This window comes from Gluconobacter sp. GP1, assembly GCF_032913585.1.
Lineage (GTDB): Bacteria > Pseudomonadota > Alphaproteobacteria > Acetobacterales > Acetobacteraceae > Gluconobacter > Gluconobacter cerinus.
The window spans coordinates 79362-136362 of sequence record NZ_JASGXC010000005.1 but is presented as its reverse complement, the minus strand read 5'-3'; the positions used below and the strand labels follow the sequence as shown (position 1 = coordinate 136362).

The 57001-nt window shown below is 52.9% G+C and carries 51 protein-coding genes, 1 tRNA gene, 1 pseudogene and 1 riboswitch (1 of these 54 running past the window's edge); of the genes and pseudogenes, 20 read left to right on the top strand and 33 right to left on the bottom strand.

The annotated features are described in order from the left end of the window. Positions 1 to 24, bottom strand: the start of a protein-coding gene (locus R5H23_RS13200; protein WP_317215717.1) for a hypothetical protein. The gene continues 1371 nt to the left of window position 1, outside the view; only the first 24 of its 1395 coding nucleotides appear in the window; its start codon is at positions 22 to 24; its stop codon lies beyond the left edge, outside the window. Between the two features lie 142 nt (positions 25 to 166). Continuing rightward, positions 167 to 1642, bottom strand: coding sequence for an aminotransferase class V-fold PLP-dependent enzyme (locus R5H23_RS13195; protein WP_317215716.1), 1476 nt, complete (start codon positions 1640 to 1642; stop codon positions 167 to 169). A 112-nt stretch (positions 1643 to 1754) separates the two neighbouring features. Here R5H23_RS13195 and R5H23_RS13190 point away from each other — a divergent pair, with 112 nt between their 5' ends. Next, positions 1755 to 2216 (top strand): Lrp/AsnC family transcriptional regulator, encoded by a 462-nt coding sequence (locus R5H23_RS13190; RefSeq protein WP_046900845.1) that lies wholly within the window; start codon positions 1755 to 1757, stop codon positions 2214 to 2216. Positions 2217 to 2241: 25 nt separating this feature from the next. Further along, the gene (locus R5H23_RS13185; protein ID WP_211512319.1) at positions 2242 to 3555 is read left to right on the top strand and encodes an amino acid permease; all 1314 of its coding nucleotides are present in this window, start codon (positions 2242 to 2244) and stop codon (positions 3553 to 3555) included. On the opposite strand, the gene R5H23_RS13180 is transcribed toward R5H23_RS13185, so the two are convergent. Then, complete coding sequence (locus R5H23_RS13180; protein WP_211506872.1) at positions 3537 to 3935, bottom strand: DUF4186 domain-containing protein; 399 nt, start codon at positions 3933 to 3935, stop codon at positions 3537 to 3539. The two genes, R5H23_RS13185 and R5H23_RS13180, sit on opposite strands and share 19 nt — an antisense overlap. Positions 3936 to 4028: 93 nt before the next feature. Between R5H23_RS13180 and R5H23_RS13175 the strand changes: the two genes are divergently transcribed. Then, positions 4029 to 5066, top strand: coding sequence for an exodeoxyribonuclease VII large subunit (locus tag R5H23_RS13175; RefSeq protein WP_317215713.1), 1038 nt, complete (start codon positions 4029 to 4031; stop codon positions 5064 to 5066). A 3-nt stretch (positions 5067 to 5069) separates the two neighbouring features. Here R5H23_RS13175 and R5H23_RS13170 read toward each other — a convergent pair whose 3' ends face one another. Both R5H23_RS13170 and R5H23_RS13165 read right to left on the bottom strand, forming a co-directional pair. Next, positions 5070 to 6512 carry a glycosyltransferase family 2 protein gene (locus R5H23_RS13170; protein WP_317215711.1) on the bottom strand — a complete coding sequence of 481 codons (1443 nt, stop codon included), beginning with the start codon at positions 6510 to 6512 and terminating at the stop codon, positions 5070 to 5072. 27 nt (positions 6513 to 6539) lie between these two features. Then, positions 6540 to 6995 carry a hypothetical protein gene (locus R5H23_RS13165; protein WP_244974468.1) on the bottom strand — a complete coding sequence of 152 codons (456 nt, stop codon included), beginning with the start codon at positions 6993 to 6995 and terminating at the stop codon, positions 6540 to 6542. 186 nt (positions 6996 to 7181) lie between these two features. Here R5H23_RS13165 and gap point away from each other — a divergent pair, with 186 nt between their 5' ends. Further along, entirely contained in the window at positions 7182 to 8201 is a 1020-nt protein-coding gene (gene gap / locus R5H23_RS13160) for a type I glyceraldehyde-3-phosphate dehydrogenase (protein ID WP_317215710.1), read from the top strand. A 3-nt stretch (positions 8202 to 8204) separates the two neighbouring features. After that, positions 8205 to 9419 carry a phosphoglycerate kinase gene (locus R5H23_RS13155; protein ID WP_046900852.1) on the top strand — a complete coding sequence of 405 codons (1215 nt, stop codon included), beginning with the start codon at positions 8205 to 8207 and terminating at the stop codon, positions 9417 to 9419. 49 nt (positions 9420 to 9468) lie between these two features. Here R5H23_RS13155 and R5H23_RS13150 read toward each other — a convergent pair whose 3' ends face one another. After that, positions 9469 to 9657 (bottom strand): helix-turn-helix transcriptional regulator, encoded by a 189-nt coding sequence (locus R5H23_RS13150; protein WP_046900853.1) that lies wholly within the window; start codon positions 9655 to 9657, stop codon positions 9469 to 9471. Further along, a complete protein-coding gene (locus R5H23_RS13145) occupies positions 9654 to 10034 on the bottom strand; it encodes a hypothetical protein (protein WP_317215709.1) in 381 nt (126 codons plus the stop codon). The genes R5H23_RS13150 and R5H23_RS13145 overlap by 4 nt, the downstream gene beginning before the upstream one ends. 197 nt (positions 10035 to 10231) lie before the next feature. Between R5H23_RS13145 and R5H23_RS13140 the strand changes: the two genes are divergently transcribed. Then, positions 10232 to 10684: a hypothetical protein gene (locus tag R5H23_RS13140; RefSeq protein WP_317215708.1), complete on the top strand. Its 453-nt coding sequence runs from the start codon at positions 10232 to 10234 to the stop codon at positions 10682 to 10684. Between the two features lie 4 nt (positions 10685 to 10688). Here R5H23_RS13140 and R5H23_RS13135 read toward each other — a convergent pair whose 3' ends face one another. From R5H23_RS13135 to R5H23_RS13125, 3 genes are all read right to left on the bottom strand, one after another. After that, positions 10689 to 12125: a glycosyltransferase family 39 protein gene (locus tag R5H23_RS13135; RefSeq protein ID WP_317215707.1), complete on the bottom strand. Its 1437-nt coding sequence runs from the start codon at positions 12123 to 12125 to the stop codon at positions 10689 to 10691. Positions 12126 to 12301: 176 nt separating this feature from the next. After that, the gene (gene rpoH / locus R5H23_RS13130; RefSeq protein WP_317215706.1) at positions 12302 to 13195 is read right to left on the bottom strand and encodes an RNA polymerase sigma factor RpoH; all 894 of its coding nucleotides are present in this window, start codon (positions 13193 to 13195) and stop codon (positions 12302 to 12304) included. A 224-nt stretch (positions 13196 to 13419) separates the two neighbouring features. Continuing rightward, complete coding sequence (locus tag R5H23_RS13125) at positions 13420 to 14406, bottom strand: RluA family pseudouridine synthase (RefSeq protein WP_046900858.1); 987 nt, start codon at positions 14404 to 14406, stop codon at positions 13420 to 13422. Here R5H23_RS13125 and R5H23_RS13120 point away from each other — a divergent pair. Next, complete coding sequence (locus tag R5H23_RS13120; RefSeq protein WP_174694841.1) at positions 14405 to 14773, top strand: DUF6476 family protein; 369 nt, start codon at positions 14405 to 14407, stop codon at positions 14771 to 14773. The two genes, R5H23_RS13125 and R5H23_RS13120, sit on opposite strands and share 2 nt — an antisense overlap. Before the next feature lie 68 nt (positions 14774 to 14841). Then, positions 14842 to 15318 carry a TspO/MBR family protein gene (locus tag R5H23_RS13115; RefSeq protein WP_317215705.1) on the top strand — a complete coding sequence of 159 codons (477 nt, stop codon included), beginning with the start codon at positions 14842 to 14844 and terminating at the stop codon, positions 15316 to 15318. On the opposite strand, the gene R5H23_RS13110 is transcribed toward R5H23_RS13115, so the two are convergent. After that, a complete protein-coding gene (locus tag R5H23_RS13110; protein ID WP_046900860.1) occupies positions 15291 to 15623 on the bottom strand; it encodes a helix-turn-helix transcriptional regulator in 333 nt (110 codons plus the stop codon). The genes R5H23_RS13115 and R5H23_RS13110 overlap by 28 nt on opposite strands. Before the next feature lie 95 nt (positions 15624 to 15718). Between R5H23_RS13110 and R5H23_RS13105 the strand changes: the two genes are divergently transcribed. Then, entirely contained in the window at positions 15719 to 16792 is a 1074-nt protein-coding gene (locus R5H23_RS13105) for an alkene reductase (protein WP_317215704.1), read from the top strand. 58 nt (positions 16793 to 16850) lie between these two features. On the opposite strand, the gene R5H23_RS13100 is transcribed toward R5H23_RS13105, so the two are convergent. Both R5H23_RS13100 and rlmB read right to left on the bottom strand, forming a co-directional pair. Continuing rightward, entirely contained in the window at positions 16851 to 18779 is a 1929-nt protein-coding gene (locus R5H23_RS13100) for a Hint domain-containing protein (RefSeq protein WP_317215703.1), read from the bottom strand. Positions 18780 to 19084: 305 nt separating this feature from the next. Next, the gene (rlmB, locus tag R5H23_RS13095; RefSeq protein WP_317215702.1) at positions 19085 to 19891 is read right to left on the bottom strand and encodes a 23S rRNA (guanosine(2251)-2'-O)-methyltransferase RlmB; all 807 of its coding nucleotides are present in this window, start codon (positions 19889 to 19891) and stop codon (positions 19085 to 19087) included. 70 nt (positions 19892 to 19961) lie between these two features. Here rlmB and R5H23_RS13090 point away from each other — a divergent pair. After that, positions 19962 to 20047 (top strand) — tRNA-Tyr (locus R5H23_RS13090). A 407-nt stretch (positions 20048 to 20454) separates the two neighbouring features. Continuing rightward, a complete protein-coding gene (locus R5H23_RS13085; protein WP_317215701.1) occupies positions 20455 to 20706 on the top strand; it encodes a hypothetical protein in 252 nt (83 codons plus the stop codon). A gap of 118 nt (positions 20707 to 20824) precedes the next feature. Here the strand turns inward: R5H23_RS13085 and R5H23_RS13080 are convergent, their stop codons facing one another. The 4 genes from R5H23_RS13080 to R5H23_RS13065 form a co-directional block, all read right to left on the bottom strand. Beyond that, positions 20825 to 21943 (bottom strand): L-dopachrome tautomerase-related protein, encoded by a 1119-nt coding sequence (locus R5H23_RS13080; RefSeq protein ID WP_317215700.1) that lies wholly within the window; start codon positions 21941 to 21943, stop codon positions 20825 to 20827. A gap of 107 nt (positions 21944 to 22050) precedes the next feature. Further along, entirely contained in the window at positions 22051 to 23274 is a 1224-nt protein-coding gene (locus R5H23_RS13075; RefSeq protein ID WP_317215699.1) for a DUF2075 domain-containing protein, read from the bottom strand. After that, on the bottom strand, positions 23258 to 23737 hold the full coding sequence (ybaK, locus tag R5H23_RS13070) for a Cys-tRNA(Pro) deacylase (protein ID WP_317215698.1): 480 nt from the start codon (positions 23735 to 23737) through the stop codon (positions 23258 to 23260). Before ybaK ends, R5H23_RS13075 begins: the two co-directional genes overlap by 17 nt. A 204-nt stretch (positions 23738 to 23941) precedes the next feature. Next, entirely contained in the window at positions 23942 to 25030 is a 1089-nt protein-coding gene (locus tag R5H23_RS13065; protein WP_317215697.1) for a purine nucleoside permease, read from the bottom strand. Between the two features lie 346 nt (positions 25031 to 25376). Here R5H23_RS13065 and R5H23_RS13060 point away from each other — a divergent pair, with 346 nt between their 5' ends. Beyond that, positions 25377 to 27761: a TonB-dependent receptor gene (locus R5H23_RS13060; protein ID WP_211516253.1), complete on the top strand. Its 2385-nt coding sequence runs from the start codon at positions 25377 to 25379 to the stop codon at positions 27759 to 27761. 105 nt (positions 27762 to 27866) lie between these two features. Next, positions 27867 to 27948, top strand: a riboswitch (Fluoride riboswitch). A 36-nt stretch (positions 27949 to 27984) separates the two neighbouring features. Continuing rightward, complete coding sequence (locus R5H23_RS13055; protein ID WP_317215696.1) at positions 27985 to 29301, top strand: voltage-gated chloride channel family protein; 1317 nt, start codon at positions 27985 to 27987, stop codon at positions 29299 to 29301. Between the two features lie 2 nt (positions 29302 to 29303). Here R5H23_RS13055 and R5H23_RS13050 read toward each other — a convergent pair whose 3' ends face one another. The 4 genes from R5H23_RS13050 to R5H23_RS13035 are packed head-to-tail and all read right to left on the bottom strand — an operon-like array spanning position 29304 to position 33514. Beyond that, positions 29304 to 29597, bottom strand: coding sequence for a hypothetical protein (locus R5H23_RS13050; RefSeq protein WP_252350108.1), 294 nt, complete (start codon positions 29595 to 29597; stop codon positions 29304 to 29306). Continuing rightward, positions 29594 to 31057 (bottom strand): PepSY-associated TM helix domain-containing protein, encoded by a 1464-nt coding sequence (locus R5H23_RS13045; protein ID WP_317215695.1) that lies wholly within the window; start codon positions 31055 to 31057, stop codon positions 29594 to 29596. The genes R5H23_RS13050 and R5H23_RS13045 overlap by 4 nt, the downstream gene beginning before the upstream one ends. After that, positions 31054 to 31377 (bottom strand): hypothetical protein, encoded by a 324-nt coding sequence (locus R5H23_RS13040; protein WP_317215694.1) that lies wholly within the window; start codon positions 31375 to 31377, stop codon positions 31054 to 31056. The genes R5H23_RS13045 and R5H23_RS13040 overlap by 4 nt, the downstream gene beginning before the upstream one ends. Next, complete coding sequence (locus R5H23_RS13035) at positions 31331 to 33514, bottom strand: TonB-dependent siderophore receptor (RefSeq protein WP_317215693.1); 2184 nt, start codon at positions 33512 to 33514, stop codon at positions 31331 to 31333. The genes R5H23_RS13040 and R5H23_RS13035 overlap by 47 nt, the downstream gene beginning before the upstream one ends. Before the next feature lie 353 nt (positions 33515 to 33867). On the opposite strand from R5H23_RS13035, the gene galE reads away from it, so the two are divergent. Further along, positions 33868 to 34854 carry a UDP-glucose 4-epimerase GalE gene (gene galE, locus R5H23_RS13030; protein ID WP_317215692.1) on the top strand — a complete coding sequence of 329 codons (987 nt, stop codon included), beginning with the start codon at positions 33868 to 33870 and terminating at the stop codon, positions 34852 to 34854. A gap of 40 nt (positions 34855 to 34894) precedes the next feature. On the opposite strand, the gene R5H23_RS13025 is transcribed toward galE, so the two are convergent. Then, on the bottom strand, positions 34895 to 36145 hold the full coding sequence (locus R5H23_RS13025) for an LTA synthase family protein (RefSeq protein ID WP_317215690.1): 1251 nt from the start codon (positions 36143 to 36145) through the stop codon (positions 34895 to 34897). Between the two features lie 262 nt (positions 36146 to 36407). Between R5H23_RS13025 and R5H23_RS13020 the strand changes: the two genes are divergently transcribed. From R5H23_RS13020 to R5H23_RS13010, 3 genes are read left to right on the top strand one after another with little or no spacing between them, the layout of a single operon-like run. Next, positions 36408 to 38126 carry a hypothetical protein gene (locus R5H23_RS13020; protein ID WP_317215688.1) on the top strand — a complete coding sequence of 573 codons (1719 nt, stop codon included), beginning with the start codon at positions 36408 to 36410 and terminating at the stop codon, positions 38124 to 38126. Further along, positions 38123 to 39490: a capsular biosynthesis protein gene (locus R5H23_RS13015; RefSeq protein ID WP_317215687.1), complete on the top strand. Its 1368-nt coding sequence runs from the start codon at positions 38123 to 38125 to the stop codon at positions 39488 to 39490. Before R5H23_RS13020 ends, R5H23_RS13015 begins: the two co-directional genes overlap by 4 nt. Then, on the top strand, positions 39487 to 40701 hold the full coding sequence (locus tag R5H23_RS13010; protein WP_317215686.1) for a glycosyltransferase family 1 protein: 1215 nt from the start codon (positions 39487 to 39489) through the stop codon (positions 40699 to 40701). Before R5H23_RS13015 ends, R5H23_RS13010 begins: the two co-directional genes overlap by 4 nt. Before the next feature lie 68 nt (positions 40702 to 40769). Here the strand turns inward: R5H23_RS13010 and R5H23_RS13005 are convergent, their stop codons facing one another. Continuing rightward, positions 40770 to 41918, bottom strand: a complete 1149-nt coding sequence (locus R5H23_RS13005; RefSeq protein ID WP_317215684.1) for a glycosyltransferase family 1 protein — start codon at positions 41916 to 41918, stop codon at positions 40770 to 40772. 5 nt (positions 41919 to 41923) lie between these two features. Continuing rightward, the gene (locus tag R5H23_RS13000; protein ID WP_249196881.1) at positions 41924 to 42322 is read right to left on the bottom strand and encodes a sterol desaturase family protein; all 399 of its coding nucleotides are present in this window, start codon (positions 42320 to 42322) and stop codon (positions 41924 to 41926) included. Here R5H23_RS13000 and R5H23_RS12995 point away from each other — a divergent pair. After that, positions 42239 to 42448 (top strand): hypothetical protein, encoded by a 210-nt coding sequence (locus R5H23_RS12995; RefSeq protein WP_317215722.1) that lies wholly within the window; start codon positions 42239 to 42241, stop codon positions 42446 to 42448. The two genes, R5H23_RS13000 and R5H23_RS12995, sit on opposite strands and share 84 nt — an antisense overlap. 620 nt (positions 42449 to 43068) lie before the next feature. On the opposite strand, the gene R5H23_RS12990 is transcribed toward R5H23_RS12995, so the two are convergent. The 4 genes from R5H23_RS12990 to R5H23_RS12975 form a co-directional block, all read right to left on the bottom strand. Next, a complete protein-coding gene (locus R5H23_RS12990; RefSeq protein WP_317215683.1) occupies positions 43069 to 43854 on the bottom strand; it encodes an SDR family oxidoreductase in 786 nt (261 codons plus the stop codon). Between the two features lie 58 nt (positions 43855 to 43912). After that, complete coding sequence (locus R5H23_RS12985) at positions 43913 to 45148, bottom strand: MFS transporter (RefSeq protein WP_317215682.1); 1236 nt, start codon at positions 45146 to 45148, stop codon at positions 43913 to 43915. A 24-nt stretch (positions 45149 to 45172) separates the two neighbouring features. Further along, complete coding sequence (locus R5H23_RS12980) at positions 45173 to 45571, bottom strand: heme-binding protein (RefSeq protein ID WP_264649206.1); 399 nt, start codon at positions 45569 to 45571, stop codon at positions 45173 to 45175. A gap of 95 nt (positions 45572 to 45666) precedes the next feature. Beyond that, on the bottom strand, positions 45667 to 46392 hold the full coding sequence (locus R5H23_RS12975) for an IclR family transcriptional regulator (RefSeq protein WP_317215681.1): 726 nt from the start codon (positions 46390 to 46392) through the stop codon (positions 45667 to 45669). 183 nt (positions 46393 to 46575) lie between these two features. Here R5H23_RS12975 and R5H23_RS12970 point away from each other — a divergent pair. Then, a pseudogene (locus R5H23_RS12970) lies at positions 46576 to 47331 on the top strand (IS5 family transposase). 541 nt (positions 47332 to 47872) lie between these two features. Here R5H23_RS12970 and R5H23_RS12965 read toward each other — a convergent pair. From R5H23_RS12965 to R5H23_RS12955, 3 genes are read right to left on the bottom strand one after another with little or no spacing between them, the layout of a single operon-like run. Beyond that, positions 47873 to 49024: a PepSY-associated TM helix domain-containing protein gene (locus R5H23_RS12965; RefSeq protein ID WP_317215680.1), complete on the bottom strand. Its 1152-nt coding sequence runs from the start codon at positions 49022 to 49024 to the stop codon at positions 47873 to 47875. Between the two features lie 17 nt (positions 49025 to 49041). Next, positions 49042 to 49713 carry a hypothetical protein gene (locus R5H23_RS12960; protein WP_317215678.1) on the bottom strand — a complete coding sequence of 224 codons (672 nt, stop codon included), beginning with the start codon at positions 49711 to 49713 and terminating at the stop codon, positions 49042 to 49044. A gap of 44 nt (positions 49714 to 49757) precedes the next feature. Then, positions 49758 to 51995, bottom strand: a complete 2238-nt coding sequence (locus R5H23_RS12955) for a TonB-dependent siderophore receptor (RefSeq protein WP_317215677.1) — start codon at positions 51993 to 51995, stop codon at positions 49758 to 49760. Between the two features lie 254 nt (positions 51996 to 52249). Between R5H23_RS12955 and R5H23_RS12950 the strand changes: the two genes are divergently transcribed. Then, positions 52250 to 54538, top strand: a complete 2289-nt coding sequence (locus R5H23_RS12950) for a TonB-dependent siderophore receptor (RefSeq protein ID WP_317215675.1) — start codon at positions 52250 to 52252, stop codon at positions 54536 to 54538. Here the strand turns inward: R5H23_RS12950 and R5H23_RS12945 are convergent. Both R5H23_RS12945 and R5H23_RS12940 read right to left on the bottom strand, forming a co-directional pair. Further along, entirely contained in the window at positions 54528 to 55919 is a 1392-nt protein-coding gene (locus tag R5H23_RS12945) for a HAMP domain-containing sensor histidine kinase (RefSeq protein WP_317215674.1), read from the bottom strand. The two genes, R5H23_RS12950 and R5H23_RS12945, sit on opposite strands and share 11 nt — an antisense overlap. Further along, on the bottom strand, positions 55916 to 56620 hold the full coding sequence (locus R5H23_RS12940; protein WP_317215673.1) for a response regulator transcription factor: 705 nt from the start codon (positions 56618 to 56620) through the stop codon (positions 55916 to 55918). Before R5H23_RS12940 ends, R5H23_RS12945 begins: the two co-directional genes overlap by 4 nt. Between the last annotated feature and the right edge of the window lie 381 nt (positions 56621 to 57001).

Genomic DNA, 57001 nt, shown 5'->3' with positions numbered 1-57001 from the left:
ATAATTTCTTTTTAAATTAAACATATTTGTCCTTATTTTAGTTTATATTTTAATATAAATATGATTATATTCATATTCGGTTTATGGTGATATTACTTAATTTACCGAAGCTAATAAAAATAGCAATTCATCTATCTTGTATCAACTCCAGATGTTTGCGTCCGGGTTAAGCAGCAGCTTTTGGACGGAACCGGGCTGTCGAGATATCGCATTCGTAAGCGGCTGCGACCGAATGAGGGTCGAGCGCCAGCTCATCGACAGCATCGAGAATGCGTTCGACTTTGGCATCATCCATCAGCACGCTGAAATTCAGGCGTGTCCAGCCGGGCTTCTCGATTTCCTGCCCAGACAGAATGGCCTGACGAATTGCATCCGAGGCCGCTTCGTCAATGTCGAGCAGGCGATGTGCATACGGTCCTGCACAAGCGCATCCGCCACGCACCTGAATGCCGTAGCGGTCCGACAGCATGCGCGTGAAAAGCTGCTGGTGGATGAAGCCACCTGTGCTTTCGTCCCGGACCTGAAAAGAGAAGATAGGTAGCGCTTCAGCTGTGGCGTGACCAAGAATGCGGATATTCGGGTTTTTGCTCCAACGGGCAACAGCGCGGGCGCGAAGCTCCGCATTGCGGTCGCTCATGAAAGTCTGGCCGATGACGTCCTTGACGATAAAGGCCAGTGCCGCGCGGATGTCTCCCACCACGTCTGGTGTTCCACTCTCTTCGAGAGCTGCAAGGCTCGTGGTGTAGTCATGGTTCCAGGGGGAAACGAACCGTACTGTTCCTCCGCCTGGGAGAACCGGGCCGCATCGCGTCACGACGTCATTGCGGACGATCAAGACGCCTGAGGCTGCCGGGCCACCGATAAACTTGTGACAGGACACCGCCACGGCATCTTTTTCGAAAGGCGTGCCGGGCTTCATGTCGATTGGAAGATACGGAGCGGCACCGGCATAATCCCAGATCGCCAGAGCACCGTGCTGTTTCAGAAGTTCCGTTACGGCATCTACATCCGTCATGATGCCGGTGACGTTTGATGCTGCGGAGAAAGAGCCGACTTTCAGGCGGCCTTCGTCGCAGGCGGTCAGTGCATGTTCAAGAATGACAAGATCTGGACCACCATTCTCGGCTTCCGGGATCTCGATGATCTCGGCGCCACTTTCTCGCCAGGGGAGGATATTGGAGTGATGCTCGTACGGGCCAATGAAAATGATCGGGCGATTTCCAGCAGCACAGCGGGCAGGGATTTCCAGCAGATGTACGAGACGGTTCAGGCCTGCCGTCGCGCCGTTGCCCATGAAAATGGTCGTGAAACGATCCTTGGGGGCATGGCAAAGGCGAGCAATCGCATCACGCGCCGCATTCCGCATCCGCGTCATGTATGCCCCGCACAAAGACGCTTCAGTGTGGCTGTTGGCGTAGTAGGGAAGAACTTCGTTCATGACGAATGTTTCGACCTGAACAAGCGCACGGCCTGAAGCGACATAATCTGCATAAAGAAGCGACTGAACACCAAAGGGGCTCATGAACTTCGTGCCGTCTCCAAGGACGCCCTTACGGAGGGCGTCGCGACCACCTGCACGGAGCATTTTCTCAAATTGCTCAAGCGCTGTTGCACTGTTGTCGAGACTGCCGATCGTTTCCATGATGCCCTGTCCTCTTACCTGATCTCGTAAGAGGAAAATATCTCAATGACGGATAGGAAACTGTCTCTTTCTTGTAGACGAAAACCGGTTTTTTGTTGTCATTTACATCATTATGAGCAGAATTATCGATCAAACGGACCGTGCCATCCTTCGCATTCTCCAGAAGCAGGGGACGCCGTCCCAGCGTGAACTGGCCGAACAGGTCGGCCTTTCCCAGAATGCCTGCTGGCGGCGCCTGAACGCTCTGCGGGAAAGTGGGATCATCAGCCACGATACCGTCCGTCTCAATGCTCAGGCGCTTGGCCTGACATTGACGGTCTTTGTGCTGATGAGGACGCGTCATCATTCACACGAATGGTTTGAAACGTTCCGCAAAGTGGTCGTTTCGATCCCAAACATCGTTGATTTTTACCGGATTGCCGGTGAGTATGATTATCTTCTCAAGGTCGTGGCATGCGACATGAACGATTTCGATCGTGTCTATCAGCAGATCATCAGCAAGGTCGAGCTGGATGCCATCACCTCATACATGACCATGGAAACCCTGGCAGATAACAGGGATCTTCCAGTCTGACACAGACCACGGACAAGGACACTTCATGACCCAGACAGATCAACTCGCCCAAAGTCTCCGGACAAGACATGTTGTCATGATTGCCTTGGGCGGGGTGATTGGTGCTGGGTTTTTCATCGGTTGCTCGGCTGCCCTGTCGATGGGGGGGCCGGCCGTCATCGTGTCATACGTTCTGGCGGGACTTCTGGTCTGGCTTGTGAATGGCATGATGCGAGACCTTGCTTCACAGACACCAGGGCGTGCGTCATTTCTCGGACAGATCCGCCATGCTCTTGGGGATCGCTTCGGTTTCGTCGCAGGCTGGACCTACTGGCTGACTTGGGTGACGGTCATTGGCGTTGAAGCCATTGCCGTAACATCCATGCTCACGCCCTACATTCCGGTTCCTTACGCCGTTTTGGAACTTCTCGTTCTGGGCGTGATGACCGCCATTAATCTCCTGTCCGTCAAAGGGTATGGGGAGTTCGAGTACTGGTTTTCAGCCATTAAAGTGGCCGCCATCGTGCTTTTCATCGGAATTGGTATCTGGGCATTTGGTGCACATTCCATTCCCGTGCAGGAAAACCTGTTTGCGCATGGTGGTGTCATGCCCCACGGATTGATGGCACTTCTTGCTGTCATTCCGACAGTGCTGTTCTCAATGGGCGGCAGTGAGATTGCGACGGTGGCCGCGGTTGAGTCCGACAACACGGAAGTGAACATTGCCCGTGCAACACGGACCATCCCTCTTCGTATTGGTGGCTTCTACCTTGTGACCATCTCGATGATTCTGTGCCTGGTGCCCTGGAGTGACATCGTACCCGGTCAGTCACCATTTTTGTTGGTTCTGAACCGGTTTCATGTGCCTTTCGCCGGGTTGGCAATGGGCATTGTCATCCTCGTAGCGGCCCTTTCCAGCCTGAACTCCGGGATTTACGTCACCTCGCGCATCCTGTTCGAACTGGCTGAACAGGGAGATGCTCCCGCGGTCTTTCTGGCGGTTGAGCCTAAAACGCAGCTTCCCCGGCGCGCGCTTCTCGCCAGTGTTGGAAGTGCCATTCTGGTTGCGGTAACGGCCGTTCTGTCGCCGGGCGTCATTTTTGCTGTTCTTGTCAGCCTGACGGGCGGATTTATGCTTTTTAATAACGCCCTGCTTGTTCTGGGACGGTTAAAGCTCATGCCCCAGAAGGCTGCTGGAGCATACGTGGCGCTTGCGCTGATTGCCCTTGCGATCATTGCCATGATGATTCAGGCGGAAACCCGTTCGCAAATCGAAATGGGTGCTTTTGCGATTGTTGTTATTCTGCTGGCGGAGCGGTTTCTGCCACGGGGTAAGAAAATTCAGAACAACACACCTTGAGCTGGCGTACTGGGAACATCTGTCCCCATGTCCTTCAGAATCCAGGCTCGTAACACGGCAAGAATTGCCTCTTGATCTTCGCTGGTTAGAGGCTTTCCTGCGGCAATACCATGCCATTTCGCGAGACATCCCCGGCAGCATGAGCCCGTTGCATGCTGTGCGATGAAAACTGGATGCCCTCGCATTGGCGTCTGCTTTCCGTCCTGTGCTGGCCATGCAGGCGCCAGACGATCCCGGATGAAGGCAGCACCATGTTCCATGACAGCATTCAGGCCGCGACTTTCCAGGTAGAGGCGGGCCTGTTCATCCAGATGAAACCGTGCCCGAAAACTGGACTTTTGAAGTCGGAGGAGAAGATCCTGAGGAGCAGAACCGGTCAAGACGGACCAACCTTCTGAAAATACATAAAAAAATGCTGTGAGGGCTGCTGCACCCTCTGTGAGAACATCTGTTCTTACTCCATATGGTGCGGCATGGACGCTTTTCCGAGACGCACCCGAACTGATTCTTCAGCCAGTGATATGGCTGCCATGCCAGTCCTGTCACCGCTTCAGGTTCAGGATCTGTTCACGGCCCGGCTGGATGAGATTTGTGCCCACTTCGAAGAGTGGGGTTTCCCGCTTGCGGTTGAGGGGCAACTGGGTGACGTCGCGCCTAACGCATACAAGAAATATTATCAGCTGCCCCTGGTCGATCCGCAGCTTGGGACGTCCATTTCGCTGGAAGCGACCAAGCTGGTTCTGGCGGCAGCAGATGTGCGTGCCGGAGATCATGTCCGTGTGACAGGGTGTCTGCGAGCCCGCCATCTGCGGGGACAGGTTGCCCTCCGGTTTGAAGTGCTTACCGTTGAACCACATGATCCCGGCCGTCAGAAAGTGGACCGGGCAGAGCGATCTCTGCTGGATGTTCTGAGAGGATTGAGCTGGCAGTTTCAGCCTTACCCTGACCGCCGGGACGCCAGACTGCTTCTCATTCATTCTGCGTCCTCCAGCGCATTAGTCTCAGAAGACTTCCTTCAGGCGCTGGGGGGCGGCTGGCGTTCAGAGCGTATCCGCGCACTTCCCGTAGCCATGACCGATCCGCACCGTATCGCGGATGCCATAGGCACGTGCCGGGAAGATATTATCGTTCTGATCCGTGGCGGCGGAGATGTTTCCGACTTCACAGTGTTTGAGCATCCGCTGGTGCTGGAGGCGCTCTCCAACTGTGTAGCACATCGTGTTCTGGGTGTTGGGCATACTGCCAATCGGACGTTGGCGGAGCGGCTGGTGGATCATTCCGCAACGACGCCCGCTGATGCGGGCCATTACATTCGCAGAATGAGCGGTCGTGTCTGGCAGCGGCAGGAGGAAGAGCGCGCGCAACAGGAAGAAATTGTCGCGCTGCGGGAGAGTGCAACGTCTATGGCAGCGCTCCCGGCGGGAGCACCATTTGGCGCCCGTTTGCGGAATGGCCTGATCTTGTTGGTCGTCGGAACGCTGGCGGGCCTGATACTGTCACGTATGCTCTGAAAGTCAGAGGAACGTTTGCAATTCTGGTACAGCGTTTCCCAGATCTTTCCGTCCCATTTCAGAGAGCAGAGCTATCACGCGCGCCACATCTCTCAATGCGCAGTGAGGATGGCGAATAAACCACGCGCAGAATCCTTTGAAAGACAGACCTTCCGCTGTGTCGGGGGCTGGAAGGGCCGGCAGATCCAGAGAAATTGCCTCCTCGGTCGGCACGAACTGGAACAGGGTGTCACCAAACCCGCTATCATCCGCAAAAATGAATGTGTCGGCCTCAATCCAGCATATTGTCAGAACAGGCCGCAGAAGAGACTGGTTCCCCAGTTGAACAGGATGCCCATTGAGAGACGAGAACATCAGGATTTCAGGACGGCTATCCTGATAAATGCCGACCAGTTTGTCTGTCGTTTTTATATTCGGATCGCTGGAAAAGCGGGGAGATCCATCTGCTCCCACGACTAGAAAATCGCCTGTCACATCCTGAATGAAACAAGCCCGTGTGCGCGTTGGCAGAGGAGCACTCTGAGGCGTTAGAAGGAGCCGCTCTTCGGCTAAGGGCCGGACACGATGGAAAGAAAACTGCTCATGCTGACCATGGTCCGGCATGGAGCTTCCTGCATCCGGCAGTTCAGGGAGTGCCAGGGAAGGCTCTTGCGTCAGGCTTTGAAGAAGACTTTCCAATCCCCGGTAGGCCTGCGTGTCCATGAGATCGTGCCGGATCATGGAGACGTCAGGCAGTCGTCGTCTTGGGGATAGATCTTCTTCATCCCGGCAGAAATAATGATCTGCAAGATGAGGAGGCATATCTGGATCTCCTGCCCAGACATAATGAAGAATGCGCGCGCCTTTCCATGAGACGGCGACACCAGGGCCGATCCGTTCGACTGGCGTGCCATCCGGATGGACGATGCGTTCACAGGAGAGGTCCGGAGACAGGACGTCTATCGAAGTTGGGAGTTTTTTCGTCCGGACAAGCAGACGGGCCATCCGGTTGTCAGGGAAAGTGACGGCACTCCGATAGGGTGATGCCTGAATGATAGAAGGGGCCGGAACAGGCTTGAGGGGCTTTCCGTAGATGCACCAGTTGATGGCGATGGCGTCAGCGTCTCCCGCTGTCGCCAGCAGGTTCTCCAGCGTTGTCTCCGGGTCGAGAAATTCATCAACGTCCAAAACCAGGAGCCAATCCTGGTCCTGACCCACCAGACGAGCCGCTTCGGCCGTTAAAGTCTTGCGGAGCTCTTCAGGCGAGAGCTCATCGCCGCTGACGAACTCATGGAGTTCAACCGGGCCAATATGTTCTGCTGCGAGTGCAACAGCCTGCGTCTCGTCTGTGGACCCTGCATCGAGAACGAGAATACGCTCGAAACCGAGTGCCAGATGCCACAGCAGCCACTCCTTTAGAAGAGGAGCGGCGTTATGGGTCAGGACGGCACAGGCTGCACTTGGCATAAAGTGATGTTTCCGTGGTGTCTTGTTTTAGCGAACATCCACACGGATCAGCGGACGCTGGACCGATGGATCAGTGAGAGCATGCATCTCGATCTGGATAGGCTGGGCACCGGCCGCGCTGATCCTGTGAGCAACAGGCTCCAGATCTGTTTGTGTCGCCTCTGTCATGGCTTTGGTTTGGGCAGCCGGATCAGACTGAAGCGGGACCAGAAGCCTGACGATAAAGAGGACATTTTCCTTGCGGGCCAACGCTGACTTAACAGCCTGATCTACGACAGGGCCGTATTCGGATTCCGGAGTCCCACCTTCGATTTGCAGGAATGGCGGTTTCGCTTTCGGGGCCGGGGGCGGTGGCGGGATATACGGCTGAGGCGGTTTGCCTGCCTGCGGGTTGAACGTGCGCTGATCAACCAGTTTGCAGCCCGCAAGCAGGGGCGTAGCCAGCAGGATGCAGCCTGCCAGAGAGAGAGCGCGTGGAGCCATGATGCCTCGGGGCGAACGAAAATGTCGGACAAATGCAGCCATATTGCGCGGGACCGTCGCAGGAACGGAGGGTTTCGGCAAGATTAAGCGCATCAAGTTCATGAAAAACTATGCCAACCCCCTGTTGCTTCGCTGTGGCGGTGCTATGGAAGAAGCCCTTTCGTCAGAATAGCGGAGTAGGCAGGCATGGCGGTAAAAATCGCAATCAACGGTTTCGGACGTATCGGACGTCTCGTTCTGCGCGGCATCATTGAGAGCGGTCGTACGGACGTTGAGGTCGTAGCCATCAACGATCTTGGTTCGGTCGAAGCAAACGCACACCTTCTGGCCTATGACAGCGTTCATGGCCGCCTGCCGGGCAAGGTCCGCGCTGAAGGCAATACGCTCATCATTGAAGCAAACGGCCGTACCTACGGTCCGATTACCGTTTCTGCCGAGCGTGATCCGTCCAAGGTTCCATTCGAAGGCATCGATGTTGCCATGGAATGTACGGGTCTCTTCACCACGCGTGAAAAGGCCGCTGCCCTGCTGGAAGCTGGCGCAAAGCGCGTGATCGTCTCCGCTCCTGCAACGGATGTGGATGCCACCATCGTTTTCGGTGTGAACGACGACGTTCTGACGCCGGACATGAAGGTCATTTCCAACGCATCCTGCACCACGAACTGCCTTGCTCCTGTCGCTTACGTTCTGGACGAAGCGTTCGGCATCGAGCGCGGCTACATGGTCACGATTCACTCCTACACCGGTGACCAGCGCACGGTGGACACCCTGCACAAGGACCCCCGTCGTGCCCGCGCTGCGGCTCTGAACATGATCCCGACGTCCACGGGTGCTGCGAAGGCTGTTGGCCTGGTTCTGCCGCACCTGAAGGGCAAGCTGGACGGCACGGCGATTCGCGTTCCGACGCCGAACGTCTCTCTTGTCTCGCTCGACTTCGTGCCGAAGACCGTTCCTGTTTCCGCTGAAGCCGTGAACGAAGCAATCCGCGTTGCGTCCGAAGGCAAGCTCAAGGGCGTTCTGGAGTACAACACGGCGCCGCTGGTCAGCACGGATTTCAACCACTCCCCTGCGTCTTCCACGTTCGATGCAACACAGACGGCACTGGTCGATGGCGGCCAGCTCGTTCGCATCTGTGCCTGGTATGACAATGAGTGGGGTTTCTCCAACCGCATGGCCGACACGGCTGCTGCTTTCGGGAGCCTCTGACCCATGGTTTTCCGCACGCTCGACACCCTGGAGGCACGCGGCAAGCGCGTGCTCGTCCGGGCTGATCTGAACGTGCCGATGCATGACGGCGTCATCACTGACGCCACGCGCATCGAGCGCGTTGCCCCGACCATCAATGAGCTTGCCGGTAAGGGCGCGCGCGTTGTGGTCCTCAGCCATTTCGACCGCCCGAAGGGTAAGGTCGTTCCTGGCATGTCCCTGCGTCCGATTGCTGAAAAGCTTGGGGAAGTTCTGGGCAAACCTGTTGGCTTCGTTCCGGAATGCGTAGGCCCGACTGTTGAAGCCGCTGTTGCGGCTCTCAATGATGGGGAAGTGCTGGTTCTGGAAAACACGCGCTTCCATGCGGGTGAAGAAGCTAACGATCCGGAATTTGCCAAAGCGATTGCCCAGAATGGCGATATTTTCGTCAATGATGCCTTCTCGGCAGCGCATCGCGCCCATGCGTCTACCGAAGGTGTGGCGCATGATCTTCCGTCTTTCGCCGGGCGGTTGATGCAGGCTGAGCTATCGGCTCTGTCGGCTGCACTGGAGAATCCGGAGCGTCCGGTTGGTGCCATCATCGGCGGTTCCAAGATCTCCACGAAGCTGGATCTGATTGGCAATGTCATCGCTAAGGTGGACACACTGTTCATCACGGGTGCCATGGCCAACACGTTCCTGGCGGCAGAAGGCATGAATGTCGGCAAGTCCCTTCAGGAAGCGGACATGCACGAAACAGCTCGCAAGATTGCGCATCTGGCGCAGGAAAAGGGCTGTGAAATCATTCTGCCAGTGGATGCCGTTGTGGCTCGCGAGTTCAAGGCCGGTGCAGAAACCGAAACCTGCCTGATTGGCGAAGTGCCTGCCGACGCCATGATCCTTGATGCTGGTCCGCGCACTGTTGCACTGATCAACGAGCGTCTGGCTACGTTGAAAACGCTTGTCTGGAACGGCCCACTCGGGGCGTTTGAGATCGAGCCGTTTGACCGTGCCACGGTTGAGGTTGCACAGGAAGCTGCTCGCCTGACGCAGGAAGGCAAGCTTCGCACTGTGGCAGGCGGTGGAGACACCGTTTCCGCGCTGCGTCACGCTGGGGTTGCTGGCCAGATGAGCTACGTTTCCACGGCGGGTGGTGCATTTCTGGAATGGCTGGAAGGAAAAATCCTTCCAGGCATCGAGGTGCTTCGCACAACCGGACACCAGCTTGGTCTGGACTGAGTTCTAAAAAAGCGGGGAGGGCAAACTCCCCGCTTTTTTTATGGCCGGCTCACGGGAAGAAAATTTCCTCAATACTGCGGCCGAAAAGCTGTGAGATTGTGAACGCCAACGGCAGGCTCGGGTCGTAACGCCCTTTTTCAATGGCATTGACTGTCTGTCTTGAAACCGCCAGCTCTGCTGCTAGATCGGCCTGGCTCCAGCTTCGTTCTGCCCGAAGTTCCTTGAGGCAGTTGTTCATCGATAGCGCCTTTGAGCGACAAGACCACCGATCCACCAGAGGGTTCCCATGATCGGCCAGACTGCAAAGGCTCTGAGTTTTGGTAATCCGGCACTTTCGGCAAAGCCCCAGCCAAAGGTCAGTAGAGCGGTTCCCAAAAATGACATTGCAATAGCATCCAACTGAATCCGACGTTGTAATTCATCCATTCGCCAGATTGCACGCATGATGACCCATGCTGCTGTCACAGCTCCCACCATGGGTGTGAGTGCCAGTATTATTCTTGTTAAAGGAGCCGGGTGGAGCGCCAGTTGCAGATAATTGGCTCCGAACAGCAGCACAAGATACAGCGCGAGCGCGCTACCGAGTTCGATGAGATATTGACGACCATACAGCATGTCTGAGCCCTCCTTATGTAAAGCAGGCTTTACTTTTTGGGCTAGAATGTCAAGTAAGCTTTACAAAATACTCGTTTCAGACACCTGCGCGGATCACGTTTTGTGACGTCACGAAACTTTCTAATTTTTTCAATTGTAATTTGAGGCTTTGACCCACCACACTGCTTTCAGCTCCCTGTCGTGCTGGAATCCGCCTGATGCGCCTTCTGCCTATGCTGATGAAGTCTTTTCCACTGTTTGCTCTGGCAGTAGGGACATGTAGTGCATTGGCTGCAGAGCCTGTGCAGCCAGTTCCGGCGGCAAAAAAGCCATTCTCAGCGTTTACGCACCCTTTTAACGCCTCGCTGTCCCAGGAAGTATCGGCTGATCCGCGGCAAGGGGCGGCCCTGATGCGCGGTCTGGACCACCACCGGGCAGAAGTCGTGGCTCAGCAAATGACGTCGGGCTTCGGTGCAGCTCCAGTCCCCGATGAGAATATTGAAGGCCCTCAGGATTCAGCGCAGCCTGACGCCTATGTGAAGCCCGATTTCTTTTCCAATAAAGTTGGTGAAATCAACGATGCTGCTGCGGAAAATCATCCTGATCAGCATCGTAAAGGCGGCGGCGCAATGGCGGGCGGCCTAGCTTTGGCCGTGCCTCTCTCCCAGTAACAAGTTACCGATGTCGGTAGATGTAGAGTGAGTTACTTACGCTTGTGAAGCGATATACTGGCGTGTAGTCTGCTTTGATAGCCTTAAAGACCTCACGCCGTGACGCAATATTTTCCCGTAAGGGAGAGGCATCTTCCGTGACGATATATTCAGGTTTTCTGGCAAGAACTCTATCGAGTTCCTGAAGAACATTCATCCCGGTCGCATGGGCTTCAACTGCTGTGTTGAAATGGCCCGGGAAAGGATGGTTGGTCAAAGAGCACCAATAAGGTGTGTCATACAGGGCAGGTGGCCCCTGATAAACAAAAACACAACCCGGTTTTTGCTTGAAGACATCCAACATGGCCTGAAAACTTCGCTGATCGCCGTCGTTTATGCGGTGTCTGTGCAGACTAAGCTGCCCGACAATTGAGACGATGCAAAGAAGACCAATGAGCCATACGCGACCGGCTTTCCAGGTCCAGAGCGATACGCAGGCCAGAGCTAGCGGAGCATAAAGTGGCAAAATGTAATGAGGGTACCATCCCCCAAATGCGATGATCCCTAAGCAGGCGGCTCCGGCCCAGAGTATGAGAAAGACATAATGGGCAGGCCATGATTTCGCTCGTGCGATCAGTATCGTGGCTATCAGCCCCGGCAGGAGAGGAAGGGCCGATTTCAGCATTCGAATTTCTAGGTAGTGCGCTTCTCCGTCTGGAAAATGACCACGCAGGAAAATGGAATCCAGGTTTGCGAAAACCCATGCTCCTGGATGCCCGATCGTGACATAGAAGCAAAAAGCAAGAAATGTAGGAAGAAGGCCGATAAAGGCCAGAAGACCAGTGTCTTTCAAGGAATCGGGGATGGAACGGGAGGCTAGATACTGCCTGACGACATAGTAAATTCCAACGAAAGCCCCTTCAAAGATGACAGTGTATTTTATCTGCATGGCGAGGCCGAACAGAAATACGGCGGAAAGGACTGTTTTTCTTCGAATTTTGCCATCGGGCTGCAGAAGATCATGCAAAACAAGAGCGATGGCGGCTGTTACAAGGAAATTATAGAAAATCGGGGTCTGACCTCCTTCTCCCCGTGAGAGATTGAGGAGGGCTGGATAGAGCAAGGCTGAAAGAAAAGCAGCTGTCGTGGAAGCGATGGTTTTTCCCATGCGAAACAGAAGCCAGGCCGTACCCCAGACGGCAGTCACCGCGCCGAACTGATAGGCGAAAATTCTGTAAGGGCCGAAAAGGTGAAAGAATGCGTAAAGCAGAAATATTCCAACCGGTTTTCTGTCCCAGAACTGAAGGTAGGGAAGATCTCCATGAAGAATTCTACCGCCTCCGAAGAGATAAAATTCCTCGTCGGAATAGATGAGAGGATTTCCGAATGTCTGCGTTCTGCAGAGTATGATAAAAATCAATAAACTTACATTTAATAAAAATTCGTTTCGATTTTTGATCACAGGAAAATTTTCTGGTTATATTTTTATAAGACTTCATTCCATTACAGGTTAATTGTGTATTTTATTGTAATAAATTAGTTATTTCTATTTTTGATTAATCTCACAGAGAGCCGATAGAAACAAAAAAAGCTGCCAGAGACATATCTGGCAGCTTTTCTGAAGAGTATTTTGTCTGTTCAGGCCTGAAGGCCATTCTCCCGACGACGAAGCTCAACTTCGGCCGACATGGCTTTTTGAAGCTTCTCCATGGCGCGTGCTTCAATCTGACGGATCCGCTCACGTGACACGTTGTAGTGGTGAGAAAGATCTTCCAGCGTAGATGGCTCTTCCTTGAGGCGACGCTCGGCCAGAATGTGACGTTCGCGTTCATTCAGGGTCATCATGGCCTGATCGAGAAGAGCTTTACGACCACTGAACTCTTCGGACGCCGCGTAGGTCTGCTCCTGGTTTTCGTTGTCGTCCACCAGCCAGTCCTGCCACTCGCCTTCGCCATCAATACGCAGGGGCGCATTCAGGCTATGGTCCGGGGCGGCGAGACGCTGGTTCATAGACACCACGTCCTGTTCCGGAACGCCGAGCGTGGTGGCAATGGAATTCACCTGCTCTGGCTTCAGATCACCATCATCAATGGCCTGCATCTGCCCTTTCAGGCGACGGAGATTGAAGAACAGCTTTTTCTGCGAAGCTGTCGTACCGATTTTAACCAGTGACCAGCTGTGCAGGATATACTCCTGCATGGCAGCACGGATCCACCACATGGCGTAGGTTGCAAGGCGGAACCCGCGCTCCGGGTCGAAGCGGCGGACAGCCTGCATCATACCGATGTTGCCCTCACTGATGAGTTCATTCACCGGGAGGCCATAGCCGCGATAGCCCATGGCAATCTTGGCCACGAGACGAAGGTGAGACGTCACCAGGCGGTGTGCCGCGCTGGTGTCTTCATTCTTGCGCCATGCACGGGAGAGATCGAGCTCTTCCTGCGGCGTCAGAAGGGGGAATTTGCGGATTTCCTGGAGATAACGGGTCAGGTTGTTTTCAGGACCCACGGAGATGACAACTGGAGATGCCATGGTCTTCGATTCCTTTCGCCCGGGGGTGTGCATGGCTCGATGAGGAGTAGACTCATACGAACTGGCAGAGGCAAAGTTCCTCACACCCAGGTGACGCATTGGGAAGGACTATCACGTCCCCAGCCGCTTACCCCCAGATTGGGCAGTGCACGGTGGTACGATCCGTTCCGGCGGCGCGTCAGCTCGTCGGATAAGCGTGTTTATGACAGGTGGAACCGAAAAGGTCAAGAACTTTCAGAGGTTGAGCCTGTCAGGCGCATTTTCAAGGTCTGGAAGTCTTCAGGAGGCGCAGTTTCGAAAGAAAGTGGCTTTTTTGTCCTGGGATGAATGAAGCCGAGTCGGGCGGCATGGAGAGCCTGGCGTGGGAAATCAAGAGCCGCTTCTTTCGCATCCTGAGGTAAACCGCGGGCTGCGGCCGGAATACGACGCAGATACACGGGGTCTCCGAGCAGAGGGTGTCCTGCCTGTGAGAGATGAACACGAATCTGATGGGTTCGCCCAGTGGCCAGTTTGCATTCGATCAATGAGACGCTTGCATGGATCGGCTCCAGAAGCTTGAAGCGCGTGAGAGCGGTTTTTCCGCCTGACTGAACGACCGCCATGCGCTTGCGATCTTTCTTGTCCCGCCCGATGGCGCCGTCAAATTCGCCGGATGAGGGCAGTAGACCCCAGGCAAGGGCCATGTAAGCACGATCGATGTCGCGCGCAGCGAACGCTTCCGACAGGGCGTTATGAGCCATGGCATTCTTGGCCACGACCATCAGGCCTGATGTGTCCTTATCGAGCCGATGTACGATTCCGGGGCGTTTTTCGCCACCAATGCCTTCAAACCCTTCGCCGCAATGTCCGAGAAGGGCATTGACCAGAGTGCCGGTTTCGTTGCCGGGCGCAGGATGGGTTACGAGACCGGCCTGCTTATCCAGAACGATCAGGTCCCGGTCTTCATATAAGATCGTCAGGGGCAGATTTTCCGCCAGGGGACGAGCCGGAAGTGGGGTAGGGAACGAAAGCACAAGCTCCATCCCGTCACGGAGTGTATCGGCGGGCTCATTGACGATCTGGCCGTTGCGGGTCAGATGACCCTCTTCGATCAGGGTCTTGACCCGGGAGCGGGAAATCGTGCCGATGGCGTCAGCAAGGGCGCGATCAACGCGTTGGCCGGCCAGGCTGGCATCAACAACAAGACGGAACGGGGTTTCAGGATCTGACATGAATCAGGGTTTAGCCGAGGATCAAGCGGGCAGCGAGTCAGGTACACCGAAAGCGTTGCTCGGCGCCGTCATTATCATGGGAGTTATGATCGTCGCCGGGGTGGCGGTCATGATTGGTGTGATCGCCCATCGCGTTATGCATCCGCATCATGATGTCAGTATTTCTGCGCCGCCATCCGGGTCTTCGACGCGCCTTGCGTTGCCCTTGGGAGAGGGGGAACATATTACGGCGGTAACTGCACGGCCGGACGGCATGATGGCTGTAACATTAGGGCGTCCGGGCGCTGAACGAGTTCTCTTGTGGAGCCCTGAGGCAGGTCGCGTCATGGCAGAACTCGATTTCGGAGTGCCTCCAAGCGCCCCGTAAGGTCTCTCGCCTGAACATTCCAGTTCCTGATGCGTTGTTACTGACAAGATCATATCAGGACAGACATCATGGGACGCATTATTGACGCCGCTCTGGCTGCTGGAACGGTTTTCGGAGCGCAATATCTCGGCCGGGAGATCAGCCCGGCCGAAGATGGCTCAACCCGGCGCTGGTATCACCATCTGAACAAGCCAGATTTCTCGCCGCCAGCCCCTGTGTATGCCGTGGTCTGGACCCTTCTGGACGGCCTGCTGGCATGGTCGGGGTATCGTCTTCTGCGAGCTGAACGTTCCTGCGCACGGACCGCAGCACTTTGGCTCTGGGCTGTCTGTGTTGCTGGTGTAGCAGGCTTTCCGTTCGCAGTTTTCCGTAAGCGGCGTCTGGATGCAGGATTGGCGATCTGCATTGGTCTGGTCGTGACGTCAGGCGCGTCGATCTGGACGGCAAAAAAAGCTGATCCGTCCGCCGCTAAGCTGCAGATCCCGTTTTTCGTGTGGCTGACGTTCGCGGTGTTTGTTCAGGAAGAAGTCTGGCGCCGCAACTGAGTGGCGTCTGCCCCGCCGAGGATTGATTGCATCAGCCCGGGAAAGCGTTCTTCAAGTTCCTGAAGGCGGAGGGAGTTATGGTGCTGCACGCCTTCAATTCGGGTGTGCAGAACACCGCTTTCTCTCAAAACCTGAAAATGATGGGACATGCTGGACTTTGGGCGCGCCCCGATCAGGGCGGCACAATTTGCCTCGCCCAGAACATATAGACGCTGAACAATGTCCAGACGCACGGGATCAGCCAGAGCCCTGAGGACCGTAATCAGATCGAGCTTTTTCAGATCGGGCGAGTCATGGCACGGCATACGGCGTCTTATCCCTTCCTTGAAGAATTGACGCAACACTTCTATAGTTCGATCGTTATCGAACTATAGAAGTTTCGATCAGGGAGTACCCTTTCATGCCCGATCTTTTTGATCCCATTGAACTTGGTGGATTTTCGGCAAAAAACCGCATCTTCATGTCTCCCCTCACGAGAGCGCGTGCGGGCCGGGACGCTGTTCCGACAGCGATCATGGCAAAGTATTACGCGCAGAGAGCGGAAGCCGGCCTCATCATCACAGAGGCAACAGGCATCTCCCGCGAAGGTCTGGGCTGGCCCTACGCGCCGGGCATCTGGTCAGACGAGCAGGTTGAGGCGTGGAAGCCTATCACGAAGGCTGTCCATGACAGGGGTGGGCGGATTGTCTGCCAGCTCTGGCATATGGGCAGGATGGTACATTCATCCGTTACCGGCCTGCAGCCGGTCGCACCTTCACCCACCACGGCGCCCGGTCAGTCTCACACCTATGATGGCAAGCAGCCTTATGAAGAGGCGCGCGCGCTGCGACTGGACGAAATTCCTCGTATTCTGGCGGAATATGAGCGTGCATCTCAAAATGCGATCAAGGCCGGCTTTGATGGCATTCAGCTTCACGCGGCCAATGGCTATCTGATTGACGAATTCCTGAAAGATGGAACCAACCATCGGACAGATGAGTATGGCGGATCGCCTGAGAATAGAATCCGGCTTCTCTCCCAGGTAACGGAACGGATCATCTCGACCATTGGTGGAGAGAGAACGGGGGTCAGGCTTTCTCCGAACGGAGACACGCAGGGATGCCTTGATTCCGCACCGGAAACCGTCTTCGTGCCAGCGGCGGCCGAACTGGAGCGTCTGGGTGTGGCGTGGCTTGAACTGCGTGAACCTGGACCGAACGGAACGTTCGGCAGGACGGATCAACCGCCGGTTTCTCCGCAAATTCGGAAGGTGTTCCGACGTCCACTGGTGTTGAACCAGGATTACACGTTTGAAAGCGCTCAGGATGCTGTCCGTGAGGGGCGGGCCGATGCCATTGCCTTTGGACGCAAATTTATTTCAAACCCGGACCTGCCGACGCGCTTTGCACAAGGTCTGCCGCTTCAGGCCGATGATATGGCGACGTGGTACAGCCGCGGGGAGCATGGATATACGGATTACTCATTCGCTGAGTAATCCTGAAAAGCCGGGACGATGTGTCGTCCCGGCTATCTTAGCGAAAATGGATGATGTCTTAGGCGAAGAGCGATTCAGCGTGCTGCTGGTCCTGATCTTCCAGCAGATACGGTCCTCCTGCCAGGACTTCGATAGCCAGCATCCCAAGGCTATTGGCTGAGCGTTCTCCCAATGGAAGAACAGCATTACCATTCGTCCAGCGAATGTTGCCCTCTTCAACAGGATACCAACCTGCAAGATCGCTTTCGGACTCCTTGGCAGAGAGGCAAATTGATTTGCCGGAGTCATAGAAGGTGACATCGCCAACGCAAACGCCGAGTTGTCGCCGATCGTCAACGAATGGACCAACGGTATCGCAAGGGCGGCTGGAGCGTGAAACCAGTCGTACCGATGTGACGGCAGAAGGGATCATGAACAGAACACGCCCACCCGTGATGCGGGTTTGATGAATGAGCAGGCCAGTGTCCGAAACGAGATGAAAATCTGAATTCATCGTCATGGCAACAGGTGGTGTTTGACCTGGAATGCGAAGCTGTTTTGCGCGCTGTAGAATTCTCTCAAAGAGCGGCTGCACGAAACCGCGTGCCACCGTTAGAGAGGCTGCTGCATCGTTAACCCAGTTTTTGGGTTGATCCGATTTTGTCCGGCCTGAAATAACAGTCACGTTTCCATTCTGGCGGAAATGATGGCGATTTCCGGTGTCCAGATAACTTTCAGTCAGCATGCCATCAGCCATGATGACTGAGTGGTCTTCTGTCTCTATGTGGAAATAGGTGTAGCTGGTGATGCTGCGGTCGTAGAAAATGGATCGTCCGTTGACCAGCATGCGGGCAGGTACAAAGTTACCGTTAAAGAACAGGCAGTGCTCTGGCGTTATGAGAAGATCCTTGTAGGGAACACCTTCTGCAATGGCATCTTTCAGAATACGGACAGGATATCCTGCTTGATCGTCTGGAAGATCGGCTTTCGTATTAACGTGAGTATGACCCGCCCAGATAACTTTAACGGTTTTTTGTGATTGACCGTTATAGGCCAATACGACATCGCCAACGTCAATATCCTGGACGGCCTTGTCACCAGATGGAGTTGCAATCATGGAATCTGCAAGGAAGCAGACACCGACATAAGTATTTCCGCTATCGTAGGTAACAGAAAGTGGATTATTTTCGGTGGAATTAACGGAATTATATGTGCCGTTAGCAAGAGTGACGCCTGATGCTAAGGAAACACTATATTCAGCGACTTCTGTTCCATCGCTTCCATATAATGTTATAGTTTTTGTTGAATCTCCGGATATTGTATATTTTGTTATGGCAGCTACGGTGTTCTGAAGCTCAATTGTGTCTTTGGATGGGTCGTAGTTCTGGATTGTTGTCGCTGCCAGCGATCCTGAGGCCAGCAGGCTAATAGCCGTTTTGCCACCGTTTAAAATAAGCGTTCCGCCGCCAGTTCCAAATGAGACGGTCGATCCTTCCAAAGCACTCGCCAGTGCGGCCCCAGTATTGAATGTACCGCCATACTCAATATTGACAGTGGAGCCATTCAAAGCGCCAACGAGTGCGCTTCCGCTGCTTCCAGTAAGTGTGGCGGTACCGCCAGCAACGTTAATGGTTGATCCCGTGACGAGATTGGCCAAGCCGGATATGGATGTTGTGCCGCCAATGTAATAAGTATTTGCTGTCGCGGCACCCACGCCAATAATGAAATCGCCCGTTGCTCCCGGTACGCTGACGTATGTTCCGACACTGAGAAGATTTAAGAGAACACTGGAATCTGATGAGCCAGTAATGACATCGCCCGACGCGAGAAGCTGGACAACTCCAAAAACGTTTACGCCGCGGTTAATATTAGTTGCATCCAGTAATTCGGTGCCGTCTGGCGCTGTAATGGTAACATCGTATGAACTATATACAAGTGGAAGTATGGAAGTATTTGTAACTGTATAAGTTACCCCAGACGTAGTTGTATAAGTTTGAGCGCTGGCCATGTTTCTTCTCCTGCTTGTTTCATGATTTCCATGAGCAAACATTAGCTGCCGACATAATAGTCGTCGCTTTCGATACATGCGTAAGCTAGCAGTTAGAAATTTATTAATGCAAACCTTAATGTGATGAAATTTGACGATAATGAGGCATTTTCACAGGATCGTGATTAGAAAGTGGCCAAATTCGTTAAAATACATTATTCGTTATCAATTTGGTAACAAATATTATCTTTGGCCCGATCAATCAGTAAGGATGTCGATGATCTCTTACTGATTGATTTTTATAGGTTATTTTCGGAATAGTCCTGTTAGTTCTGAGGACGTGCCAGTTCATACAGAGCAACAGCTGCTGCATTGGACACGTTCAGGCTTTCCATGTTCCCAGGCATATAAACGCTGGAAATCTCGTCACAGGTTTCCCGAGTCAGTCTGCGTAGCCCTGCACCTTCTGCACCAAGAACCAGAGCAACACGGCGTGCACCAAAGCTGCTTCCGTCGAGCCTTGATCCGCCGGCGTCCAGTCCGACAACCCAGACGTCCTGCGACTGGAGGGTTGCGAGCGCGCGCGACAGGTTCACTTCCCGGATAATGGGAACAAGATCCAGAGCGCCTGATGCCGCCTTGGCCATGGCACCGCTTTCCTGCGGGGTATTGCGATCCTGAACAAGCAGCGCACAGGCGCCGAACGCGGCAGCGGAGCGCAGGATGGCGCCGATGTTCCGAGGATCTGTCACCTGATCCAGCACAAGAATTGGGCCGGGCCGTTCAAGTGCTTCATGAATGGTTGGCGGTTCAAGAGCTTCGACCCGCAGGCAGACGCCCTGATGAACGGCATCACGCTCACACAGGCGATCCAGTCGTTCGCGGTCAACGATCTGGGGTTGAGCGCGGAGGGACTGGCTGAACGATGATGCGGCTTCCCGGGTTGCGAGAAACTCGAGAATGGTTCGGTCAGGATTGTTGAGTGCGGCTTCTACGGCATGATGGCCATAGATCCAGTATCCGGAGGCAGGTTTGCCTGAACGGGAGGAGCGCTCGGCATTGCCGGAACGTTGAGGGCCTCTGTCCCCAGAGTGGGACGGGGCGGCGGATCGGGAGTTTGGTCGTCTGGACATGAAAAAATCATATAATCGACGATAGGCGATTGACATAGCCGTTCATCCGCCATATTCCAACCGCCGACCCGGAGAGGTGCCCGAGTGGCTAAAGGGGGCGGACTGTAAATCCGCTGGCGTACGCCTACGTTGGTTCGAATCCAACTCTCTCCACCAGGTCTTTTCTTCCAAGAAAATCAATTATTTTTCAGTGTGGGACCTCACTCAGTTCTCGCTGTGCGTAGGCTCTGTCGGCGGTATAGCTGCGTCAAGGGTTGATCTGTGCGAAAGACCGCACATTGAATCGCTCAACTGCACATTTCATCATGACGATGAAATCCAAGTGCCGGGTTAGTCGCTGAGAGCAACATTCAGAGTAGCATTATTGAGTTTTTTAAGCGCCGCTGGTTTGAACCTGCATATCGGACTTTAAAGTCCGCATCGGCCGGTTTCTTCTGCCGGTATTGTTTGCGAGTATTTTCTGCGGTCTTGCGAAATTTGTGTGACACAGGCCGTTCGCCTTGACGTGTGCCGCTGCGAACCCTCAATTTTTCACGGGATATTCTTTTAGGGGGGCGCCAGTCATGGAAAGACCTTGGTTTGCGGCGAAGCAATATGGTTATGGAGCAGGGCGCGCAATAACATGGGAAGGACGTGTGACCATTCTTGTGTCTATTGGCACGATCCTTCTGAGCAATATGATCATGATGTGGGCCAAAAGCGTGCCCGTTTTTATTATTTCCCTTATCGTGGATCTTATGTCGGTCGTCGGACTGCTTTGGATTTGCTCGGCTAAAACGGAAGGCGGATGGAAGTGGCGATGGAAAGGCGAATAGCTGTTCCATTCACTGCTCAAATATAAGCTCGGTCCCAGCGCATTATGCTTCCGAAAAACGAGTAAGCCGGTGCCGCAGAGCCCAGTGTTTCATTTGGATGCGGCCCCGGGAATAAGAGTTACTTAGGCAAAGTGATTTTTACGACAATATACGGTAATTCCTGCATGTCTTTTCCATTGTGGAAGTCTGGCAACCGCGCCCATTGTCCGATCGTGCAGTACAGACCGTCTTTTCCGTAGGTCAGGCCATCTGGTTCAATCATACGCGGATCATGGGCCACGACTGACAATGTGCCATCAGGGGCATGTTTCAGGATTGCGTGGCGTTCGTCATCGGTAATGTAGAGAGAGCCGTCAGGTCCGGTTGCCATGCCGTCTCCCATCCCGCTTTCTCCTTTATCGAGGACGGAGACTTCGATGCGCTTTTCTGTGGCTTTCCAGTCCGACAGAACTGACGTGGGGGCCGCATAGAGGCGACGGCTTGTCTGCGGTTGCCAATAGAGCGTTTGCTGGTCTGGGCTGAGGCCAATACCATTGGCGCCCCCTTGGGGCATTTCAGCTTTGGTTGGATTGTATCGGGCTGCTCTGCCATCCATGACGGCGACAAAACCGTTCTCGGGCATGACGGGTTTCGTATTGGCCAGAATGCGGCGCTGGTGCCCGGAAGCAAGATCCACGACGATAAGCGCCGGATGGGTGCCCGTTGACGTGTCGGTAATAAACGCGGTTCCAGACTTTCCATGTGTCAGGTCAATCCGAACGTCATTGACGTGACTGTCTGGCAAAAGAGTGGGCGCCGACAGGGTCAGAACGTTCAAAACCTTGTTGGTCGTAGGATCGATTTCAAACAGCTTTTGCGCGCCTGTGATCGTTCCTTTGCCTGCCAGTATTCCTTCATCGAGCACCCAGAAGTGCCCTTTCGCATCAACGGTCATGCCGAGAGGGGACACGAAATCCTGTTGTGTTTCGGCATTTGGGAACGGCGTCAGGTGGCCGTCAGCATATGTGGCGAGACGTGGCCCGGAATGGTCTTTGACGCTCCGGGGAAAGCCAAGGACGAGCCGGCCATCTGGCAGTGTGGCAATGCCGGAGGGCTGCGCATCGGTAAAGCGCCCGATGATTTCGACGTTTCCGGACGCTGTGAAACCTTTGTCTGTTGTTTCCGCAGCGTGGGCAGTGGAAGCAATTAATGGGGCGCCAAAGAGTGCGGCAAGAAGGGCTGGATAGCGAAGTGTCATGAACCAATCTCCTTGCCGCACTGGATCAGAACGCTGTGCGGGTAACAATTCAAGTTAAGTTGAGCGTTAAAGTTCCGGGCTGAAAATCATCATGTAGCAGGCTGGTCCTAGCTGTTCCGTAGTCGCTCTCGAAGCGCGGGGTCATGCGCGTAAAGGTAAAGACCTTTCATCCCGCGGGTAAGCAGGACATTCAGCGCATTTAGAATGATGCGTTCCTTCGCCATCTGGGGAGCAAAAATTCCGCTCTGTCCCTGAAAGGCAGCACTGTCTTCGTAGCGGGCTGGATCGACGCGGATACTGTCAGTCTGAGCGTCATAGGACAGGGAAGGGCCTAGAATGACGCCAGCGTAGTTCAGGTCAAAGCCCTGAATTGTGTAGACCGAGCCGACTTCGTCGATCGTATCGGGGCGTTCAGCCCAGGGAAGCTTTTCATCGGGCTTTGAGCGATCCCATCGCAGGTGGAAGCGTCCTTCCTCGATGAAGTGGTCTTCTCCATCCAGCCGATAAGGGTAGTCGTAAGTCGAGAGCAGACGGCATAGGCCGACTTCGTTATTCCGCTCTTTCAGATCATCGTAAAGCTGGGCGCAGTCGTCATAAACGCGCAGATCAAAGTCTGGGTCTTTAGGGCGCTTTCCCACGTGTCCCGCTGCAAGTTGGTCCAGCCAATGCCGGACTTCTGGACCCGCTTCGACGCGAAATTGCGTGGTTAAGTGCAGGGTCTGGGTTGCCCGACCCGTTTTGAAACGATCAAGCAGATCCGCAGACCAGTGACTCTTGAATTTCAGCACCTGTAACGGGTCAAACACCACAACGACTACGCGGGCCAACGCCAGAATTTCTTCGAGATGGTTTTGTTGCTGGAAATGATTGTATCGGTCAGCCCGGGTGAGAAGCAGATGGGCTTCATCGACCAGAACAATGTCTGCCGTCTGATTGGTTTTGTGTAGGCGGTTGATGAACGTCGTAGGTCTGTCGAAATCGGCCTTGCGAAGAGTTGGCGTCTCCGCAGCGACATTACGGTAAAGCTTCAGCATTTCCGGATGATTGACCAGCAACATGTTGCGTGTGCCCGTCATGGGATCATCTGGGTTCTTTGACCGTGCGCGTGTCTGAATTGCATTGAAAATTGCATTGAGGACAACGCTCTTCCCTGTGCCGGCAGCGCCTTCAATGATGAGGAGCGCGCTTTGATCTGACAGATGCGCGGAGCAGAACAAGAGGACGTCGTTTAAAAGATCCTTCTGCTCAGCCGACAAGTGACGCGATAGGGAAAATTTTGTGATGGCGGCATTTGTTTGCGCTGAAGAGAGCGTCTCAGTCTGCGGCAACATCGGCCACCTTGGCATCGGTGATACGCTGAGCGTCCGCGGGGGAAATGCGCACCACGAAACCTTGATAGCCAGCGTTGATGTAGACGGCTTCCTGTCCCATGGCGTCCTGAGACAGGACAACGGGAATAGATGTGGCCTGGCCGAAGGGGCTTGTCCCGCCGGATTGATAGCCTGTCAGTTCATGGGCCTTTTCCGGATTCATCATTCTTGCGTTCCGGCCGCCGAATAAGGCTGCGACCTTCTTCAAATTCAGCTTCTGATGAGCAGGAGCCACGACACAGGCTGGCTGTTTCTTGTCGATTTCGACAACGAGGGTTTTGAGCACACTGCCTGGATCAGCGCCGATGGCATCAGCCGCCTGCATACCGATCAGGCCGCCATTCGGATTGTATTCGTAGTCATGCAGACTGAAAGGCACGCCCTGTTTTTCAAGGAAAAGAGTGGCGCTGGTTTCTCGGCTCATGTGTGATCCCCTGTCTGGCCGCGAAGCACCTTGCAGGAGCCGTCGAAGGGGGCACGATCAGTCGATAAACATGTCCGGTCGGCGGCTGAAGCGGATAGGCGCTTCCATGTCAGGCTCTCTCACGGAAAAGAGAGTCTGACATGCTGTATGAACCCTTCAGCAAGACTTCGCAATATTGTGCCAGCAACAGAAGATGAAGCTTCTTCAGGGCGTTTGGGTGCCGAATTTGTCCCAGTGTTGCAGCAGTTCATGAATGATGCGGGAACCCACACGGTAACCGTTATCCAGGGCTACTTTTTCTCCGTCATAGCCGCTGTTCATGGATTGGACGGCTGTCATGCCTTGAGGCTGCTCAGTGTAATTGGAGGCGCTGCGCAGAACCAGAACACGACTTCTGTCCACGCGACCGGCCTGCCCAAGACGTGTGAGGGCTTCGAGAATGCCAGAATCTTCCATGTCACTGGACACAAAATGGCTCTTGCCCTGTGTGAGAAGATGTACCCAGTCCCGAGCAAAACCGGTCATGATCTTGCCGTGCCAGAAGGTATCTGAGCCGAAGTCTCCACCCGTCACGACAGCTGGGCGTCCGGCAGCGATGTCGGTTGGTTTGTAGAGCTTGCGCTGGGCTTCGAGTTGCGGAGGATCAGACAGTTTGACGGTCTGGGTCAGGTCATAGGCCCAGTGCACCAGAGACGGATTTAGCTGGAATGCATTATTGTGCTGAATGCTGCCATCGGGCGCATCCCCGCCCGACAGAGCGTATTGATTGGGCTTCTGAGCGGTGATCATGAAATAGCCGTATGGCCATTCTTTCGGTGCTTCCCGCTTGTCGATGTAACGCGTGATGTCTCCAACCACATAGTCCGCGATTGAAACTGAACCGACGGACGCGACGGTGGGGTCAAAGCCGGAAATACCATCCACCATCCAGTAAGCATGGCGAAGATCGAATCTCGGGTCCGTTGCGAGGGCCATGACGGATGTCGTTGCCGGGGCAATCGGTGTTCCTGTTACGACGACCAACAGATGATGTTGTGCATCCGTGTAGATTGGATGAATGCCGAGCGGGAACGGAACCTTCTCTGTGAGATGCTCTCCTTCGATCCAGGGCTGGAATTCTCCTGCCCGGTCTCCGGTATCTTCACCAATTTCGTATGTGGTGAGTACGACGGCGCGGATATCCCAAGGCTGTTCTTTGGCTTTGGCCGGCGTTGTTGTGAGTGCGAGTGAGGCCAGGCAGCCCATGGAAAGGGCGTATGGCATGATTTGTTGCACAAAAGAGATAAGTTTCATGTATTTCTACCGTCGTTCCGCTCTCATAATGAGGACACCATACAGGAAAGATGTCGAAAAGAAATATTCATCTCCGATAGGTGTTCTATTATAGGCAACGGATTGATGCCATTTATAGGTACAGTAATATTTTAAAGTATATATTGGAATATTTGATAATTTACTGTTGTATAAATAAATTATATCAAAATATATATTGTTTATATGTGTGATTTAAAAGACACATACGATAAAAAACCACAATAAAATTCAAAATATAGGATCAGTAAGTTCTTCGTCTGACTTGTTTTGATCAGCGTTCTGAATATTTTCTGCCGCAAATGACACATCTTAGGATCGCGTGAAGATGAATTTTGGTGCCAGACGTCTCACACTGCTGACAGCCACTGTGCTGGCCGGAGTATTTTGTGATGCAGCAGCCTATGCTGCGGTCTCGCAGGCTCGGGGTAAGCATGCTGCGCCAGTTCATCCTCACGTGGCACCTGCTCATCATCGCACGGCTGTTGATGCCAAGGACGCGGAAGCAATTTCTGTCCGTGTGTCCCGTCAGGCACTGAATGGTGGCGGTGGCATGATGCGCCACGAAATGGCATCGCACTCGGTTCAGACCGTTACGCGCCAGTATATCGAGATGCAGAGCCCGGCCAGTACGGCGCTGGACATGATCAAGAACCTGCCCAGCGTCACGGTTTCTACTGTCGATAGCTCGGGTATTCTTGGTGGCAAGATCAACAGCCGAAGCCTGACCGATTCAGACATGGGCATTCTGTTGAATGGTGTGCCTGTCGCGACAGCGTATTACCTGAATCAGAACGTTGATACTGAAAACGTCAACATGATCTCCGTCACGCCGGGATCGTCTGCCATTGATCTGCCGGTAACATCCGCCGCCGCGGGTATCATGGACTCCCAGACCATGACGCCGTCGCATAAATTCGGCGGCCTGATGGATTTCTCATACGGCACAAACAACATGTCCCGTGAGTTCCTTCGTGTTGAGAGCGGTGACATCGGCAATTCCGGCATCCGCACGTTTGCGTCCTTCTCCCATACACATGCCCGGAACTGGAATGGACCAGGAACGAACGAGCGTCGTCATCTCGATTTCGGTGCCGCGAAGGACTTTGAAGATGGCTCTTCCGTTAACCTTTTTGTCTCATGGAACCACCAGTTCACGATGGAGCCGCTGAAGCCGACGGCAAAGCAGTTCTATGACAAGAAAGACGGGATCGGGACGTATAATTACTCGTCCAGCTATGATCCGTCGAACCCGTCAAAATACGGGATGCTGAACGGCAATATGTGGGATCAGGTCTTCGTAACGCTGCCTGTCCACATTCATCTGCCGGCGAAATTCTCTTTCGATTTCAAGCCATATTACGTTTACAACGGTGGCTATACCTATAACGGAAGCCTTTTCAGCGGGGCGGGTCGTAACGCGACCATTGGTCAGGGCGGAACGCCCATTTCTGGCAGTGTGCCGTCCGCCTCCTACTACAGCGTTTATCGTCCGCACGCCGGGGCGGTGGCGAAGCTGAACTATGATCCGGTCAGCTGGGATCATATGGAACTGGGATACTGGTTCGATTATCAGGATAATCAGGTTAACAACATGTATTCCGTGTTGCAGACCAATGGCAGCCAGTACTTCCCGTACAACACCTCCAAGGGGCTGTATGTGAATGGAACGCGCTATATGCCGTATCAAGGGGATGCCGGGTGGAAGATCCATTCGCTGTTCTTCCAGAATACGGCCAAGTTCCTGCATGATCGCCTGACGCTGAATGGCGGCATCAAGGTTGCCATGATCAATCGCTGGACGGTCAATGGCGCATCGTCAACACCGCGCACCGAGCAGAACCAGGTTGTGCCTCTGCCGCAGGTTGGCATCAGCTATCGGATAGATCAGCACAATCTGATCTACGTGAATGCCGAAGGTGACTTCCGCATGCCAGATCCGGGATCGCTGGGGCAGGTTTATGATGCACAGACGGGTGGCTATGTCGGTAATCCGTATAACCCGAAGCCGCAATATTCGATCAAGGAAGAACTCGGCTGGCGCTTTGATAACGATTACTTCATGACGGATCTGGAGCTGTTCAACTACTCCATTACCAACCGTCTGTTGTCCACGAGTGTTTACATCAACAATCAGGCCATCAGTTCCACCATTAACGCGGGTAACCAGACCGCACGTGGTGTGGATTTCATGATCTCAGCACATCCGTGGCACCATCTCAGCCCGTATGTTTCCGTCGAATATCTGAACGCCACGATGGATTCCAATATCCTCACGACGGGCACCCTGAATGGTCAGACGGTCAGTGATCTGCTGCCGACCAAGGGCAAGACGGCCGTTCAGTCTCCGCATGTGCATGCGAGTGCGGGCCTGACGTATGATGATGGCCATTTCTTTGCGAATGGCAGCGTCAGCTACGTGTCGTCCCAGTATTCGACGTTCATGAACGACGAGAAAATCCCAGGGTATCTGACGGATAATCTGTCACTGGGTTATCGCTTCAACTCCTACGGCCGGTTCAAGGCACCGAAATTCCAGCTGAATTTCAGCAATCTGGGCGGCGATTTCGTCCGGACTGGCGCCTATAGCCTCGTGTCCAATGCCAAGGCAGCCAAGGGTGTTTACGGCAGTACGATCAGTGCCAGCGGAACGCCGACCTATTATCTTTATCCGCGCTTCAGCGTGACGGGGAACATCTCTGTCGGGTTCTAATCTGGCGGCGATGCGCATTTGAGAGAAGGACGGCTCTTCCTGGAAACAGGGAGGGCCGTTTTTTTATATTGCGAGGATGACAGCGCTGGCTTTGAACGCTAGCATTTCGACAACGGCAATGGATTCTGCCTGACCATACTGGTCGAACCGCTCTCCTCCGCGAGATGCTGATGATTCCTGTCAAACTCGCTTCTTCGGAAGCATGACAGGAGAATTGCGTCCGATGCCTGCTTTCCATAATTTCCCCCGCGTGGCTGTGACGACATTGCGATGGGGCTTTCTGCTTCTGCTGCTGGGCGGAAGTGTCGGATCTGTTTGTGCCTTGTTTCTCTGGTTGTTGGACCAGGCTACGTACATACGGTTTGAGACCCCTTGGCTGATCTTTGGCCTTCCGCTGGCCGGAGTGGGCGTTGCGCTGCTGTATCAGTGGTTCGGCGGGAAATCAGCCGCAGGCAATAACCTGATTATTGATGAAATTCATAAGCCGGGCGGCGGCGTCCCTTTCCGCATGGCGCCTTTGGTTTTGTTTGGAACGGTTGTCAGTCATCTTTTCGGCGCATCTGTTGGTCGGGAAGGAACGGCCGTTCAGATCGGAGGAAGCTTCGCCGCCGCAATTGGGCGCCTGTTCCGGCTGCACGTGCAGGACATGCGCCTGTTGCTCATGGCGGGGATTGCCGCAGGTTTCGGTGCCGTTTTCGGAACGCCTGTTGCGGGGGCTGTTTTTGGACTGGAAGTTCTGACGCTCGGCCGGCTTGATTATGCGGCTCTGTTGCCGGTCGCGGTGGCCTCGATTGTCGCAGACTGGACGTGTCATGCATGGGGTATCCATCATGCCGTTTATCATGTCGGTTTTCGGGGGATAGCGGCGGCAGACGGTTCGATGTTTCACGTCAACGCCATTTTGCTGGTGAAGGTCGGTTTTGCTGCCGTGTGTTTCGGTCTGGCAAGCCGGGCGTTTGCGGACGGTGTTCATCGCCTCGCAGGCGTCTTCCAGCGCCTTTGCCCATCAGCTTGGATACGGCCTGCGATTGGTGGCGTGCTGACGTTGCTGCTGGTCTGGATACTCGGAACGCGAGATTACCTTGGCCTCGGCACTGTCTCACATTTAGAGGGCGGGGCGAGCATTCTGAACTTCTTTGGGGCTGGATATTATCCCTGGAGCTGGCTCTGGAAATTGGTCTTCACTCTTGTCGCATTGGCAACCGGCTTCAAAGGCGGAGAAGTGACGCCCCTTTTCTTTATCGGGGCGGGTTTGGGCAACGCATTGTCCCCTCTGCTGGGTGTGCCGGTTGATCTTCTGGCAGGGGTGGGGTTCGTGGCCGTGTTTGCCGGGGCGGCCAATACACCTCTCGCCTGTACATTCATGGCGGTGGAGCTCTTCGGCGCGACCGATGTGATTTATTACGCGACTGGTTGTTTCATCGCCTATCTCGTGTCCGGTCACACCGGCATCTATCTTTCCCAAAGGATCGGGACGCCCAAACTGGCTCTTTTCTCTAAAGAACAGGGGCAGTCGCTGCGAGATGTCTGTAGTCGGTAAAGCTATTTCCGGCGGGGTGGATTTTTCTTGGCGTTCAATGTCGTGCAGAGCAGGGCTGCCAGCAACATTTCTACGCTGAGCAGGCCAAGCCATGTGATGACATCAATGATGGGCGTTTGCGATCCATGGAGCTGAAGCATCAGGCTTAAACCCAGCAGTGCAAAGCCTGTCAGTCTGAGGCCAAGCAGATAGGACGCCGAAGTGTGTTTTTTGAAGAAAATTCCGCTGCCACGAGCAGAACCCGCGGCCATCAACAGAATGGAAATCTGCCCACATAGCAGCGTCGCCCCCATCATGGGGAAAGTCTTTTCTTGCGATAGGTATTGATGGCGGCATAGGCGAACGACCCGGCAAAAAGTGCGGCCGTTACACTTGTCGCGGCGCTGACACTATCACGCCATGGCGCCCCCAGGGCAGCAATGGCCAGACATGCCAAAGCGCAAGCAGCCAGAAGTTCGGTCCAAGCTACTTCTGATTTACGGAACAGGGCGAAAATCAGAGCGAGAGCCCAGATGATGAAAACGCACTGAATTTCATGATCTTCCCGTCCCGGAAGGCCAGCGGGGAGGATGCGGTTTGCAAGAAAATAGGATGCAAACGCCAGAGAAAGCCCGGCCAGAACCCCCACATTCAGGCGTTCTGTCAGTACGTGTCCGAGATGAGGGTTACTTCTCAGGCGTTTGATCGTCCAGAGGCGCATTCCGCTTCCGATGACGGCCGTCAGCATCAGTCCGCATACAAAATAAAGCCAACGCGTCACACTTGGCGCAAAACGTGCGACGTGAAGACCATACAGGAATGTGTAAGCACCAATGAGCGGCCGCTTTTCGACATGTTCGCTGAGAAGATGGCCGTTCGTGCCATCAAAATTCAGGGTGTGGGATGTCGTGCTGACGGTATTCGTGTTGCCTGATGTGATGGTGATGACTGACGCCTGATCGGTCGGGTTGAAGATATAGATCTGTGCGATGCCGGCTTCACCGATGCGTTTTTCCGCATCCTGAAGAATGGGAAGGATGGGCGCAAGATGGCCCGGATGGCCGCTGGGCGGACGGGCATCGAGGGCCGGATTCAGGTCCGTGTAAGTGGCCATCAGGTCATGTTTGTAAACGGCCTGGGTGCTCCACGGAAGAAGCAGGGTTCCGAGCGTAACGGCGCCTGTGAAGGAGATCATAAGATGAAATGGTAGCGCTAGAACGCCGAGAAGATTATGTGCGTCCAGCCAGCTTCTTTGTCCCTTCCTAGGGCGGAATGTGAAGAAATCCGCGAAGACCCTGCGGTGAATAATGACGCCGGAAACTAGGCCGACGACAAGGGCCAGCGCGGCGATGGCCGCGATCAGGCGCCCAAACGGGTAGGGGAGTTGAAGCTCGAAATGGAAGCGGTAGAAAAACTCGCCGCCAAAGGTTTGTCGAATGCCGTCAGGGCTGCCGGTTTGTGGGCTGAGTGCTTTCTGCAAATACACGCCCTTGGGGTCAGACCAGACCGCTAGCGTGAATGGCTCCTGCTGTGTTGGTGCATTCAGATACCATGCCGGAGATGTCGGGGCATTCTGTGTGAGCCACTCTACAGCGTGAGCGCTTGCTTCAATGGGGGAGATACTGGTGGCGCTCAGTTCCGGCCGCATCCAGACGCTGATTTCCTGCCGGAACACACTGAGCGTTCCAGACAGGGCAATTGCGAAAAGAACCCATCCTGTTATCAGCCCAAGGCCTGTGTGCAGCCAGGCCATGGAGGCGCGAAAATTGCTTTTCACGGCCTCCAGCCCTCTAAAAGAGCCAGTCCTCCAGTGAGGAGTGTTGCAAGCAGCGTGACGCCAAAAGCTTTGCGTCCATCGGCAACGCCAAAGCAGGCCATGAACGTAGCTGGCCAGACCAGCAGGCCGACAAGGATGCCGGCCATAGCGCAATCTGCGCGGGAGAGGGGGAGCCAGAGGCTCAGGCAGATCCCTCCAAGCGCTGACAATGCGTATCCGCCGGGGAGTGCTGCCAGTAAACGCAATGTCAGATGCTGGCGCGCCGGACCGGACTTACCAGGTGTAGCCAACGCTCGCCTGTGCGTTGCGGCGTTCGCCATAATAGCAGAATTCCTGATTGTAAGAGGCGTAAGCAAGGCAGTTCGCCACATAGTTCTTATCAAACAGGTTGCGGACACTGGCAGCAACTGTCCAGCCATGCAGTCTGTGGGACAGGTTGTTGAGATCGTAGCGGATGGAACCGTCAAAGAGTGCATACTGCGGAATCCAGACGCTGCCATAGGATGCTTCGCCACCATAGGTCTTGGCAGAATATCGCATACCGCCACCAAAGCCGAAGCCCTTCAGAGGGCCGGATGGCATCGTGTAGAAAACAAACAGCGAGGAATTCCCTTTGCCCGACTGCATCAGGGGCTTGCCGGTTGAATCGTCATGGACTTTCTGGAAGCTGACGGATGCTGTGACCATCAGGTTCTTATATGGCTCAGCATGTGCTTCGAACTCGAAACCATCTGAATGAACCAGACCACTGGCGGTGCTGTAACCCGTGTTTCCGACAGCAACCAGAACGTTGGTTTGCTCGATGTGAAAACCGGTTGCTGTCAGCAGGATGCTGGTTCCTGGAACCTGATATTTCACGCCGCCCTCAAGCTGCTTTCCGAGAGACGGGGCAGCCTGATGCATCGTCTTTCCGCCATCGCTGGACACTGCGCCAGACTGTGGTTGGAAAGATGTCGAATAGCTGATGTACGGCGCAAGGCCGAAATCAAAATGATAGAGGCCGGAGGCGCGCCAGGTAATCTGGCTGGGGCTCTGACGGCTGTCTGAATTGTAGTTGGATTCAACCTGATGGGAGCGATACCAGTCGTTGCGGATGCTGCCCGTCAGGATCAGGCGGTCCCAGCGGATCTCATCCTGCCCATAAGCGCCCACCTGATGGGAGTCCGTCCGATAGTTGACCCATGGAGACATCGGATCAATGGCCATTTTGTAGTTTGGATGAAAGACGTTCAGGTCAGGTGCTGCGCCGTAAAATCCGACTTCTGTCGCGCTCTGCTGCATGTAATCAAAACCGAACATCAGCGTGTGCTGCAGCGGGCCTGTCCGGACTTTGCCTTTGAACTGGCTGTCAAACGCCAGGTTATGGGTGTGCTCGTATGTCTCGATTGCTGAGCGGGCCAGCGTATCGTCGCTGACATAATACCCCATGTCATAGACGCTGCGGTATTGGGTCTTCACATCGTCGTAACGGCCGCGAGATGTGAAGCTCCAGTCATTATTGAATGTATGATTGAAGATGTAGGTGATGGCCCCTTGGCGACGATTGTATTTTTCGAAGGATGAATCACCGTCATAGAAGTTTCTGGGCAGATAGCCGTATGACGCCCGCTTGAGCGAGCCTACCAATGGGACGCCACCATAAGTCCCGTTCTCAGGGTCGTACTGGTAATTCCCAAGCAGTGTGAGAGTTGTTGGCCCATTCCCGCCAAAGGTCACCGCAGGGCTGATGGAGAAGCGGCGGCTTCCTGTGCGGGTTAACTGTGTATGTTGCCCATTGACGGTGCCGTAGAGACGGTACCGAACAAACCCATTGTCTGTTGCATACCCGCCGACATCTGCATCGACGCGATAAAGGTCGAACATGCCTCCCGTTGTATTGATCCCGCCGTAGAAGCGCTGGTCGGTCGGTAGTTTGCTGGAGAGGGCCGTCAGGCCGCCGGGACTGGATTGGCCATACAGTGCAGACGCGGGGCCTTTGAGAATTTCAACCCGATCCAGACGTGATGTATCGGTCTGCGCCACGGCGTACCCTGTGGGGCTGTCCTGAAGTTTCAATCCATCCAGAAACGTTGGGACGGAGAAGCCGCGGAGGGCAAACAGATCGTAACGCGTGCCAACTGCACCGCCGCGCTGGTCCGCAGTGACGCCGGCTGTATAGCGGACGGCCTGATTGAGGTTCAGAACGCCCCGAACGTCCATCTCATTACGTGTAATGACCGTGACAGACTGAGCCGTCTCGATCAGTGGCGTATCCGATTTCGTTGCAGACGTCGCCACGGTCGCCATTCTGCGTGCCCGTACGGAGATATGCTCCATCTTGGCAGGAGTGGATGTCGATTTCCTGTTCGTATGGTTGTCTGATGGGGTTGTTGTCGTTGTCTGGTCAGCGGCGTGAGCGTGGCTGAAAACAATGCACAAACCGGCAATAGCAGGGGTAATTCGGGAATTGCTGGGCACGGGACTCACGCGGTGGCTTGATGAAGGAAGCGGGACTATCATTCAAATGATAATTATTCGCAATAAGAATTTTTTGAAAAAATTATTGTTTTCGGGTGAGCATTGTGGGTGAGTAGGTTCAGGTTAAAAATTTTGACGATGAACTATGTTATTTGTTCGTAATTATTATTGTTTGTAATATGTTTTCTTATTTCCATTTATATTAGAAATTTTCTGATTTATAGTATTTTTAGTTATTTTTTATTTGAGCGTGGTGGCAGTTTGTTTTTATATGCTCGAAAAAATATTTCTGGTATTTGTGAGCTGGGAATATTTTTGTATCGTGTAATTTACATAATTTCTGGGTAGCCTGGATGCGTTTCCTGATTGTTGGCGGAGCCGGTTTTGTCGGTAGTCACGTCGTTCTTGCTCTGCTCGATGGCGGTCACGATGTTGTCGTTCTTGATAACCTGAGTACTGGCCATCGTGCGGCTCTGCCGGACAGTGTCGGCTTTCACCAGGTCGATCTTCTGGATTTTTCCGCAACAGCTAAAATCGTTGCGCAAGGACCTTGGGATGGCGTGATGCATTTTGCGGCACTTTCAGTTGTCGCAGACAGCATGCGTGAACCCTTGCATTATTTACGTCAGAATTATCTGACTTCGTTAAATCTCATACAGGCCTGTATCGACAATAAAGTTAAGAAATTTATTTTTTCTTCGACCGCTTCACTCTTTGGTGGACCTGAGCGGTTGGAGCCTATTCCAGAGAATGCTGCGGTGCAGCCTGGATCGCCTTACGGTGAGAGCAAGTTTTTCATTGAGCGCGTTTTGCATTGGGCAGATGCTATTCACGGCTTAAGAAGTGCGACACTTCGATATTTCAATGCTGCTGGGGCTGATCCAGCGGGACGTGCCGGCGAAGACCATAATCCCGAAACACATCTTATTCCATTGACTATCGATGTAGCATTGGGGCGGCGTCCTGCGCTTAAGCTTTTTGGCATAGATTACCCTACTCGGGACGGTTCCTGTATTCGCGATTATATTCACGTTACCGACCTTGCTGACGCACATATCCGTGCGTTGTGTCAGCTCGATAACCGGAGCGTGGCTTATAATATCGGCACTGGGCGTGGGTATTCAAATTTGGAAATTATCCAGAGCGTAGAGCGGGTCAGTGGGAAAAAAGTCCTATGGGAGGCTGCTCCTCGTCGTGGAGGAGATCCTGCAATGCTTATAGCGAATTCTAATACGTTTCGAAAAGAAACCGGCTGGACGCCGAGGTTTAGTGATCTCGACAGTATTGTTGATACGGCCATGCAATGGCGGAAAAAACACCCAGATGGATATGAAAATTAAATGTATTAGGAAGTTGTATATTCTATATTTATAATTAATTTTATTTTGCAAGAATTTTTAAAATCATATCTTGTAATTCTGAGGGGTGTATTGTGAGATTCTTGAAAAATTTCTCACTTTCGTGAGTATTATAGGAAAGAGAAATAAAAGGCGTTGACCGTATTTTTGAAGGCGTAACGTATCCCGGAATTGAAGGGCGGTGGTCGCCGAAAAATATGAGATGTGCGGGGCGCCCGCAGTTACGCAATGTACGGTCCAGATTCCCCAATAAAGCGTCACCATTTCGAGCGTGGCGTTCCCAGGCCGTTAGAGCATCTGGGGCATCCAGGCGGCCTGCGTCCCATGGGCCATGATTTTCCATGGTCACGACGTAAATCAGTTCCGGCTTTTCAGCCGACACTATGCGGTCGTGAAGATAGTCACCGATTGCTTTGTCGCTGATGTAGGGACCGGCTGTTTCAGCGTGTACAAAATCATCTGGGCCGACGAGTGTGGTAAAGCCTAACGCAGGCATTAGGCGATCTCGACCGTAGAACCTGAGATCGTGAGGATGGACGAAAAGCCGTTTTTCATAAAGGGCCGCAAGCCGATTTGGTAACCCAAAGGTATGCTCATCCTGAGCTGTAAGAAAAGGGTCAAAGGCTCGAAAACCAAGCTCCTCCTCACTGCGCCCACAGAGCACAGCATATTCCGTGCGCATTGTGTATGCGCCGAAACCGCTGACGGAGAGCGCCCCATAATAATTGGAATTTTTCTTCAGTCGCTCAAAGTTATTGAGGGGAGCAAGTGGATGGTTGGGAACTAGATCTTTGGGATCTGCAAAGGACTCACACTGTACGATGACCAGAAAGGGTGCCGGGTCTGTATCTGGTTCCCGCGCGGGCAGTGGCTGGGCAGGGGCCGGTGACGGTGTTGCTCGCCATCTGAGCGTGTAAATGAGCAATACCGGAAGTAATCCGCATCGCACGATGTCTGCTTCAAGATCAGGCCGCAACATAACAGTGGAACGCCAGTAAAATTTCCAGCCAGCACTGAGGCCCAGGATAGAGATCAGCAGTATCAGCAACCCGCCGAAATGAGCTGTAAGTGCAGTAGAAGAAAACGCGATGACGCATCCGAAGATGAGCAATGCAGCAGGTATTAAGATAATCTTCAGAAAGGTCGGGATCGCAGCAAGATAAAAGCGTGGATAACGCAGGAATGAGGCAGCGACCGCCAGGTCAGAGAAAACTAAGGGTTCGCCCAACACTCGAAACTTGATGTTGGAAGCAATGACAAGGGCTAGAAACAATGCGTCCGTGAGAACGCAGGCAACCCAAAAGCCCCCTGTCAACGCAAGTGTTGCGCCGTAAAAAGTCAGGATAGATAGGGTATGAAGTGTGTATCCGCGCCAGCCACTGCGGTCTGGCCGAATGAATCTGTCAAATAAGATCGAAAGTACGACCGTGCAGCAAAGGGAGAACAGAAAGTTCTTCACAGAAACGACGCAGAAAAAAGATAAATCATGAATTCGAAATCGGCTTTCGGATGCAGCAGGCTTTCAGTTAGAAAGCATGTCTATGAGATTTCATCCATCAAGCACAGGCTCTACGATTGACTCGGTCTTGCTCAGGCGACCGCCAAGGGCCGAGAGCAAGGATGTTGAACTGGGATGTATCTCCTCATTCTCTGGCGAAAATCTACGTCATTCTGCTGCATCGATCCTGCATGACATCCGGCGTGCAAAGATTGGGGGAGCTTTCTGGTTACCGTCAGTAGTGCTTTCCGCTGAGCGCAATACTCTCCTGTCGCTGCCAGCAGACGCGGCTTTTGCCTGGAGTTTGTGGAAACATGTTACGGCTCAGGTAGATGCACGGAAAGTCGTCGTTATTTCCCTGCATTTGCATCATGCCGATGCGATCAGAGCCGCAGGCGGCCATGTTGTGTCTCAGGTGGACCCGCACAGCATGCTTGAACAGGTTGATGAAGTCTGGACAACGGGTCGGGACGACGTAGCGCTTCTAGGTGCAGTTTATGGTCGGTTAGTGAGAATATGGTCTCCTGAAGAAGGCGAGGGCGTATTTTCCAAAACCATGGCTCTCGAATGGCTGACACAAGCTATTTCCTGGCGTAGCCCGTTCGATGGCAGGTCAATCGATCTAACCGAAGCGGTAAGGATCGTTTCTGACGACCGCCGTGCCTGGGAGCGGACGCGGGATGTGGCGGTCTGCGTTGGCATGGCATGGTGGAAACGCGAGCGTATTCGCGAGTTTTTCAATGTGAGCCGAAAGAGGATCTTTTTTCGGCATTCCATGTATGGCGCTTTGAGCGAAGCGCAACGTCGCAAAGGAGTAATTGCGGCCTGGTCCAGCCGTATCCCGTCTGGACTGAAAAATAAGGCAAAGGCTCAGGGTGTGGGTATTTGCCAGGTTGAAGATGGCTTTCTGCGTTCCGTCGGGCTCGGAAGTGATCTTCTTCCCCCCTGTTCTATCGTGCTCGATCGGTCGGGCATCTATTTTGATCCTTCTCGCCCCAGTGATCTTGAAAAGATCCTGATGGAGACTTCTTTCGATGACAGCCTTCGGGCTCGTGCTCGCCATTTGATTGACACACTCGTAGCGCGGAATGTCTCCAAATACGGGAGTACGGCTGACGTTGGTTCCTTGCTTTCACGTCCTGCCGGGAAGACGGTTATTCTGGTGCCGGGGCAGGTCAGTAACGATCTGTCCATTCGGTTGGGCTGTGGGGACGTCAGCGACAACCTCTCCTTGCTTCGTAATGTTCGTGATCGGATGCCCGATGCGCACATTGTTTTTCGTCCTCACCCGGATGTGGATGCCGGTCATCGCCCCGGTGCAGTCAGAGATGATATCGCCCTGCAGTATGCAGATGAGATCGCACGAGGAGGCCCAATGGTCTCTTTGATTGCTCAGGTAGACGAAGTTCACACCATGACGTCGCTTGCAGGCTTCGAAGCGTTGTTACGGAGGCGTGCGGTAACGACTTATGGAAATCCATTCTACGCAGGATGGGGGCTGACGTGCGATCTGGCTCCGAGCACCGGCCGTAGGGGACGAAATCTGCAGCCGGAAGAGCTTGTAGCAGGGGCGCTCATTCTCTATCCGCTTTATTTGGATCCGGTCACCCGAACACCCTGTGGGCCTGAAGTTCTTGTTGAGAGACTTTCAGACCCAACAATATGGACAACATCTTTCACTGTGCGTTTACGAAGATTGCAAGGTCGTTTACGTAGGAAAATGCAATATACACGCATGAGGATCTGGCCGAAATGAAGGCACCGGGCGATAGCCACTTCGGCAAGAAACATCTCAAACCTCTGAAAACGCGGAATTTCCTGTTTCTACAGGGATTAATGGGGCCGTTTTTTGAGCGCGTCGGAGACGCCCTGCTGGCGGATGGCTACAAAGTCTCCAAAATTAACTTCAATGGCGGAGACAAGCTTTTCTGGCGCCTCCCCGGTGGTGTGGACTATCGGGGAAGCCTTGAAGACTGGCCTGATTTTCTGCGTAATTTCATTGTGCAACGCGAAATTACGGATGTCGTTATTTTCGGAGACTGTCGCCTGCATCACATGGCCGCGGCGAAGGTCTGTGAAGAGCTCCAAATTCCGATGCATGTCTTTGAAGAAGGGTATCTCAGGCCGGACTGGGTGACGCTTGAACTTGGGGGCGTGAACGGCCACTCGCGTTTGCCGCGGGATCCCGACTATTACCGCGTGGAAGCACAATTGCTTCCTCCCCAGCCCCCTCATAGCTCTGTGCCATCCTCTTTTCAAAGGCGCGCAGCGGAAGGTATTGCCTATAATACTGCGGACCTTCTTTTGAGATGGTATTTCCCGCATTGGACAAACCATCGTCCGTGGCATCCCCTTGTTGAGGGAATGGGCTGGCTGAAGCGGTTTTCGCGTCGTAAGGCTGTTGCCGAACGTACGAAGAAAGTTCTGAGCAGGCTTGAGGCCTGTAAAGCGCCTTATATGCTCTTTCCTCTCCAGTTGGATGCGGATGCTCAGGTCCGTCTCCATTCGGGCTTTGGTGGCATGCAGGAGGCGATTGAATACGTCATTTCTTCCTTTGCGGCTCACGCACCGGCAAATATGCGGCTGATCATCAAGCAGCATCCCCTGGATAATGGTCTGCGCGATTGGCGGCATATTATTGCGTGCTCCGGACGCCGTCATGGAGTGCTCGGGCGGATTGGCTTTATCGAGGGGGGTGATATTGCCTTGCTGGTCAAGCAAGCTGAAGGCGTCATCACAATCAATAGTACGACTGGGACATTGGCGCTGGCAGAAGGTATTCCGGTTATTACGCTGGGGCAGGCCATCTACAATATTCCCGGCATTACATACGAGGGAACACTCGACGCATTCTGGAGGGCGCCAGAAAAGCCGGATATGGAGCTTTTCGCTGCATTCAGGCGCGTTCTGGTCGAATACTGTCTTGTCGCCGGTGGCTTTTTCTCAGACGAAGCGATGTCCAAGCTGGTGCGGGGTGTCGTGGCGAAACTTGAACGACATTCGCCTCAACTATTTCAGACACGGGCGACTGAGGAAGGGCATGAATTCTGGCATGGAATGAGTCGTCCGCTCTTACGTCTTTCAGAAAAAGTCGCAGACGCAGTAGGGGCTCCTGAGTGAAGGAAAGTCAGGCAATACCTACGTTTCTTCTGGATATTTCGCGCCTTCTTTCCCGTTCGGGAGCAAGTGTGCCAACGGGTATTGATCGGGTCGAGCTGGCCTATGCGCGATACCTGTTGGCTCATGCATCAGAGCAAACGCGCTTTTGTGCCATGCACCCAATTGGTGTGATGGGAATGATTGACCAGGCCACGGCACGGCGCTTCATACAGGCGCTGGAACTTCAGTGGGGACAATCTGGTTCTGGCCGGCCGGCTGCACGTCTATGCGGTGCGATTAATCGTGGCCTGTTCTGGCATCGACCTGCGACAATGGCCTCTGGCACAATATACCTTAATGTTTCACATCATCATCTGACACGCCCTAAAGTGGTCGGTGCCTTTCTCAGGCAGACAGGGGCTCGTTTCGTGATAATGATTCATGACCTTATTCCGATAGACTACCCGGAATATTCTCGCCCGAGAGAGCCTGCGCGGCATGAAATCCGTCTCAAGACAGTCGCACGTTATGCCGATTCCATTATTGTACCGTCGCACTACGTGAAGGAAACGGTCTGTCGACATCTGACGGAACTCTCAGTCGATATTCCAGTCCACGCAGTTCTTCACGGGGTCGATGCTCCTCACCTCCATACACGCACGATGGAACTGGATGCATCACTTTGCGATCAGCTCAAAGGACGACCCTATTTTGTATGTCTGGGCACCATTGAGCCCCGTAAGAACCATCTTCTCTTGCTCAATGTTTGGCGTCGTCTTGTTGAACAGGCACCATCCTCGGCACCTGTACTGGTAATCGTAGGAAAGCGTGGCTGGGAGAACGAGAATATTCTTGATCTTCTAGATCGCGCACCAGCCCTCAAGGGACACGTCATTGAGTGCCAGTCATTGCCTGACACGATGGTTCAAACCCTTCTGAAAGGCAGCTCCGGGCTCCTGTTCCCATCATTTGTCGAAGGTTTTGGGCTTCCGCTTGCGGAAGCTTTGTCGCTGGGCGTGCCAGCTCTCTGTTCCGATATTCCAGTTTTACGAGAGGTCGGAGGATGTGCGGCAAGCTATCTCGACCCTCTGGACGGGCCGGCGTGGTTGGACGCGATTATGCGTTACGCTACTTCGGGGTGTGACAGGACAGACCATAAGTTACAGACAGAAAGCTTCTGCACCCTTTCCTGGGAAGAGAGCGTAGCGCAAGCACTTTCACTGATACAGTAATCTGAAAGTATTTATCGAAATTCCATTTAAAAATAACTGCTAGATGATTGGTTTTCTATCGCGGACGATCACCCATCCAGCAGGGTTTGGTAGAATTTCTTCATGCGTAGCGCATAGGGTTCAATAGCAAAGTCTTGTGCACGTTTTCGGCCTGAAGATGAAAGAGCCGCCCATACAGCATCGTCTTGATCGAGCGTTTTAATGCCTTCAGCCAATGCCTCTACGTTTGTGCTGTCTACAAGAAGTGCTGACGTTCCTGAAATTTCCTCTGTTGCATGCCCCAGGCTGGTCAAAACAGGGGTGCCTAGAAGCATGGCCTCCAGAATAGGCAAACCAAACCCTTCAGCCAGAGACGGAAAAGCGACGCATCGTGCTTCTTTGATCGCGCGAACTAATGCCGGGCGGCTGCACCAGGGCAGGATCTGCACGCGCTCAGGAACTGGATGATGCTTGAGGGCATGAAGCTCTTCTGCTCCCCCAAATCCTAAAGCGCCGATCAGGGTCAAAGGGCGAGTTGTTCCAGAGCGGCCATGGGCTTCGATCAGTCGTCCAACATTTTTGCGACGTTCAATCGTGCCGAAGTAAAGAAAACCGTCTTTTGGACAAGGAGCATCGACAGTCAGCGCTTCAGCCATGAGGTCTGTTGGAAACGAAACCGATTGAGACAGCATGCTGATTTTTTCCGGAGGTAGCCCGAAAAAACGAATCAGATCCTGCCGGACCGCTTCTGAAACCGTGACAATGGCATCAGCATTGTCACACCAGAATTTCAGACGTCTATGAAGGCGCTTGACCGGAGTGTCGCTGAACTCAGGGTGGAGCAGTGGAATAATGTCGTGGATCGTCACCACATTGGGAATGCCTGGCCACTGCAGGGGAACCGGATAGGTCCAGTGCATCAGATCCGGTGGCACGTCAGCTTTTATGGAAATCGGCCTATGAAGCGTCCGGTCCCTTATTTCGGCTGTTCGATAAAGGTCGTGACCAATATAGCCGTCACCTGTCTGCTGGACGCAACTATTGGGCCAAGTGCTACGGACGAGGCGTTTGATTTTCTGGGGAAAGTTATGAACATTTGCGTTTGTGGCCATGTCATCATGCAGCCACGCCGGGCGAATGCCTGCCTCGTTGTAGGCTTCTCCTAAAGTCGCCGCGTATGTTGCAACGCCCGTGCCACCAGCACGGCCCGTATTGCGGGTATCAAGTCCAATCCGCATTGGTATCAGGGAGAGCGCCCGGTCTTGGTGTGGAAAATCCGATCCCAGACATCGTTGCTTACCGCGAAATTTTTTTCTGGTGCAGCGTAATGATGAATGAGGTGGTGACGACGCAGTTTGCGAAGAATGCCCCGCTTTGGTCGATACTGATGACAGGCGTAGTGAACAAGATCGTAGACAATATAGCCCGCGAGAAAGCCGAGGAAAAATGTGGTGCCGCTATGGCCCCCTAAAAAATGCGCCAAAGCCCAGAGCAAGCCTGCAAGGGGAAGGCTGACGGACAGGGGCATCATGTTGCGGAGCTTCTCTCCGGGCTCGTCATGATGATTGCCGTGGATCAGGAAGATAAATCGTTTGCCAATCTCGTGGGAAAGATCGAGGTGAAAAAGGAAACGATGACCCAGGTATTCAAAAAAAGACCAGAAGATGAGGCCCATAAGGAACAGGGCTACAAATGGAGCCACCGCCATCGGCATACAGTCCAGACAGACAAGGGAAAATATGACGACCCAAACCGGGATGAAAACTGACAACGGCATATATGTAAGCCGTTCCAGCCAGTCATTTCTGAAAAGCCTCAATGACACTCGGCAGAATTCCCCTAAAACCTTTGTTGTCTGTGCTGAATTCCCTCTTTTTTCGGAAAACAGAACGCGTTGATCCATGCGATCATATCGATGTTCTCAAGACACGCATAGTAATGTTTGAGCTTCAAACTGAAGGATGTGTCCTTCTTGCACCAGCTCAGCAGGTTAACGAAGGCTTCCAAACTAGTCAGACCACTCAATTTGGTTCCAAACATTTCTGAAGAGGTAGCTTGTTGGAACGAACACATCTTCAGATTTCGTAGAACGTCAAAAATTTACAAAGGTTTTTTCAAATTTCAGGTCGCAAGACGTGATTTCTCGATACATCCCGCATGTGATCATTGCTCTGACGCTGCCATTGGAGCGAGCTCACCTGGGGCGTCAAATCTGTTCATCATTCTGTCGCTAAGGTTACGATGAGCATGGGGCTGCTTGTCGTATGGAAATATGGCTTTTTTAGCGATCTATAATCTTGGCCAGATGGAGTTCCTGCGGCCGAAGCATGCAGGAACTCCATCAACGGCAAACATTGTCGCTGAAGTAATCAGTTGCCGTTTTGACGATTACAAGATCGTCGGGACAATGCCGCCTTCGCACCTGATCGCAGCCCCATTGGTCACGGCGCCGAATGGGCTGGAAAGCAACGCGACCTGAGCTGCAATTTCCTCCGGATGGATGAGGCGCTGGAGAAGGGAAAGGGGGCGCATTGTTTTGAAGAATTCTGCTTCCCGCTCTTCTTCTGACGCGTCCTTGTTCTTAACGGCTGCCTTGATGAAGGCCGTACTGCCTTCGGATTTTGTTGGGCCCGGAAGAACGCAATTGACGGTAACGCCGGTTCCCTTGGTCTCTTCAGCCAGGCCACGTGACACAGCAAGCTGCGCTGTCTTGGTCATGGCATAGTGGATGGTGTCTCCCGGTGTTACGACGCCGCATTCGCTGGAGACAAAGATGATGCGTCCCCAGTTCTGCGCAATCATGTTTGGGAAATAGTGCCGGGAAAGCCGGACGCCGCTCATGATATTGACTTCGAAGATATGGCTCCATTCTTCGTCCGCGATATCGGCAAAAGCTTTAGGTTCAAAAATCCCAAGGTTGTTGATCAGGATATCAACGGAGGGGACGGCTTCGACCAAAGCTGCAACCCCGGCCTGTGTCCCGGCATCAGCCTGAACGGCACGCACCTGCATTGGTGCATTCAATTCTGCCGTGGCTGCATCCAGCTTTGACTGGCTTCGACCGCAAATGACGACATGGACGCCCTCCGCCACGAAACGCTTGGCAATGGCCAGTCCGATCCCGGACGTTGAGCCAGTAATCAGAGCGGTTTTACCTTTAAGGTTCAGATCCATGGTGACCTCGCATCTATTGTTTTGTTTAATTTGAGAGAGTGCTGAAAAATCCGCTGGCTTAATCTATGGAACCACGGACCTCCCTAAGACCGCTGCGTTTCAAAGCTGCAAGCGCGATGAAATACACTGCCAGACCGCCTGCCGAGAGCAGTGCGCTTCCGATACCCAGTGAGCCATAACCAAGCTGCCGCCCCAGAAGCACACTCCCAAGAGAGGCGCCCAGAGCGTTGGCAATATTGAAAGCCGAATGGTTAAGGGATGCTGCAAGTGTTTGCGCGTCTTCTGCAAAGTCCATAAGGCGCGTTTGCAGGGCTGGACCAAGAGCATTCACAAAGGCTGGGATAAAGAAAACATCTGCCATCAGGCCAAGTGGATTGTGCATGACGTAAGGGAACAGAAGCATCACGAAAATGCTGCCTGACAGGGCCAGGATAACGGCAAGATTGATGTTTCGATCAACAATCCATGCGCCAACGTTGGTTCCGGCCAACATGCCGCATCCCCAGATGACCATGTAAAGCATGACCTCCCATTCGGGCACATGCGTGACGTTTTGTACGACGCTCGTCAGATACGTGTAGATTGCAAACATTCCTCCAAAGCCGATCGCCGCGGTCAGAAGCGTCAGCAGAACCTGCGTATTTCCGAGCGCTTTTACTTCTCGTAGAGGGGAGTTTTTCCGGTTCGGTACGTCGGCTGGAATATAGCGCAAAACACCCAGGAATGTGACGAAGCCCAGACTTCCAATAATGAGGTAGGCAATGCGCCAGCCGAAATGATTGGCGGCAAATGTGGAAAATGGTGCGCCAATCAGGGTTGATATCGCAATGCCGGACAGCACACGTCCAACAGCCCAGCCTCTATGCGAGCGCTCGACCATAGAGGCCGCGACGAGCGCGGATATGCCGAATAATGCGCCATGGGGGAGTCCTGTGATGAAGCGCGCCACTTCAATCAGACCAGGAGTGGGCATAGCGACGCTCAGGGCGTTTCCAAAACAGAACAGCAGCAGGAGAACGAGCATCAGTTCCCGGCGAGAGAGGCGTGCTCCAAGGATAGTGATAAGCGGGGCGCCAACGACGACACCGAGCGCATAGGCCGTAATCGCATGACCAGCATCGGCGGGTGTGAGGCCGAGAGATGATGCGAACTCGGGCAGCATTCCCATAATGGCGAATTCGCCTGTCCCGACTACGAACGTCCCGAAAGTCAGGAGGAGGAGTGCAGCAGTTCTACCATGAGGAGGCGCAACCAGAGGCGCGCTTCCTTCAGGATGCAGTGTCTCTGAGGGCATGGAGTGATCCAGTGTTGATGGTCTTCAGGATGTCAGGGCGTTTGCCGCAACACGAGCAATAGCAATATCGTCTTCAGAGCTGGCACCAGATACGCCGATGCCTCCAATCACCGTACCGTCAGCAGACTTTAGGACGATCCCGCCGCCAAAGCTTGTCAGGCCGCCATTCGTATTTTCAAGCGAATATGCCTGTCCGTCTGGATGCGCGATTTTGGCGAAGTCGGCGCTGTCCATCTGGAACAGGACGGCAGTTTTTGCCTTTTTCTGACTGACATCAATCGAGCCAAGTGGCGTCCCGTCCATGCGTAAGAAAGCCATAGGCCACGCTGCCATATCCACGATGGAGATGCAGACTTTTAGGTTGAGCCTTTCGGCTTCCTGGACCGCAGCCTGAAGCATGGTCTGTGCAAAGGACATTTTCATGAGGAGAGAACCTGTCTTTCTGAAGAAAAAGTTACTGCGTCAGTCCCCGATGAATAAGGGAACGCTGTCTTTCTTCAAACGGCACGAGTTCAGCATTATTGGATATTTGCGCGTTCCACATGCTTCATCATAATCCATGCCAGGCGGATTAAGCGATGGCGTGGGAAGCTCTGCGCCGGGCCGGCAACAGCTATACTGGCCCGGACTTCGCCGCTTTCTCTCAAGGGAATGGCAACTGCGTTGATGCCTGGATGATAGGCTTCCAGATCAAGCGCATACCCTTTGATCCGGACATTCTCGATTTCTGCCAGTGTCGCATCATTGAGCGCATTGGATCGCGTGGTCAGGACGCGTTGCCCTAAACCTGGAACAAATGCGAGGAACACGAGACCCACAGCTGATCCTTCGAGTTTTTCCCTGCTCATCAGGCGAGAGGCAGCGATATTTGGCTCTTCCAAGTCCAGAATGTCGAGATAAGCCGTTTCATCGCCACTTGGGACACCGAGGTAAACAGTTGCGTGGCTTTCTTGCGCAATGATCTCAAGCACGGGACGTATTCTATCTCGCAGAAGGTGATCATCTCCTACAATCCGGGCCAAATTCAGAATGCGGCCACCTAAATGGTAACGCATGTCTCCCGGACGGCGGTGGACATAGCCCAGATATTCAAGGGTTTGCAGAATATTGTGGGCGGTCGTTTTCCCAAGACCAGAAATTGTCGCGAGGTCTTTTAGCCTTGCGCCTCCGCCCTGTTGCGCAATGATTTCGAGCAGGGCCGCAGACCGCTCGATAGACTGAATAAGCTTTGGTGACTTTCCCATTAAGCGGTTTCACCTTCTATTACCCTGCACGTAAAGGGCAGCGCTTAAAAATCCGACTTGTATGTGTCTGAATATTAGTATTGGAATATGAAAATATTCATATGCATTGTGGTAATTGATTAGGCTCAGGACCCATTGATTTTCTCGTAGGAAACTGATTCAGGCTCATTGAGGAGACTGAAGATGAGCGACCTGTACTGGCTGACGGACGAACAGATGGACCGTCTGCGGCCGTTCTTTCCCAAGAGCCACGGCAAACCTCGCGTTGATGACCGTCGTGTGCTGAGCGGGATCATTTTTGTGAACCGTAATGGCTTGCGCTGGCGTGATGCGCCCCGGGAATACGGTCCACATAAGACACTGTACAACCGCTGGAAGTGCTGGGGCGCCATGGGGTCTTCGCCCGGATGATGGACGGTCTGGCTGCCGGAAAGGCAGAGCCTCAGACGATTATGATTGACGCGACCTTTCTCAAGGCGCACCGCACGGCTTCAAGCCTGCGGCTAAAAAAGGGGATCCGGGCCGCCTGATCGGTCGCACCAAAGGCGGTATGAATACCAAGCTGCATGCGATTACCGATCAGAACGGACGACCGCTGAGTTTCTTCATGCCAGCAGGACAGGTCAGTGATTACACCGGAGCCTCTGCTCTTCTGGACAGCCTTCCCATGGCACAGTGGTTGCTGGCGGATCGAGGTTATGATGCTGACTGGTTCCGGGATGCCCTGGAGGGAAAAGGGATCAGGCCCTGTATTCCGGGAAGAAGATCCCGTGGAAACCAGTCAAATACGACAAGCGAAAATACAGAAGACGCAACCGCATCGAAATCATGTTCGGCCGCCTCAAGGACTGGCGACGGGTCGCAACACGCTATGACAGATGCCCCACCGTCTTCTTCTCCACCATCTGCCTCGCTGCAACCATCATCTTCTGGCCATGAGTCCTGAGCCTAGAGGGCCTGGTCAGGGCTGTTCATGAGGTCATCATAACAGGCTGGAAATACCTAATCTGCCTGAGTGTCCATGAGCACATTTGTGCAAAATTCTAAAGAAATTTTTTTCTATGCATGTTATCAATGGGTTAAAGGTTGTTTTCTATTTTAAGGTTTGTTTATAATATCTTATGAAACAGCCTCTAAGGCTTACGAATTTTGTAGCGTCTCACCCGATCTGGCCCGAGTTCACGCTGCAAAATATTGCCTTCAACAAAGACATTTAAATTTCGCTGCAAGGAACCCAGACTGGGAGCATGCCCTGCAAGCATGTCCATAATAGTTTTCCAAATGCGAAGTGCAGTAGAATTTGGTCCTGCGTTTATACAGCCGTGTAACGTCAAATGCCTTATTGCGGTCATTTTTAGTCCATTTATCCGGCAACGTTGCGTTAGGTAGAAAACAACTTTTTGGTCCGCCTGTTTCCCAGGGCGGATATCCGTGATACTTGGCGACGAACGCCGCCGTTGCAGAGATGATATTACGTTCGTCATCGTTCGTGTTTACCCGTAGACGATTTAGCCTGCCTGCTTCTGACGGCACCTCGTGTTGGAACTGCGCGGTTGGTTCGGAGAACCGACATGACAATCCCGGAGATTGAAAAATAGGTCAGCGCAAGGCCTGTACAAAAAACGAGAAATTTCCATAGCGGGGCCCAAATTAATGGTCCTTCAAGACGTGCTTCATGCAGTGTATGAAGCCAGCGAAATATCCAAGCTCCCCATTTCTCATCGGCCGGGTCCTGAACGAGAATGATTTTTCCTGTTTTCGTATCCAGATGCATTGTAGCCAATGTGTTTGGTCCATAGGCTGGCAAACTGAACTGCAAACGCTGCTGTTTTTGCGTGCTCCCAAGCTGGGCATGTCTGAAAATGGCTTGAGGATATTCGCGTTGAACAAGTGTGATGGTCCTGTCGAACTCTTCTTCTCCATGAGGTGGGGCTAGAAGTATTGGTTCTTGATGTAGGGTGACTCTCGGATAAGGCACGCCAAGAAGACTTCGGGAGAAAGGAAAAGCCAGAAGCGTCCCGCTGATTGACATGAAGACCAACATAATTGTGGTCCAAATGCCCAGGCTGATATGGATTTCACGCCACAGACGATATCCGCGAGCACGAAACGAAGGCAAAACAGTTTTTCGCCATTTCCCGGATTTCCAGAGATCATGTCTTGGCCACCAGAGAAACACTCCACTGATTGCAAAGAATAAGAGGCCTACTCCCATCATGCTGGTGGCCGTTTCGCCATACGGTAGCAGGAGAAGGTTGGCATGAAGATTGTGTAAAAATCTTAGGAATTTTGGAATCTCGTGAATCCGGTTGATAGTTGCATTTTCCGGATTCAGCATGACCTGGAATGTTGGATGCCGTTCTGTAGGCGGCCCAAAAGTGACAATCGCGCCGTCACCGTCCCATCGTGCAGGATCAAAGCGCAGAGGAATCATGGATGCTGGAGCAGCATGTCGGGCAGCCGTAATGAGAGCTTCTGAACTCAGCGGTTTGGAAGTGACAGGATATTGAGGGCGGCCTGAAAGTAGGAGCGGCAGTACGATAAGCAGGATGCCGCTGATCGCCTCTATAATTAAGGGCAAAGCGAGAGCAAGGCCCAACCAGCGATGATATTTTCGGATCATATGTTTCATGGGCAATATGATCGTTTTCAGAATGAGCGCGACGGTGCGCAGGCCCATTTGATTGCAGCATCAAACAGGGTCAGACCATCTTCAGATAGATTGGTAAAAGTGCTGTTGTCCATGAACAACATAACGCGTCTGGCAGGAGCGAGCGTCTCATAGTCCATTGTCGCGCCAGCTTCATATCCGAAGATCGCAACTTTCTCAGGCTGACCATATAAGGTCGCGATGAGTGTTGCGCCCAGACCAGGCTTGCCCCAACTCATCTCAGCCTGTTGATGATAGACGTTTGCGATACCGGCCTTGAGACCGCCACTCATGGGATGTGGTGCGTTGACGATCCAGAGATAGCGCTCCTTTGGAACCTCTCCGAAATCAACGTCATGGCGTTTTCCACTCATGGCAAGATCATCGAGAATATCGTTTTCCCATGTCAGAAGATTGACTCGGGCGGATCGCCATTGTGGATCAATGTTTTTGCCCGACACCGTTGACGAGATGATAACAAGGTCATCCTGTCTGGCTTCAGACGGGGCTGTATCCTCATTTTTTATTGTGACGGTAAAGCCTTCATGGATGAGATGATCGGAAATCTTCTGATCCACGGAAAAATTCGGCCCCCCCATCTTTGTAAGAAAGAGGATATGATGATGGGCGAGGCTTGCAGGTGTTGCGAGAGCGCTTCCTGAAATACCCATCAGGAAGACGCACGGAAAGAAAGCCCATTTGATTCTGTAACGCATTAGAACGCTACCGAGGCGCGAAGGGAGAACCTGCGGGCATCACCCATTGAAACAAAATAGGTGTTTACCGCGGATGGATAATACACAAGATTCGAGATATTTTTGATATTGAATTGTAGTGATAATTCATGACTGTCAATCATGGTATCATAAGTCGCAAAAAGATCACCCGTTACGTAACCGGGAAGAAAGAAACTATTGGCTGAGTCACCAGGACGGCGACCGACATAGTGGGCATTTCCACCAACGCGTAATTTGTCATGAGAAAACAGGGATCCGAAATCATAAACAAGCCCGAGAGAGGCTGTGTTACGCGCGGCATTCCAAAGTTGTTTGCCTGCATACACCGGGTCCTGCGTTGTGGCGCCATCCAGATATGCGTAACTCGCGATGGTACTGAGTCGTTTCGTTACCTGACCTGCAAGATCTATTTCGATCCCTCGGGAACGGGCTGCGCCTGCAGTTCTGTAATCGGTGAGCTTCGTCGTGTCGTTGAACTGCGATACAAGCACATTTCTCTTGTGAATATCAAACAACGCCAGACTACCGGTTAGTCTTCCCGGAATGACAACTTTGGCGCCAACCTCAAAAGCCCTGGCTTTCTCTGGCTGGAACCCTGAATCAAGAACAAGACCACTGGAAAGTGGGGCAATTGTAGATGCAGGCTTCAGGGACTGTGTGTAACTGCCGTAAAGAGACCAATGCGGCGCGATGCGATAGACGATACCGGCGAGCGGTAAAAATGCTCCGCCACTGATATCTGTATTGGCTTTAAAAGGACGGCCACGTCCTGCGATCTGAGTATAGCTCAGATAACGGACACCCCCTACGATGACCCATTTCTGCCCAAGGCGGATGGTATCTCTTAGAAAGCCGGAATAATCATGTAGATCATCTGTCTGATCACTGTCGCTGGCGGAAATGGTCGACGAAGGAGATTCCAGACCATATGTGGGGTTGAGATAACTGAATGTATGCTTTGTTGCCTGCCGAAGCAGATCTTTTCGGTAGATCAGACGATATTCACCGTCCATACCAATCTGAACTGTCTGGCGGACAGGCCCTATATTGACGGGACCATCAACGTACAGGGTGCCATAGGTGTCAGAGCTTAAAGCCCCGTGTGTTGCGTCATTACTGCGCGTCAGAGTCCCTTTGGTGACGTTGATGCCATTAACCCGCAACTGATTGGCATCATATTTCTCCTGATTGTAGCTGAAATTGACATGTGCCGCCCAGCCAGAGCCAAAATGATGGTCAATCGAGAGTTGCCCTAAGTGACTTTGCCCTTTCATTTTATTGAACGGCTCGTCAAGGCGCCTCGTTGCAGGAATATTCAGAGGGTGCCCCGTCCTGGGATCGAGCGCCGTTCCCCGATCAAACGGATACAGGAAGTCACGAAATTCATACCAAGCAGTAATTTGTGTATTTTTTCCGTACCAAGAGAGGGAAGGGGCGACGAGTGTTTCCCGGTGGAGACCGAAATTACGCCAGTAGTCTTCCGATATCTGATCGACAACAAGGCGATAAGCTATTCCGCTTTTTCCGATTGGACCTGTCGTATCCAGCATGCCCTCGATGCCATTTTTACCATGTCCATAGGTTGATCCTGTCGCGGAAAGTACCGTTTTGCGAACAAGTCTCGGCTTTTTACTGATGATGTTGACTACCCCGCCGGGGTCCATAATTCCGTAAAGAAGGGAAGAGGGTCCTTTGAGAACCTCGACGCTGTTGGCAGCAGCATTAAAGCCACGTCCCTGAACCAGGGGCATTCCATTATGCATGATGGAACCGTCTCGGTTGCCACCAAACCCCCGTTTCATAATTGTGTCCTGGGTACCCGCCAGAGTGTTACCCTGCGTAATTCCACTGACATTAGCGAGGACGTCGTCAAGGTTTCGAGGCTCCTGATCGTGAATAACCTGGGCCGATACGATATTCACAACCTGTGGAATGTTGAGAATGGACGTCGTGGTTCGGAGCGTGGAGGCGTCCGGTGTCGGTTGATACCGATGATCAGTAGTCTCGGGTGGAGGCGTCGCTCGCCCAACAACGGTAATCTGTTCTGCCGAAGTTGGTGTTATGTCCGTTTGTGGAGAAGGGGGGAGACCACGAATTTTCCGTTCGGTCTCTTCTACTGCAGGTGTTTCTGCAGCTTGAACCGCCGGAACATACATCGCCTGAAAAGAAACTCCGAACAAACTCCAGGTGCAGATGTACTTGATGACCGTTTGCATTGCTTGCCTCGAAAAGATACCGCCTGAACAAAGAAAGCTGCATGCGGTGCAAATGCTCGTGGCACACTGAGGCCGCGAACAGGCATCCGAAGCATGAGTGGCATTCCGTGTTCTGATTAAGGATCTATATCAGCATCAGATGTTATTGCGAATTAGTCGCATAATTAACAATTCCCAATGTTGCGTAATGTTGATTGCCCGGAGAGATAAACGGATATAGCCAATGCGAAGCGTTCTCATTTAGGCTTGGAAAAATGTATCACCGTCGAAATGTCGTCCGTCTTTGCTCATGTTCATTTATTTTCGGCTGTCTTGCAGGTACAATGCTTGAAACCTCTGCATACGCCGCCTCTTCGGCAGAGATTAAATCTGTCTCCTCGAAAACAGGTTCGTCCAAATCATCAAAAAAAAACGTAGAACCCGGGGCGCACGCGCTTAACTATAGTGGAAGCACACAGTCTAACGGTCAGGAAAAGCTAACAGTCTGGGGAAAGAACCATTCTCAGTTGACGGGTAAGTCCCCAAACCGAAAGTATACTGCATCCCTGCTTGATACGCCCCGCTCGGTTTCTGTTGTGACCCAGGAACAGATGAAGCTGGTGAACGCGACCTCTTTTGAAGAAGCCATGCGAACCGTTCCAGGTGTCAGTTTCCGAGGTGGAGACGCCTACGCCATTCCTGGTGGTAACTACCCGGTGATTCGCGGTTTTGGTTCTTATAGTAACATGTTCATTGACGGATTGCGGGACAGTGGCGTCAGTCAGCGCGAAGTTTTTGATGTTGAAGAAATGGAAGTTCTGAAAGGGCCAGGGTCGGTCTATGGCGGTCGTGGTGGTCTTGGAGGGCAAATTAACATCACGACTAAAAAAGCCCAGCTTGGAAACAGCCTCTCCGGCCAGATCGGCTTCGGAACGGCTGCCTACAAAAGAGGGACGATCGACATCAACCGGCAGATTGGATCTTCAACAGCGTTTCGTTTGAACGCCATGGGAGATGAGGGGGATACGGCGGGTCGTGAACCTGTTGGCGGACATAAATGGGGTGTGGCACCATCCATGTCCTTTGGGTTGGGGACGCCAACGCGGCTTACACTGGGATACTATCACCTTTATTCTTTCGACATGCCTGATTATTCTGCTCCGTATAGCAAGACGACACATGAGCCACTCAATATCCCGCGACATACGGTATTAGGTTTGCAGGACCGGGATTTCGAGCGTAGTACGACAGATCTTGGTCAGATCATTCTTGAACGGGATTTGTGGCGTAATTTCGTATTCCGTAATACGCTTCAGTGGACAAGTACCCAATTTGATTACATAGCCACCAACCCTCAGTGGCAGAGTACATCCCTCACTAATCAGAATATTCTTCTGGAAGCAAAATCCGGAAAATTTCATACGGACAATTTCCAGGAACAGGCGATGGTGTCCGGAACATTCGATACAGGGTTCATTCATCATTCGATCAATACCGGTATCGAGGTGTCGCGTGAGCGACTGACCCGCAATGAGTATTATGTAACTGACTCAACAGGGCATAATTTACGGAATGGTGGTTCCTGCTCTGTCGCTTACAATTGCGTATCTGCGACGAACCTGGGGAGTTGGAGTGCCCATAACCCCTGGACCGGCTCCTATTCACTGGGTGAGCCTGGTATTGCCCCGCTCAATACTAACGTCACGACGGGATCAGCTTACGCTTTCGATACGATGAGCATGTTGAAGGATCATTTGCTCATCAACGGTGGGGTGCGGTTCGACCGTTTTATGACGTCTGCCGTGCAGGGAAATGTTGGGCTGAGTAATAATCAGAGCTTCATTAATTATCAGGCAGGCGCGGTCTATAAGCCAATCAAGCCGATCAGCATCTATTTCTCTTACGCGACAGCTTCCAATCCGGTTGGTGTGGATGCGGGTGCGGATGGGCAGATCGCTTTGTCGACAGCCAACAACAAACTTGCTCCGCAGAATGGCAAGAACATTGAGGTGGGTGCCAAGGCTGAGTTGTTTGACGGACGTTTCTCCATCACAGGCTCACTGTTTGATGGAAAGATGACCAATGCACAAGTTTCTGACGGGTACGGAAACCAGATTGATGCTGGAACGCAGCGCGTCCGGGGAGCTGAAATCAACTTTGCCGGTAATATCACGCCTCGTTGGGAGGTCTTCGGTGGCTGGACATATCTGGATAGTACTGTGATAGACGGCGGCCCGACACATGCGAATGTAGGAAAGCGCTTTCCTTACACACCGGGGAACTCCGTGTCTTTCTGGAGTACTTATAAAATACTGCCCCAGTTCAAGGCCGGTGGTGGCTTAACCTATATGAGCAAGCGTTATACAAATGTGAACAATCAGACATGGGTGCCGGAGTATGTTCGTCTGGACATGGTGGCTGACTATCAGATTACCAGAACTCTGGATCTACAGGCTAATCTGCAAAATCTGACGAACAAGCGATATTATGATCGTGTCTATACCAATTATTCCAGAATTGCGGCTGGCCGAGCGGTCACATTCCAGTTGAGTTTCAAGATGTAACGTCGGAAATCCTAGGAAAATCTATCTCACATCGGAGGCCGGGTTCGTTATCCAGAAGGCGGATCTGCCCTCCATGAAGCCGAACAATAGCCCTTACCATGCTCAGGCCAAGTCCGGTTCCCGGGACAGAGCGGCTCCTGTCGAGCCTGACCATTTTGTCAAAGACACGCTCCCGCTCGTGAGCGGGAATGCCAGGGCCATTATCAGAAACCACAACGGTCACTGTTGTGGGCAGTGCAGAAGCAGACAGAGTAATTCTGCTTCCCGCAGGGCAATGATTTGTGGCGTTTTCAAGAAGGTTGGCGAGCATTTGCGTCAGAAGTACCCTGTTTCCATCAAGATGCATGGTGAGAGAGGGCATACTCAAGTCGAGGCCTTGGTTCCGATCTTCCAGAATAGGTCGGTAGAGGTCTGAAATCGTGACCAGAAGGTCTTGAACATCGAGAGTCTGACTATCGGGTGCGCGATCATCGGCCTCGATCTGAGCGAGCTTCAGCAAAGAAGAAAAAATTTCCAAAGCTTCGTCCAGACTGTCTCTGGCTTGGCTCAGCGCTTCTGTTCCAGCCGGAGGCAGTGAAACTTCAGACAGATCCTCAAGATGCTGGCCTAGATGTGCAAGTGGGCGTCGCATGTCGTGAGCGATGTCATCAGTGACCTGGCGTATACTGGTTACGAGGGCCTCGTTTCTTTCGAGCATAGCATTCAAGCTGACTGCAAGATGATCAAACTCATCATCTGTCGCATTCAAGGGCAACCGACGTGACATGTCGCCAGACATAATGTCACGAGCGGTCTGGCTGATGGCTTCAATCTTGCCCAAAACAAGCCAACTCAGAATAAAACCCCCGGCTACACCGATGAAGATAAAGCCGATGGTACTCCACCCCCACATGAACCATAAATCCCGACGAAGGGTCTGTGCCGGCTCGGCGTCGATACCAACGAACAGGTACCCGCCGTCTTGTAACGACAAACCGTATCCAATAACGGGACGATGGTCAGGTGGCAGGGAGCGATGGGTCCAGGATAATGTTCGCCAGCCTGGGATGGGTCTCAGGTGGAACATGTTGGCGACGACAACGTGCTCCTGGGCATTTTGGAGAAGATAATAAAACGCCGGTTCATTCCGTACGAGTTGGCTCATGACAGGCTCAAGATGACTTACATCTTTGATACCAGCACCTGAAAGGGCTTCGTCACGCTCATTGGCAACAGTCTGCTTTATCTGGTGTGAAAGAAGGTTCAGGCTGTGATAGCCGGAGAGAATCATCATGGTGACGCCACTGATGACAAAGCAGCTTGCAAACAACGCAACGATCCGAAAAGACGAACTGCGAAAAGGGGATGGGCCCTCAGAAGGTGTGACGATGTATTTTCTCATGTTTCAGAGTTCCTCAGGATATAGCCCTTCCTCTTCACGGTATGGATCAACTGAGGCGCATCGCGGCCCAGTCGCTCTCTCAGCCGACTGACATGTGTTTCGACAAGATTGGTGCGGATCGGAAAATCGATGTTCCAAACCGCTTGCAGAAGCATTTCACGAGAAAATATGACTTGTGGATGCCTCAGGAAATATTCGAGAAGCTTGAGTTCCTGGGGCTGAATATACAATGTGCTCCCGGCACGACATACTTGGCGCGTAAGGAGATTTATTTCGACATCTGCGAATAAAAGGCGAGTTTCTTTTGCGAGATTTTTTGATCTCCTGATAAGGCTTTCTACTCGTGCCGAGAGTTCTGTTAACGCAAATGGTTTGACCAGATAGTCGTCTCCACCACTTCGGAGCCCAATTACGCGATCAAGAATGCCATCCATCGTTGTTAGAAATAGAATGGGCACCTGAATGTTCGCGGCTCTGATTTTATTTAAAATTGTCAGACCATCTATTCCAGGAAGGCGACGATCGAGAATAATACAGTCCCATAAATGGGATGTAGCCAGATTTTGACCAGTGATACCGTCAGTGGCCGTTGTAATGTGGACATGCGAATTTTTGAAGAATCTTTCTATATACTTGGCAGTATGCACGTCATCTTCAACAAGAAGGACATCTGCAACAGAAAGCGTAATTTCTTGATTCATGAGAGATATCCCGGAAGGGAGAGTGTTGACGCGCAACGATACGCCTTGCCGTGGCTGAGAGTTGATTGAAAGTGATATAAAGAGCGAACACGTCATCAAGCCTTAGTGCATGACTTAAGGCAAGAATTATGCACCATCGACTAAGGCCCAAATCATCGTCTGGAGCGAGCAGATATCGGGTACGAATGTTTAGTCGTTGCTCCGTTTCCCCGGAAGCCAACCGACTGCCCAACCGGACATTCTGAGGGACAGTTAATACGATGCTGATTTTTTTGGGTATGAATTCTGTATCCAGTTCCCAGAGCAGGGTTTCTGCTGATCTCTTGAGACACGTCTGTGGCATTGCTCTGGCATCAAGCGCGACTGGCATGAGGTGATGGG

What these genes read in the sequence shown, in the direction of transcription:
- R5H23_RS12940 (WP_317215673.1), bottom strand. Translation starts at nt 56,620, where the DNA reads ATGAATCAAGAAATTACGCTTTCTGTTGCAGATGTCCTTCTTGTTGAA.
- R5H23_RS13115 (WP_317215705.1), top strand. Translation starts at nt 14,842, where the DNA reads ATGGGACGCATTATTGACGCCGCTCTGGCTGCTGGAACGGTTTTCGGA.
- R5H23_RS13040 (WP_317215694.1), bottom strand. Translation starts at nt 31,377, where the DNA reads ATGGCGAACGCCGCAACGCACAGGCGAGCGTTGGCTACACCTGGTAAG.
- R5H23_RS13085 (WP_317215701.1), top strand. Translation starts at nt 20,455, where the DNA reads ATGGAAAGACCTTGGTTTGCGGCGAAGCAATATGGTTATGGAGCAGGG.
- R5H23_RS13120 (WP_174694841.1), top strand. Translation starts at nt 14,405, where the DNA reads ATGAATCAGGGTTTAGCCGAGGATCAAGCGGGCAGCGAGTCAGGTACA.
- ybaK (WP_317215698.1), bottom strand. Translation starts at nt 23,737, where the DNA reads ATGAGCCGAGAAACCAGCGCCACTCTTTTCCTTGAAAAACAGGGCGTG.
- R5H23_RS13020 (WP_317215688.1), top strand. Translation starts at nt 36,408, where the DNA reads ATGTCTATGAGATTTCATCCATCAAGCACAGGCTCTACGATTGACTCG.
- rlmB (WP_317215702.1), bottom strand. Translation starts at nt 19,891, where the DNA reads ATGTCCAGACGACCAAACTCCCGATCCGCCGCCCCGTCCCACTCTGGG.
- R5H23_RS13080 (WP_317215700.1), bottom strand. Translation starts at nt 21,943, where the DNA reads ATGACACTTCGCTATCCAGCCCTTCTTGCCGCACTCTTTGGCGCCCCA.
- R5H23_RS12990 (WP_317215683.1), bottom strand. Translation starts at nt 43,854, where the DNA reads ATGGATCTGAACCTTAAAGGTAAAACCGCTCTGATTACTGGCTCAACG.
- R5H23_RS13105 (WP_317215704.1), top strand. Translation starts at nt 15,719, where the DNA reads ATGCCCGATCTTTTTGATCCCATTGAACTTGGTGGATTTTCGGCAAAA.
- R5H23_RS13145 (WP_317215709.1), bottom strand. Translation starts at nt 10,034, where the DNA reads ATGCTGTATGGTCGTCAATATCTCATCGAACTCGGTAGCGCGCTCGCG.
- R5H23_RS13125 (WP_046900858.1), bottom strand. Translation starts at nt 14,406, where the DNA reads ATGTCAGATCCTGAAACCCCGTTCCGTCTTGTTGTTGATGCCAGCCTG.
- R5H23_RS13175 (WP_317215713.1), top strand. Translation starts at nt 4,029, where the DNA reads ATGGACGCTTTTCCGAGACGCACCCGAACTGATTCTTCAGCCAGTGAT.
- R5H23_RS13150 (WP_046900853.1), bottom strand. Translation starts at nt 9,657, where the DNA reads ATGAACAACTGCCTCAAGGAACTTCGGGCAGAACGAAGCTGGAGCCAG.
- R5H23_RS12965 (WP_317215680.1), bottom strand. Translation starts at nt 49,024, where the DNA reads ATGAAACATATGATCCGAAAATATCATCGCTGGTTGGGCCTTGCTCTC.
- R5H23_RS12960 (WP_317215678.1), bottom strand. Translation starts at nt 49,713, where the DNA reads ATGGGTATTTCAGGAAGCGCTCTCGCAACACCTGCAAGCCTCGCCCAT.
- R5H23_RS13140 (WP_317215708.1), top strand. Translation starts at nt 10,232, where the DNA reads ATGCGCCTTCTGCCTATGCTGATGAAGTCTTTTCCACTGTTTGCTCTG.
- rpoH (WP_317215706.1), bottom strand. Translation starts at nt 13,195, where the DNA reads ATGGCATCTCCAGTTGTCATCTCCGTGGGTCCTGAAAACAACCTGACC.
- R5H23_RS13100 (WP_317215703.1), bottom strand. Translation starts at nt 18,779, where the DNA reads ATGGCCAGCGCTCAAACTTATACAACTACGTCTGGGGTAACTTATACA.
- R5H23_RS13170 (WP_317215711.1), bottom strand. Translation starts at nt 6,512, where the DNA reads ATGCCAAGTGCAGCCTGTGCCGTCCTGACCCATAACGCCGCTCCTCTT.
- R5H23_RS13185 (WP_211512319.1), top strand. Translation starts at nt 2,242, where the DNA reads ATGACCCAGACAGATCAACTCGCCCAAAGTCTCCGGACAAGACATGTT.
- R5H23_RS13190 (WP_046900845.1), top strand. Translation starts at nt 1,755, where the DNA reads ATGAGCAGAATTATCGATCAAACGGACCGTGCCATCCTTCGCATTCTC.
- R5H23_RS13055 (WP_317215696.1), top strand. Translation starts at nt 27,985, where the DNA reads ATGCCTGCTTTCCATAATTTCCCCCGCGTGGCTGTGACGACATTGCGA.
- R5H23_RS12975 (WP_317215681.1), bottom strand. Translation starts at nt 46,392, where the DNA reads ATGGGAAAGTCACCAAAGCTTATTCAGTCTATCGAGCGGTCTGCGGCC.
- R5H23_RS12945 (WP_317215674.1), bottom strand. Translation starts at nt 55,919, where the DNA reads ATGAGAAAATACATCGTCACACCTTCTGAGGGCCCATCCCCTTTTCGC.
- R5H23_RS13005 (WP_317215684.1), bottom strand. Translation starts at nt 41,918, where the DNA reads ATGCGGATTGGACTTGATACCCGCAATACGGGCCGTGCTGGTGGCACG.
- R5H23_RS12955 (WP_317215677.1), bottom strand. Translation starts at nt 51,995, where the DNA reads ATGCAAACGGTCATCAAGTACATCTGCACCTGGAGTTTGTTCGGAGTT.
- R5H23_RS12995 (WP_317215722.1), top strand. Translation starts at nt 42,239, where the DNA reads ATGATGATTGCCGTGGATCAGGAAGATAAATCGTTTGCCAATCTCGTG.
- galE (WP_317215692.1), top strand. Translation starts at nt 33,868, where the DNA reads ATGCGTTTCCTGATTGTTGGCGGAGCCGGTTTTGTCGGTAGTCACGTC.
- R5H23_RS12980 (WP_264649206.1), bottom strand. Translation starts at nt 45,571, where the DNA reads ATGAAAATGTCCTTTGCACAGACCATGCTTCAGGCTGCGGTCCAGGAA.
- R5H23_RS12950 (WP_317215675.1), top strand. Translation starts at nt 52,250, where the DNA reads ATGTATCACCGTCGAAATGTCGTCCGTCTTTGCTCATGTTCATTTATT.
- R5H23_RS13110 (WP_046900860.1), bottom strand. Translation starts at nt 15,623, where the DNA reads ATGCCGTGCCATGACTCGCCCGATCTGAAAAAGCTCGATCTGATTACG.
- R5H23_RS13015 (WP_317215687.1), top strand. Translation starts at nt 38,123, where the DNA reads ATGAAGGCACCGGGCGATAGCCACTTCGGCAAGAAACATCTCAAACCT.
- R5H23_RS13060 (WP_211516253.1), top strand. Translation starts at nt 25,377, where the DNA reads ATGAATTTTGGTGCCAGACGTCTCACACTGCTGACAGCCACTGTGCTG.
- gap (WP_317215710.1), top strand. Translation starts at nt 7,182, where the DNA reads ATGGCGGTAAAAATCGCAATCAACGGTTTCGGACGTATCGGACGTCTC.
- R5H23_RS12985 (WP_317215682.1), bottom strand. Translation starts at nt 45,148, where the DNA reads ATGCCCTCAGAGACACTGCATCCTGAAGGAAGCGCGCCTCTGGTTGCG.
- R5H23_RS13165 (WP_244974468.1), bottom strand. Translation starts at nt 6,995, where the DNA reads ATGGCTCCACGCGCTCTCTCTCTGGCAGGCTGCATCCTGCTGGCTACG.
- R5H23_RS13050 (WP_252350108.1), bottom strand. Translation starts at nt 29,597, where the DNA reads ATGATGGGGGCGACGCTGCTATGTGGGCAGATTTCCATTCTGTTGATG.
- R5H23_RS13155 (WP_046900852.1), top strand. Translation starts at nt 8,205, where the DNA reads ATGGTTTTCCGCACGCTCGACACCCTGGAGGCACGCGGCAAGCGCGTG.
- R5H23_RS13065 (WP_317215697.1), bottom strand. Translation starts at nt 25,030, where the DNA reads ATGAAACTTATCTCTTTTGTGCAACAAATCATGCCATACGCCCTTTCC.
- R5H23_RS13195 (WP_317215716.1), bottom strand. Translation starts at nt 1,642, where the DNA reads ATGGAAACGATCGGCAGTCTCGACAACAGTGCAACAGCGCTTGAGCAA.
- R5H23_RS13075 (WP_317215699.1), bottom strand. Translation starts at nt 23,274, where the DNA reads ATGTTGCCGCAGACTGAGACGCTCTCTTCAGCGCAAACAAATGCCGCC.